Raw genomic sequence first — 55,121 nt, forward strand, 5'->3', positions numbered from 1 at the left:
GCCCGACGTCAGAAATCGCTGACGACAACCCGGTAAGCCGGAGGAAGGGATTAGATTTTCAGTAAACTTCGCTCAGGACGGATTATCGCAGCATGAGTGCGGAAATGCCTGAACGCGGCCAATTACTATAAAAGTGTGAGTAAAGAAACAATTCACACAGCAGCATAGTAATCCTCCTTAGTTATCAGTGGGTGAATAAGTGAGCTGATAATAGTGGCGAAAAGCGGCACTTTCCAGTGAAAAATGCCAGAAGTGTGGCGGCACTCGCTATGACGTGCCGGGCAGGGCGCTGGCATCGATAATGAGCCTGGTCGGTGAAAATCGCCTTCAGAGGTCTTCTGCAAAACTCCAGCAAAACTCTTCTGCAAAACTGGTTAAAAAGTGAGCTGATTTTAGGCTGGGGTTTGAAGAATGAAAATCCGAATAACAAGATAATGAGTGAGGCAGAATTGAAGTAAATGCGTAATTTGCTAAAGAACTCTGTTTGTAGAAACAAGGAGCAAGTTAGGACGATTTGTTGTTCCCAAATCCCATACCAAGCAGACGTGGCGAAAGCTCGTGGGAAGTACGGCAATTTAGCTTTTGCATGATGTTTTTTCTGTGATGGCTAATTGTTTTGACGCTGAGCTGAAGCTTACCTCCTATGTCAGTCAGACTTTTGCTAGTCGCTAAAAACCGAAGCAGGCCAAACTCCCTGGCGGTCAGAGCCCCACTTTTACACTTTACGTTTAAGGAAATAATCTCCTCATCCGACCGCGAAGCGCAACTAAATATTTCACTCGCTAGGCGGTGTATATCACAACTCTTCGGAAGCACACACGCATTTGGTAGAAGAGACGTTACGTACTTTATGACGGCTTTTTCCTTGAGGTCTGTGAAAAATATAATTCGAGTTGAGGGGGATATCATACGAAGCATTACGAACAGTTCGGATATTGCCTGTATGTCACGTCCAGATGTATATAGCTCACTTATGACAATATCCGATTCAGCCGCAAGTTTTAGTACTTCATTATCCTGTGCATCAGTCATCACCGTGACTTTAATGTGCCTGTCGTTGAAATACTGGGAAATCCCAGCAGCAATCCACCTGTCGCTGTCCATAACCGTTAATGTGAACATAGCACCTCCCGTTTGCTGATAGCATTTAACGGGGTTTTCTTCTCTAGGGAAATAGGATAATGACAGCCAGGTATGTAGGAATTGTCCTGGTTTTTATATCCAATAATTACAAACGCATGAAGACGTTTTCGAATTCATCAACTGTGGCTTGTGCTTTTTCAATATGGAGGATAATTATCGATGGGTCTTCATCCATCTCTGTCAACTCTTCAAGCATTGCACACTGTTCACCCAGTTCTTTGATTCCGCTAACCCTGAGTGTCCCGGCAACCCTATGGATAATACGGCGTGCCGAAGCTAAATCTTTCTGCATTACCGCATAGCGCACTTGTTGAAGGTCTTTCCGGGTTTCACTGATCGAAAGAGTAATAAACTCTTTCACGGCTTGGGGGCTGTCGGGTAAAAAGGCGGTCAGAGCCTCAAGATCTATCCACTCGGTCAGGTCCGTAACTTTATGTGGATCGTTTAGCTCAAAAATAGCGATCGTTTCAGCCAACCGGGAAAAATCTACTGGCCTGAACAAGCAGGCATTCATTCCAGCGGTAAGGCATCGGTCTCTTTCCGTTTCCTGTGCATCCGCAGTGATACCAATGATCATTACATTCGGATCTTGCTTCCTGATGCTACGTGTCATCTCGATACCATCCATTTCCGGCATATTGCAGTCGGTAAGAATTACATCGGGTCTTTCCTTTTTCCATGCCTCAAGTCCTGACCGACCATTATCTGCAACGCTTGTTCTGTGGCCCATTAGGGCCACCTGCCGTGAAACGAGCAGGCGATTTGCTGGATGATCATCAACTACCAGAATCCGAAGCGACGAATGCAGCCTTGGTGGAATGACCGGAACCGAATCTAAAATGCTGACGGGCCTTGTTTCTACAGGAATATCAAGCGTAAAAGCAGAGCCTTTCCCGGGAACACTTTCAAGACTCAGTGTTCCGTTCATCAGCAATGTGAGTTCGCTGCTAATAGCCAGCCCCAACCCGCTCCCCCCGAAGCTGAGTGGTCTGCCTGTTCAAAGGGCATAAACATTCGCTTCTGATCATTTTCGGGTATGCCTGGACCTGAGTCCCGCACGACAATTTGCATTCTGCCCATGCTCTCAGTTGGAAGAGAAACACTTATATTTATCTCTCCCTTATGAGTGAATTTGACAGCATTACCAGTAAGATTTCCTATTATTTGTCTCAGCCGATTTCCATCAGAAAATATCTCTCTGTCATACTCTGGAAGCGTTAGGCTCAGTAGCAATCCCTTCTGGTGTGCCAGTCCACTGAAAGTCTGAACAACGGCGTGAGCGATAGTTGAGACGCGACACCAGCTGGGATGCAGCGTCACCTTTTCCGATTCGATACGTTCAATATCAAGAATGTCACCGATCAACGCCAGAAGGCTCTGGGAAGATTCGTGGGCCACGCGAATGAGTTCTGTATCTGTGCGTTTTTCCTGAACCTGCAACTCAAGCAAGCCGATTATTGCGCTAAGGGGGGTCCTTATCTCGTGACTCATTGTGGCTAGAAATCGGCTCTTTGTATGACTGGCACGTTCAGCCTCTGCCCGGGCTGTGCTTAACTGGGCCTGCATGTTGAGATAGTCAGTTACGTCCTGCCACCCCCCGATAAAACCGCCTGTTGTTCCGTCGTCTTCCTGGAAGGTTGTCATCCAGTGTCGGATTTGCCTTACGTGGCCAGATACATCTTCAAGAGCGAATTCTAACTCCTGTGGCTCATCCCCCGTCGGTGGCATTCTTATGCACTCTTTCCAGACCTCATAAAGTGGGTGTCGACTGTCAAATAATGATAAAGCCAGATATGAGGAGGGGTAATTGCTTAAATATTTTTCGAATGCCAGGTTGTTGTGGATGATTTGTCCATCTGAAGTCGCCACATAGACGGGACGAGGGGGGCCGTTTATCAGCCTGTCACGAAACAGGATTTCCTGGCGCAATAAAGCTTTAGCCCGTTGAGTGCGCTTAACCTGTCTTCGCAGAACGCCGGCCCATACTGCGGCAATAAGGATAAGCACGACGGCACCCAGAGCTCCACTGTAAAACTCACTGCGATAAATTCTCCAGGTATCGAAGCGCGCTGCAGGTGTAGCCTGCCAGTGTGTCAGTATACTGGTCACCATATCTGCTGGAACTAAACCAAGCGTCTTGTTGAGTATGCTTTGCAGCTCGGGATCAGATCTTCTTACCCCAAAGACAATTGCCGCCTCAGGTACAGCTAAATCCTGTTGTAATTTCAGCCTGTCCTGATAAAGACCCTGCTGAAGATATCGGGCACTTATAAGCGTGTTAAGTGTGGCGTCTACTTTTCCCTCAGCGACCCATTGCATAGCTAGCCCTGGATTACCGATCAAAGTAACCTTCGCCTCTGGAAAGACCTTTCTGAACCAGTCTGTGGCCTCTTGTGCGGGAATCAGGGCCGCGCTGCGGATGCCATCTAATGATTGTTTACCATTGCGGGTGACCATCACGGTGGGTGTAAACATAAAAGGGGTCGTGAGCAAGATGTCCCGGTTTCTTTCCTGACTCCATATCAGCGGCGCGGTCATGGCGGCATCTCCGCCTGCCAGAGCGGCCGGAAGCTTTGTACTGTCGCCAATGTCTGAGTAGCGAAACCGAATGCCTGTTTTTAGACTCACCAGCGAAAGTAATTCAGGTCCTATCCCAGTGTAATTCCCACCTGTACCTTTCATGAAAAAAGGGGGATTAAAACTTGAGGCCACAACAGTAACGGTGGGATGATTTTCACGCCAAGTTCGTTCATCAGATGTCAGGTTTAAAGGTTCGGAAATGAAGCGAATGAGATTGCCTTGATCCCAGCGAGAGGCAATTATCTCACCAGCCTGACTTGAACGTAGATTAAGGGTCGCTTCCTTAAGCACCTCATGCAAAACAGGCGTATGCTCCCCGGTAACGAATTTATAAGCTGTCATCGGCTGGGTAGAAAGACCATCTATATTCAGGGAATTAACGTAGTTTCGTTCTGTTACATAGTACGCTTCCCCAGCCGGCAATATGACAGACTGAATCTTTCCCTGATCGAGCGCAGCAAGCAACCTACCAGGTGTGCCACCTGAGATAGTACTTTTATCAGTGATATCGGAAAGAGCCTCGGTGCTTCGTCGCACAACTTCCATGGGATATGCTTCTGCCACATTGACGCTCATAACTGATTGATAATGGGAGGGAGGTTTATCTCCTGCGGGGCTAAATATTATGTCAGTGTCGCCCTCGTTAAGCGAGGAATAGGCCAACTCTGCACTATCAAAATGGACGATGCGAAGCGTCACGCCGAGGCTTCGAGCCAGAGTCCAGGAGAAATCAGGGATATACCCGGTAACGCGCTCTGAAGCATCAATCCTCGTCAAAGGCGGTCTGGTGGGACCATAGAGCGCGAGAGTTAATTCGCGCTTTTGTCCGAGCCATCGCCATTGATAATCTGTGAGTGTTGGAGCCGTCACTTCGGGAAGGGCGTCAGGCACATAACTGAGCTTATCGGGGGCGGAGATGCCGTCAACCGAATATAATAAAGCAGCAAATATCCAAAAACGATTTGTGCGCATCAGGAGATATTATTCCTGCGAGTAAAATCCAGTAAGTCACGCTGATTCTTCAGCCCCAGTTTATCCATAAGACGTGCTTTATAGGTACTGACGGTTTTGTTACTGATTTGCATACGTGCTGCGATGTTGAAGATCTCAACCCCCTCACCAAGATACCTCAATACTTCAAATTCTCGCCGCGACAGAAGCCGGAGTTGCTCAGATTCCGAAGCTGTGCTGGTCTTTTCATAATGCTCAGATATGCGCAAGGGAAAATAACCGTAACCAGAGAATACTACCCCTACAGCGTGAGAAAGGTCTGATAGATTATTTTGTTTACTGATGAAACCATTCGCCCCGGCTTTCATGCTGAGTTGGATATAATAGTCAGGATTTTTCCCGCTCATGACGATGACAGGAATTTTTATGCCAGCGGAGCGCAGCAAGGTAATCGCCTCGATGCCATTTATGCCAGGAAGATCAATGTCCATCACCAGCGCATCAGTATTGTGATTCTTAACCAGAGCTAATACATCTGAACCGTTACCAGTTTCTGCGACAACAACGTGGCCTTCTTTCTCAAGAAGCATACGAATGGCCAATCTGGCCAGAGGATGGTCGTCTACAACAATAAACGCAGCCATGTGAACCCTGAATGTTTGGATAATGGTTAATAATATGTTGCTAAGATAAAGGCTGCAAAAATTATTTTGTAGTCCTATCCCCTACAATATTATTCAATTTATCCCAGAGATAATTACGATAGCAAAACAATTAAGAATTAAAACATGAGAATGTAGTCCTTGGATTACACGGCGTCTCTTTGTGTCTGATATTTGCCGCGATTAAAAAATGACACAATTACTGTCAGACGTGCTCACACCTGCGCTGAGCCACAAAGACAGTGAGAAAATCATGAAGTCAATTACTAGTTTCATTGAAATTAACCAAATGCTCAGGCCCGCCGCCTGGCTTTTTGTAACTGCATTTTCCCTTGGTGCCTGGTTTATGGCTGGTGTCATCATTCAGATCATATTCTGATTTCAACCTAAAATCGCGAATCAAACATTATGAATAAGATATTTAAAGTAAAGTGGAATGCTGCCCTGCAACGTTTTGATGTCACCTCAGAATTAACCAAAGGGAAAAGCAAGTCATCTAAAAGCGGAACTAAACATTCAAGTTTTATCCTCATAAGAACAGGCGTGTTATCTCTGACTGCGCTGGCAATGGCATTTGTTATGCCGTCCCAGGCAGCGGATATAACTCTGGACGTTTTTGACTCTAAAGATGGCGGCCATGTTCAGGCCATTACTGGTAACGACAATCTGCTTTCAACAGACTGGAAGTCAATAGCCAGTGGCGATAAAGGATATAATATTCTCAAACTGTCAGTACTGGCCGGAATGGGGAAACTCTCCGGTAGTGGTGCCGGATATATTGATAGTGGTGGCTATATCGGTCTGGGACAGCAGGCCGGTTATGACTATATTGACCCGGCAACGGGTAACAGCGCTACTTTTTCTGCATATCAGAATGACCAACTGCGCATGGTCGACCTTGCGAATCAGTATTACAGCTATCATTATGCCGTAGGTGCAGACGGGCAATACGTAGACCGCAATCTGATTAAGGTTGATACAGGCTCCAGCCTGGATGTGAACGTCGGCAGTACCTCAGGCAGTGACTGGTTCAATAATAAAGATAATCAGATCACCTTGTTTATGAAAGGTAAAAACAGCACATCCTCCGTATTTCTAGCAAATGGAGGCACGCTGAATTACAAAAGCAAGACGGTAGCACACCTTGGAAATATAAACAGTTATGCCAAAAATAACACCGACCCCGCTTTGGCATTTTTGGCAGGATTCACTGGAACTTTCGATAGTGCCATTGGCGTGCAAACCGTTGAGAATATTGACGATCTGAAAAACTATAATACTGCGTTAATTCAGGCTGTAAAAGACGGATCATTATCTCCGGGATCGTATGATGCGGAATTTAAGAAAGCTTATGACTCATCAGGCGTTAAACATATTTACGTTGACGAAACAGTGCCAGATGATGATGCAACACGCTTTCTCATTGATCCAACCCGAGTAGCTTACATTTTAGGCAGTGCTGGCACTATTAATATCGATTCTGATGCATCCATTCAGGCATATAATACCGATATATCGGTTGTTAGGCTGACTAATGCGTCAACACTGAATAACTATGGCAATCTGGGGACATTTGCAAGCTCCAGTGCGGGTTCATTGGTCGTGTCTGCACGCGAGAACTCTGTAGTCAATAATTATGGGGTTATTGATGCAGGGACAAACTCTGAAATGAGTGCTTATAAGAATAACTCTGGCAATCCGATTGGCACTCCTTTTACAGGACATAATAATGCCGTTGCCGCCAGTACAGGTAGTACAATTAACAATAACGGGGTGATCAACCTTGCTCCAAGTGGAGCATACGTTTCTAACGTTGGCGTGCAATTATTCAATGACGCAGTGTTGAACAACAACGGCAACATCAATATTTCGGCAATTGAACGCAACGGAATAACAACCTATCCAACTTACAGCATGGGTGTATTGCTTGAAGACAGCGCTGCCTTCAACAACAGAGGTGAGGTTTATCTGGGACGTGAGGCGCAACGCAGTACTGGTGATACAACCACCGATATCGTAGCTGACTCGCCCAACAATCAGCTGGTGCTTGCGCGCGGAACATCAACCTTTACCAATCAGATCAACGGTACGTTGACGCTGGGCAGTAAAACACAGGGTGGATTCGGCGTAATAGTTCAAGGACCCATGGCGCGTGCAATTAATCATGGTGAAATTCTCATCAAAGGCGCAGCGGATGGTGTGGCTGGTCAGCCTCCCCTACAAAATGTTGGCATGAAAGGTTTTGCAAGTGCTGGTGCTGCAGGAGGCTCAGTGCTAAATGCAGCTGACGGTAACATAACCCTGGACGGCATTAATGCTGTAGCCATGATGGCGAGCTCTGTCAGCACGGACAGTGGAACAACCACAGTACGCAACGACGGATTAATTAACATTCTTCAAGGAATTGATGCCATTACTAAAACCGCAAACTACGGTCTGTGGGCCGACGGCGCACGCGCTGTAGCCATCAATGCCGGTACCATTGAGCTTAAGGGGGATGGTGCCATCGGTGCCCATGCGCGTAATGGCGGGACCATTGAAGTAGACAATGCGGGCGTAATTAATTTTGATGGCATCAATCAGACCGGTTACTACGTACTGGGTGCGGGTTCGAAAGTGGTCGATAACAGCACCGGTACGCAAAATGTGACTACGGAAGGATCGACGCTGTATCGTATTGATGGTGGCGCAACCTTTGATGGCACCGGTAGCTCATCTGCTGTGGAAAGCAGCGGTAAAAATTCGACAGCTCTGCTTGTAACCAGCAACACCCAGGCAAGTGAGCTTAACACCGGCAACATGACCATAACCGCCAGCGGTGATGGCGCAACGGGTATTAAGGTGATGGGCAATGCCCAGGGCACGCTGGCTAAGGAGACCACCCTTTCAATCAGTGGTGCCAGCAGCACGGCAGGAATTGTAGACGGCAGCTATGCAGATATTACCGGTAATGGCGATCCCGCTTATCGCGGCAATGCGAGGCTGACCAGCTATGCGACGCTCGATGGCAGCGTAGCCACAGCGCCGAATGCCATCGGCTACATTGCCCGCAATGGCGGCACTCTGGATCATCGTGGTGATATAAACTTCACCACGGCGAATACCACGGGCGTCCTTGTAAACGGCGGCACGCTGGTGAACAGCGGCGATATTAAGGTTAATGGCATCGCGGTTGATATTCAGGGGGCTACTTCAACCATTTCTAATACCGGTAATATTGAAGCCTCAGATGGCGAAGCTGCGATTAAAGTGGGTAACGGTGCGAATCTTGCCCTTAATGGCCAGGGTGTGGTGAAAGCCAGCGGCAGCGCTCATGGCATTCTGCTTGACACCGGTGCCAGCGGCCTGACAGTGAAAGATGCCAGCATTGAGATGAATCCGGTAGGCAATGGTAATGCTATCGAAAACAAAGCAGAAATTGCGGGCATCAAACTTGATAATACGCAGATAACCGTTGATAACGGGGCTGGCGTGCGCACTGCTGCCAGCATGGCGAGTGAAAACAGTGGAAAGATTACCGTCAACGGTAGCGGATCCGGCTTATTGATCCAGAATGCTGATGGTTCAACAGCTTCCAGCGCCCTTGATATGTCAAACTCACGTAACCTGATAATTGATGTCAACCATGCGGACGGCAGCGGTATCGTCACAAATATCAAAGGGGACGTGAAATCAGGTGCCAGTGTCAACATCAATGACGCTGCTGGCGGACCTGCTCTGAAAGTTGGCGGAACGAGTGCAGTGGTAGAGCAGAGCGGACGTCTGGTGTCGAATTCAACAACCAACCCGGTAGTCGATGTTAATAACGATTACGTGGGGAGTTTCATTAACCGTGGGGACATTATCGCCAACTCAGCTGCACAGGTTGCGCTGGAAATTACCAGCGGTCTTTCAGGCGTTCACTTTGTGAATGCTCAGGGCGGTAACATAGTCGGTCATGTAAATCTGACTACCGCACACGACCACACTGTAGATTTACAGCATGGCAGTACCGCTACAGATATCACCAGCTCAAGCGGTGATGACAGCTATAATCTGGTCAACATTGATGCCACTGACGGCAATTTGTTTGAATCTCTGGATGCGGGTGCGGGCGATGACACACTCAATCTGCGTAACAGTGAGCTGACTCTGGCGCAATCTGGAAAAACAATTACAGGTTTTGAACAGGTTAACCTTGAGAACAGCTCTACCCTGACGCTGGATAATATTCTGCTGCCCTTAGGCGACTCTGCAGATAACGCCGCAGGTACCGGTTTCAATATTGCTCACGGCAGCACCCTGGTACTGAAACAAAACGCTGACACGCTATTTGACAGTAATATCAGTGGCGCGGGCATGATTGCGGCCAGTACGGCGGGTAACACTTTTGAGTTTACTGTCAACAATGCCAGCAACACCTTTACTGGTACGTTAGCGCTTACCGACAGCACATTTGCTCTAGATGGACTGAATACCCAAGCTCTCACTCACGCAACCCTGCTTGCAGGTACCGATAGCCGCGTCACCGTTGCCGACGGCGTGCAGCAAATCGGCGGCCTGAACTTTGACGGTGGCACTGTAGTATTCGATACCGGTACTCCAGGCGATACCGTGGCTAAAGGCGTGGTGCAAACCTCCGGGTTAATGGATATCAGTGGGCGCGGTACGGTAGAAATTAATCCGGGTTCGGTCACCAACCACCATGTGCTGCCACCACAGACCGTTTCATTACTGGAGCAGGATGAAGGTGATCAGGGCATCAAGCTGGCAGGTAGCGCGATTCCGGTGCAAGGCTCCGGCGGAAACCTGGAGCTGCGGGATACCAGCGGCAACCTGATTACCGATCAGTTAAATACCAACGTGCTGCAGGATGGCAATGTGGTGGCCAATGCCACTTATGACTATCGCCTGACCAGCGGGCACGCCGATGACGGACTGTATGTGACTTATGGCCTGACGCAACTTGACCTGCTGACTCAGGGCAATGATGCTCTGGTGCTTAATGCATATGGTAAAAAAGGTAATGCTGCGGATATGAGCGCGAAGCTAACTGGTATCGGCGATTTGGCGATTGATACCGGTACAGGCCAAACCGTCTCTCTGTCCAATATGGATAACAGCTATAGCGGTAAAACGGATGTTCGCAGCGGTAACCTGCAGATGAATAATGACAACGTATTGGGTCAGACTTCAGAGCTTGCGCTGGCGGCCAATACTGGCTTTGACATGAATGGCTACAGCCAGACTATTGGTGCGTTAAACACAGCGGCAGGATCGGTGGCGCACCTCAACGGCGGCACGCTGAGCATCACCCACGGCGGTTCGGTTAACGGCAACCTGCAGGGTAGTGGTGCGCTGAATGTAAATGGTGAGACGTTAACAATCAATGGCAGCAACGCTGGGCTTACTGCAACGACTTCAATTGCTTCTGGTGCTGACGTGCAGTTGAACAACACCATCGGCTTGGGCAGCGGTAATATCGTCAACGAAGGTTTATTAGCATTAAAAAATGCGGCTGGCGCGTTGTTTAACAGCCTGAGCGGTTCAGGTGAAACCAATATCGCGCAGAACAGTGATGTTGTCTTGATGGGTGATAACGATGAATTCGCAGGTAAATTCAGTATTGAAAATGGCTCCGTGTTGACGGCATCAACTCAATCGAGCCTTGGCTCAGCTGAAGTCTCCAATGAGGGATCGTTAAATCTTGCCAGTAGTCAAAGCTGGTTGCTGGACAATACCATTATCGGCAGCGGTGAGTTAAACCAGAATGGTTCAGGTGTGGTAACGCTTAGCCAGCAGGCAGCGCAGTACGCTGGTGATACGCAAGTAAATGCGGGCGGGTTGCAGCTTGGTAGCGCAGATAATAACGTCACGCTCGCTTCAGCCAACCTGAACATTGCCAGAGGGGCAGTTGCTGGTGGCTTTGGTGGTACATCAGGCAATGTTAGCAATAGCGGTACGCTGCAGTTAGGTGAAATCAACCCCGTCACGAATGCAATTAAAGAGGCAATGCGTTTCAACGTCGGCGGCAATCTTGCCAACAGCGGAAACATAATTGTAGGTGGTGCAGGCGCAGCGGTAGGCAATCAGTTGCATATTGAAGGCAATTACAGTGGTCATGACGGTCACGTTACCCTGAACACCGCCTTAGGCGATGATAATTCGGTCACCGATAAAATTATAATTGCTGGTGATACCAGTGGTACAACCCACGTAAGCGTCAATAATGCCGGCGGGAGTGGTGCCAAAACTATCAACGGTATTGAAGTTATCAGTGTCGGTGGAATATCAGATGGTGAGTTTGTGAAGGAGGGCCGTATCGTCGCTGGAGCCTATGATTACAATCTGGTACGTGGCGAAAGCGCCAACAGAAACAATTGGTATCTGACAAATGTGCTTAATGGTGTGGTTGACCCTGGTGAAGGTGGCGGGGATGGCAATAAAGATGAAATCATCAAGATTTATCGCCCGGAGTCTGCCGCCTACTCAGCGAATATGGCTGCAGCAAATAACCTGTTCAATACGCGGTTGCATGATCGTTTGGGTGAGACCCATTATGTTGATGCGCTGACAGGCGAAGAGAAAGTGACCAGCATGTGGCTGCGTAACGTCGGTGGACATACCCGCTCCAGTGACAGTAGCGGTCAGATGAAAACTCAGGCAAATCGCTATGTGATGCAGATGGGCGGTGATATTGCGCAATGGACAACGGATGGTGCCAACCGTTATCACCTCGGTGTGATGGCCGGTTATGCCAACCAGCAGAGTAACAGCCGTAACCATCTTTCTGGTCAGAAAGCGGATGGCAGCATCAATGGTTACAGCACAGGTATCTACGCGACCTGGTTACAGGACAACGAAGAGAAATCCGGTGCTTACATTGACAGCTGGGCGCAGTACAGCTGGTTTGATAACACCGTGAAAGGAGATTCACTGGCGGCGGAGTCTTACAAATCGAAAGGGATTACCGCGTCGCTTGAGGCCGGATATACCTGGAAAATTGGCGAGAAGAACGAGCGTGAAAGCTACTTCGTGCAGCCTCAGGCGCAGATCACCTGGATGGGCGTGCAGGCGGATGAGATTCGCGAGCAGAATGGCACTCGCGTGAAAGGAACCGGTGATGGCAACATTCAAACCCGCTTAGGTGCGCGTGCCTTTATCAAAGGCCACAGCTCAATTGATGATGGCAAAGATCGCGTATTCCAGCCATTTATTGAGGCTAACTGGATCCATAATACAAAGGAATTTGGCAGCGAACTAAACGGCGTAAAAGTCACCCAAAAAGGCACGCGCAATCTGGGCGAGTTGAAAGTAGGGGTTGAGGGCCAGATCACCAAAAATATTAACCTGTGGGGCAATATCGGCCAGCAGATGGGTGATAAAGGATACTCCGATACAAGTGCCTTATTTGGGGTTAAGGTCAATTTCTGATTTAAAAATCCATAATCTTGTGGGGATTTAGGTGTAAGTGCTGGTTACTAAGGTAACCAGCACTTTTTTTTTATTTTCCTGAGCATCTTATCCGCATCTTTCGCATGGAATCCGAAAGGTCGCAATCCAGTGTAAACTTTAACTGCCATAGTTCTTGTTACCCTTTCGAGAGAAAAACATGACATTAGCTTTTTAACTAATATACAACTGCTCACTTAAATCATTTATATGCTTAAGATAGCTGCGAACATATGATGTTCACACATGGCTGACATCCGTTTAAATATTTGCGCAACTAATTTGAGTCAAAAGATCAACTTCTTCCATTCACTGCTTCGCTCATCGTTATATTTGTCTGTCATTGCCTGATTTGAGTGCCCCAGAAGTGTTTGCGTATCGATGCCCTGAGCTCTGTAAAGCCGCTCAGACAGAGAGCGCTGCTCATGGAAAGAGGGGGCCTGGCCTTCCTCCCATAACAATCCTGATGCTTCTCTTGCCAGACGAAAATTATCTCGCAAAGAGTGCGGTTTAACTTGTTCGCCTCTTTTAGAGGGGCCTTTATCATCGCGATGATGAAGCAGGTAGGGGCTCAGAATTCTGTCACGACATTGCCCGATGATTTCGCGCAAGCTGATACCTAGCGCATTGCAGTGTAGTGAAAGTGGCAGTGCTATGCGTGCGCCTGTTTTCTGCTGAACGATATGCAGATGATCATCCCACACATCGGAAAACCGCATTTTCGAAATATCACTAATGCGCTGCCCTGAAACTACAGCAAGCAACATGGCGCGTTGCATATACCGGGGTTTTTCTGCATGGGCATAAATCTTTTTCCACGTAGGCAAATCAAGTCTGGCTCTCATGACTTTTGCCCTGGGTGTACGGGTCGAAAGCGCTGGGTTAAAGCCCGGGCTGACTTCACCTGCGCGTTGCGCCTCCTTAAAGAAATCAATACAAATCGTTCTTACAAGAAGCGCCATACTGTTTTTATTTCGTTCGAGGTAAGGCTCCATCAAGGCGTTGATGTCTTTCACTGTGACTTGATCAAGAGGCTTCATACCGATTTCTGGCACCAGAATGTCGAGCACCAGTTTCTTCTGCTGAATCGTCTTCGTTTTTAACTCGCCTGACTTAACGCGTCGTGTTTGCAACTGAAGATATTTTTCTGACCAGCCTGAAGTCGTTATTGACGTGTTGAGGCTTTCCGCCAGTTTATTCCTCGCTTTGATGAGATGACGCATCTGATTCTCAGATAATCTGGAGTTAGCTTCAATTGCGACGGCTTTTGCTTCCGCTTCATCGGTGCCTAAACCATGAAATTTACCTGTGACCGGATGCTTATATCGCCAGTAAACGCGTTTTGTTCTGGCATCAGTAAAACAGGACAGATTAGGGATGATGACATTATATTTACGTGGTCTGGCCATCCTCTAATATCCTTTTCAATCTCACGTTATCACTTTGCCTGATTTCAGGACTGGACTGTGCACCGATGAATCGCGCAGAGCGTTCAACGCGCCAGATATTCCCAACTTTTACCGGAGGCGGAAATATCATTCCATTCCTGGCATATTTGCTGAGTGTAGCGGAGCCCGGAATCGGATTGCCGAATTCCTCTTCCGCCCAGGTAGATAACTTAATCATGCGAGACATTATATTCTCCGGTTAAAAATTTAATCGGTTACCACGAAGTGGAAGAGTCATTTCTTAAAAGTATCTATCAGGAAAAATATTCTGAAAAATGATGTCTGTTTTTAAGCGTTCATAAATGAAAATTCGCACGCAAGGCGCGATAATAATTATCGATGTTGATTGACTACCCGGATTTCAGTGCTTCTTTCTCGGCTTTCGTGGCGAGGCGGGAGTAGCCCATACGACTGCGAATCAGTGCCGGCTCCTTTTTCTTCCATTTTGCTACATCACGCTCCCGATATTTAAGGGGTGCATTCCCATTAACCGAGGCGATAACGTGTTTCTCATGTACCTCCTTCACGCTGACCCGCCAAACAGAGAGTGTGCTGATGGTTGTATTACCCATCTTATGCCGATACAGCTGCCAGGCCGTATCACCAGGTTTCAGGGAACTAATTTTCATTTGCTCTCCTGTGCTTAATTGCGCGAAGTTCCTTCTCATGATCGCTGCGGCATTCGGTGTCACAATAATGGCCCTTGTCGACTGGCTCATCACACCAGAGGCATTTACCGGTGAACGGTGCCGTGACACGCGGCCGGTAAGCCAGCGCTAATTCAATCATCTGAAGCTCAAGTTCTGATGCTGCATCTATCGGATCTGGATGTGTCATTTCGATTTCCTGTAGGCAATAAAAAACCGCCTCATTGGGCGGTTTTTGCGGTTTTACTGGCTTCATACTTTCTTCGTATTTCAATCATCCTGATGTAAAAGTCATACAACTCTTTGCGCATGCTGTTTTTCATGTCATCAGGTAGCGGCTCTTGCAATTTCATCCATTGATCAAGTTCAGGTTTGCACTGTACGTAGGCATCATCCACAACTTTCTTAGCGGGTATGGATGAATTAATGAAGGGAATTGTATGGTCATTCAAACAACGAGTTTCTGGCGTTCCGAATGCTTTGTCGTCCGCTGCCGCAGACATCGAGAGAAATGCTCCCGTAAATAAAATCCATTTCACAGCTTATTTTTCATCCTTCATATATACCGGGTCCGATCCCCGTGGAAATTTCATCGACTCCTGCCGGTAAAACTTTAGCCTTCACTCATGAAAGCTAACCATTCTGCCCAGCAGTTTTCTGGGTCGATATCCCTGTAGCCACGACTCTCTGACATACTCAAAGGCGCTTCAGCGTCCACGTAAATGGCGGTGGCGTTATCCCTGATATCTAATACCTCCAACTCAGTTAGAGGCGAGCCTTTCTCATCCGCTTTAGATAGCAGCAAGGCAATAAGTGAAGGTACAAAGACGATCGTCATTTATCCGCATCCTTCTGATAAACCGGGTCACTGCCACGCGGAAACTGTAGCGCGGCATTCCTGTAATGCTGCAGGCGCTCTTTGAAGTAAGCACGCAAACCTGCAGGTTGCTGCATTTCTGCTTCATGTGGAACGACGGGCATATTCATGCGCTCTTTATATGCAACGCCAGACGCGGCTAAATCAACGTTGATACGATCGCGTTCTACTCTGCTGCGTGTTGCCAGGTTTTGATACATGCAGTTGTCCTCCTCACTTGATTATACCGCGCTATTCTTAAAAAGGAGGTGCCTATGTGTGGTCGATTTGCGCAGTACAGCAGCAGAGATGAATACTTTAAATCGCTCGGCCTGAAGGCTGACGAAATCCAGTATGACCCGGAACCGATAGGGCGGTTTAACGTCGCTCCCGGCACTAAGGTGCTGTTGCTTAATGAACGTGACGAAGAGCTGCATCTCGATCCGGTCTACTGGGGCTATGGACCAGAGTGGTGGGATAAACAACCGCTCATCAATGCACGCGGCGAAACCGCAGCTACCGGCCGTATGTTTAAACCCCTCTGGAATAACGGCCGGGCCATTGTGCCGGCTGACGGCTGGTACGAATGGAAAAAGGACGGCAGCAATAAGCAGCCATATTTCATCTACCACAAAAAGAAAACGCCGCTGTTTTTTGCTGCCATCGGTAAAGCGCCATATAGCAAAGTTCACGATAAAGAGGGCTTTGTCATCGTCACGTCACCCAGCAACAGGGGCATGGTCGATATTCACGATCGGCGCCCGCTAGTGCTTACTACTGATGCTGTTCGTGAATGGCTCAGTCAAGAAACTACACCCAAGCGCGCGCAGGAGATTGCTGCCGATGCCGCAGTGCCGGAGAAGGATTTCTCCTGGCATCCGGTTAGCAAAAAAGTTGGGAATATCCATAATCAGGGAGATGAGCTATTGGAAGAGATAGATGATCCCGTGGCGTGATTGTGCGGATTATTAAAGCAGCATACAGCCTGTATGTAGAATCGAGCTCTGACGAATTCTGTCGAGCATCTCTATGACTTGAGCTTGATACTTACTACCAGCCAAAAGATATGCCTGCCGCGACGCCAATGCTTTTATTGCTGTCATAACTCATATAAGCGCTGCTCCTGATTTGTTCACTCAGTCTGAATTGTGATCCGAATGATACTGCCCCCTGGCCACCATAAGATCCCGCCCCAAAACCAAAACTAAAACGTTTGCCCTCAACGAAAGGTATGGCCGACATTGACATAGCGGAACTCACACCAGCCATTGCTTTGTGATGGTAGTAACCGATGCGTTTATCCATAGCAGCAAATTTATGTTCGGTCTTCGTTTCGAACCGTTGTTGATTGAAGTCGAGTTGATTAATTTTCGTAGTATTTTCTGATATCAGGCTTTTTACATCCGATATATTTCTGTTATTTTTGATAATGTCGGCTGTGTTAACGAGAATTCTCTTTTTGTTTTCTTTTGTTTTCATTTCATTAATGATTGTGTTTCTTTCGTTATTGTCGATCAGCTGTTGATGTTTTTCAATATTTTCCTTATTGGTGTCAATGGCATTTGTGTTCTTCTTGATTTTTTCTTTGTATTCGTCGATTTGTTGCTTGTTGAAATTTATTTTTACGTCCTGATCATTAACTTTCAATTCCAGAGAGTTAATCTTAATGCCATCAGTGAAAATTTGGTCACGGTTGTGTTCGATATCCTCTTTCATACTACTGACATCTGTCTTGTGTTTACCGGGATGGAAAATTCTCACATTGGCGTGTGCTGGTTGAAAAATGAACATGGTTGTTGTTAAAACCATTAGTGATTGATTTAGTTTCATAATGATTTTCTTCTGTTAGTTAGGGGCGTGGAGAAGAGGGGGGAGTAAAAATTTGCGATGTTTTTCGCTATCAGATTTCTGGCTGATCGGCTAAAAAATAAATTGTGTGATGGTGAATTGATTTATTATGGTTGTTTATTGAAAAGTAATTATGGGGCTCGATTACAGCTTCGACCTTTTTTAGTAGGGTTAAAAACATGGCTGTCAATTTTGTTTTTTTTATTTTCACTCCCCTTTATATTTTTCAAGCCAAAGGCCTCATTACAGGATGAGGCCTTTGGCTTGAAAATGTCTCAGGGAAATGTGTTCCTGAAGGACTGCTGATTTATGTCTCCGTTTACCAGCCAATCGATATCCCGGCGGCAATGCCCAGATTCCTGTTACTGTCATAACTCAGATAGGTGCTACTTCTCATAATCTCGGTCATTTGGAATTGAGAACCAATAGCCAGTGAACCCTGGCCACCATAAGAGCCAGATCCCACTCCAACGCTGACATCCTTGCCATTAACGAAAGGTATGGCATTCATTGCCATTGCAGCACTGATGCCAGCCATAGCCTTTTTATGATTTTTTGCGACAGTTTTATCAATCTTCTGAAATCTGTTGTTTGTAAGTTGCCTGAACTCATCAATCTCGCCAGTCAACTGATTAAGTGAATTTGAATTGTTTTGAGTTTCTCTATGAACTTCTTCAATTTTAACTTTGTTGTTCAATAACCCTTTCTTGTTGATCAATATTCCTTTCTTGTTGTTCAGGATTTCTTTTTTGTTTTGTTCGTTAGAGGCCTTGTTTTTGAATGTGTCATCTTTGATCGATTTTATATCTGAGCTATTTTTATTAATATCTTCCTTGTTTCCCTTGATATCATTCTTTATAACAGGGAGTTGTTCATTGTGATTAAGTACATCTGAATGAGTCTTAATGATGGTTTTCTGTAAGCCTATAAACTGCTTTTTGAGGTCGGCGAGATCTTCAAAGCAACTGTTAGCAATGCAAAAGCTTGCGTAAGAAGGTGCAGGTGAATTTATAAAGGCAAGAAGCAAGGTGATGAATATTCGGTTTTTCATTTTTATCTCTTTAGCGAGTTAATGTGTTAATCCATGGTTCTTATATGGAGATCATGAATAGAGGCGGGCTAAATGTGAATGATTAAAAATCAGGTAAAAAGTAATGCCCTGGTTAATCAATCTTCTTTTTCCGATAGCGGTGTGAGCAGAAGGTGCCGGAACACCCCTGTACACATATCTACTCTGGCAGTTGCAAATAAAGGACTGATATAGTCGTTTCCATCACCGTGCATGTCGAGATGTTCTATCGCAGCCTGATGCGTTGTAAAAATAAAATCCTCTTCATTCCTTACGTGCCTGACCATCCAGGCATCGGGAGATAATGTTAAAGAGAGCTTCGCAAGAACATATACAATTTGTTCTCCAGGTGGAGATGACGCATGACTGAGATGGTCATCAATATAACGAAGGATTTTTTTATTCATTTTTATTGCCTCAAAAATATTGTTACTCCACTGATTGTATTTCCAGTCAGAAATTTAAATATTTTCAGATATTATTAATCTTGTGCTTAATGTTGGGTGCGATGAACTTAACATTGATTTCATTATGGATGAAGTCAGAAAAGTGAATAAATTCTGAAGCTGTATTTTTCCCTGGTGTTGGCGAAATTAAATATAAAATTATTTTTGAGACCATCCATTACGTAAAACACTCTGGCAAAACTGGCTACGATGTTCTGACCATTCTGCATTAACCTGTCTCATGGCCAGTTTCATTGCCTTTAACCAGAGCTTCCCTGCTTTTTCATAGTGTCCAAAGTTCTCCGCAATCGCTGCTGCTTCAGCGGTATTATAATAACGGAGGTTACGTAAATTACCTTTCATGGGCTTACCTTGTCTCCTGGCCACACTTTAAAAGAATCATGATTTCTGACTTGTTCCGGCTTCATCCATTTCAGCTTTCCTCACCAGAAAGACATCGGTCGCTTTCTCAAGTACTGCTGGTGTAGAAGCCAGCACTCTGGAGGCATAGGCGTAGCATTTGGCCAGCGCGCTGACGGTTTTGGCGTTCATCGCAGCCTCACAGAAATCGGCCAGCAGCTTATCGGGCGTCCGTTGCTGAACATCCTGATCGTTGTCGAAAACTTTCGCTTTCCCGGCGGAACGCTGTGCTGATTTTTGCTCAGGCGCTGTCACTACGGAATGCTGTGTATCTGGGATAGGCGGTGGCGCTGTTGCTGGCGTATCCGATGCGCTTTGGTCAACATCTGATGCTTGATCTTCAGCATCACTGTGTTCAGTTAACGCCTCGGCTTGCTGCCTGGACTGATTGATCAGTGCGTTCAAGTCGGTCAAAGTGGATTTAGCGGGAGTAATATCTCGCTCAACGGTTGGAGCAGTGTCAATTTCATCGGGTGTATAAACGCCCAGAATCACATCGGGGCAATGCAGTCGCGCCCACCGTTTGACGGCGAGATAAGCCAGTTGTTGTTTGGGGTCACTTGCCCACAGTGTGGAGTTGCGCACCTGCGCCTGTGATAAAAGGATTTCCAGCTCGCGTGGCTGTTCCTCATTCTTCATCGTTGCCCAGACACGAACGCCACAACCGGATTCATCGTCCAGTGTCCATCCGGGAGCCGTGTACTTATTTCCTTTTGATGACGTTTTTTCAGTAAATTTGCCGATGACCTTTTCCCACGGACCAAACCAGGCATACTGTATCCGATCGCGTGTAGGGGCCATTGTCGAGATGACGGCGTTAACCAGCTGAGCTTCATAACCCAGCACGCCGTTAACCATGAAGGTTTTCTGGGCCACAGCAAACGGGTTCATGCGCCACTGCACCGCCTGCATTGTGACGGCGAGGCAGTCTGAGGCTTTCCCGGCGAGGTGCGCAGGTACAGTCACCCGGCTGCCGGCCATAATCTCGGCGAAACGCACAAGCTTATCCAGTGCATCCGGGCTGAAAATGGTGGCTGCCGTGCTGGTGTTATCTGACGTGGGGTCCACTGGTTTATTCTGCATCACTGATACTCCTGTCTGCGTGCCCACACCGGGCGCTGGATTGTCTCAATGCCGCCCCAGTAATCATTGAGGCGGCAGTGGTGGAAGGTGTCGAGATTATGGCGAAAGAGTTTCAAACCTGTCTGAAAGTCATCTTCATGCAGTTCGAATACCCGAACGGGGTAGCGGCCACAATCGATGGTTTCGCTCACGGCAATAAAGACAAACTGTGGATTTTCCCGGAAGCAACGGTAGAAACCCTCGCAGTACATCGCGGCCTGGACGTGATACCGGAACTCTTCGATGTGACGGGAAAAACGAGACATGTCGGCGACCTTCTTTACATCAAGGATGACAGCGCGGTTGGCCAGATATTTGTCGGGACGGATTCGACATAGCTCATCGGTTTCACTGTCTCGCCAGTAGATTGAAGATTCGCAATACCCTGCGTCTTTCAAAAAGTAACTGGCTGCGGGGTGAGCCATTGCACTGTCTCGCATCAGCAGGAGTTTTCGTCCCTGTTCAGCATCCAGCACGGTCATATTCATCCTGCTGGCATCGTCCAGGAATGTCTGCTCTTCCGCCTTGCCCTGATTTGTGCGGCGGTTGAAAGCGGGGGCCACGATATAGCGCTTATCAAATTCACCGGGTTCCAGCAGCATGCAATGCAGGGCGCTACCCATATCCAGAGCGGCTGTTTTTTCAGGATCGACAGGCGCATCCTTACGCCATTTGTAGATGGCAGGGTTCAGCGCCACATCATCAAGCTGCGACTTACTGACCCCCGGGCCTGCGTGGTAGTTCTCATTACTGATGTTGTGATACACGCCGGGTTTTACTGGCATGGCTCCTCCCATTTCAGTAATACCTGCAGGTCATAATTTTCATTTGCCTGAAGGTAAGCGAGGTTAAGAATGAAGTCCCGATACTCCTGATTCGCTTTACCACCGAAACAGCACTTGCTGGCGTTTGGATGAAGAAGAGAAGCCCTGAATTCATCAAGCGTGTCAGGAAAGAAGGTCAGAAGGCGTGCGGCTTCGTCGTCTATCCACTGCTCTTTTCGAATAGCATCCTGTTCTTCCGCATCGAGCTGTTCTTTTCTGTGCTCGAGCTCAATGAATCCCATCATGGTTTGCCCTCCAGAAGAATGATTTTGGTCAGTCTGTCAGTCAGAACCTGCAGTAGCGGTTTGGGAGGACGACGGCTAAAGCTGGCACTGCTCAGAATGTTCTTTCGGCTGAACTCGACAGAATGGATGGGGTGAAAAGGACGTGCGCAGGCGGCATCGCCCCTGATGTTTTTATTCATCATGGTGAAGTTCCTGTGAATAGGTCTGTTAAGAGGTATTGCTGTGGAAAAGGCTAAGTGAGGCTAAAAGAGGTCAGTTCTGGATTTCACTCAGCGCCTGATAACAAGTAGTTCGATCACGACCCTTTGCTGACTGGTTTTCGTGCTGCTAATGCTGTCCGGTAACCGGGCTCCCCCGATCAGAGCACCCTGCAAATCTGCACCTTCCAGCCTGGCTGTGCGCATGTCCGCATTACGCAGATTGGCAGCCATCAACTTTGCATGGCTGATGTCGGTGTTTGACAAAGTGGTGCCAGAAAGGTCAGCAAACGGCATAAAAGCCCGACAAAGCAGGGTGTTGTTAAGACTGGCTCCCTGTAAATTTGCGCCAATCATAATGGCGCGGGTCAGGTCAGCGTTATCGAGAGACGCACCTCTCAGGTCCATAAAACTCAGATCGGCACGCTTTCCTTTCTGACCCTCTGAGCGGATCCAGATTTTGTGGGCACGCAGTATGATTTCAAGTAGTGAAAGGTTCATGGTGTTACTCCATTGATTAACGGGTAAAAAGTGATGGCCTGACCTGTTTCTCCTGAGTTGGAGGAGAACGGGCGAATGAGAATTTTTTTAATGGCGTTGCGTTCAGTTGTGTGTGTAGCGGAACTGACCAGCGCGCCTGAACGGAGTATGTCCATGTAATGAAAACTCAGCTGGTTCGTCGGGTGGTTCAGGGTAAGTAAGACATAGATGCAAAACATTCATTTACACTCCTCCCGCCTTGCTGCCGCGCGGGCTTCATAAATGGAGGGCGTTTTGCCCGAAATGATTGTTTTCAGACAAAACACACCAGACGTCGATACGTTTGCTTCTGGAGCCGCGCTCAGGGCTGCATTTGCTACCCGCGCGTGTTTAAGCAAGCAGAAGATGCAGGACTTAATGATGAGCATGGATTGTTGGCCATTTGTGATGTATGTGATTTTCACAGGATCAACTCCGTGTAAATATTCAGAAAGAAGCAGGTACAATTAAAGCCAGTCTGGCCTCTCACCTTTACCGGTATAAAAGTCAAGAATATCCAGGAGCCTTGGATAAAATTGAATTGCGCGTTCGCCATCCATCGCCTCAATATCTTCCAGTCTGAAGCGTCGCCAGTCTTCGAATTTGTGAGTCTGACAGCCGGCGCTTAATGTGACGCCATGCGTTATTTGAACACTGTATTCCTCACCCAGAATAAGCCATGTATTGGCAGGTAAGCGGGTTCCAAATAAATGGGCTCCTTTCAGCTTTGTTCCCGTTACATCAGCGAGGCGAAGATTAGCGTCATAGAAATTCGTATAAAATAAATTGGAATGACGCAGTGACGCATAATTAAACTTTACGTGAGTAAAATCAGCTCTCTCCAGATTACATCCATCTAATGCAGCATGAAGTAGTTTTGCCCGGCGGAAATTACAGTCGCTGAGATTGCATTTATTAAAGATACTCTTCTCAAGGTTGGTGTTATAAAAGTTGTGATCAGATAAGTCACTGTGGCTAAGTACCAACCTTTTTCCTTCTTCTCCGGCGGACTGAAGCCAGACGTTATGTTCCTGAAGTAGCGCCGATAATTCCTCTTCTGTCATTGAGTTCTTAGGCGTTTTTACTGGACGAGTTACAATTGACAGGTCATGCATGTTTGATTCCTTCTCAGATTTCTTTGTCATAATCGGCGTGGCTCAGTAATAACCATTTTCTCCCTCCGTTTTTGGAGAGAAGACGCCAGGAAGGTGTCACGCAGATGGAAAGATAGCCATGTCGTATTGTGCGTCGTGGCTTTATTTGTCCCTGACGCCATTGCCTGAGAAGACAGCGTGCCCGGATGTTAACGCGTTCTGGTACCTTATGTTTATTCACGGCTGGCCACCCATTCATCTGCGCATGACGCCGCAAGCTTTTGGGTAAATACCCAGTCTAAGCCATCACAGAAATGGACAAATCTCCGCGAACGGTTTAAAGAACAGGCTGTGAATATGTGCCAACCCCATCTGAATCTGTAAATCATGTGATCTCCTGATTTCAGGTAAAAATAGTCCCGTCTAGGACGGGACAGCAGTTTATAATCCATTTTTAACCAGCATGATAATACTGAACGGTGTTTGTTTTACTTTCTGATCGTGAGATTTCAGGCGAAATAGATCGCACGTTATTTATGACGTGTAGTAGAAATCATTAACCTGAATAAAGGCAATGCTATTATTCAGGATCATGCGACTTTTCACACGCACAACACTTAGGGCGTAAGTCCGGGTGTAATGTATAGACGGGCTCCAGAATATCACTGATTATATTATCAATTGAAATCTGTACCTTCTCCATATACTCTTCTGATTCCTCGGTGGTCACTTTACCTTCTGCTTCATACTCGTAAATATTACCCACTGATATACTCAGTTCTCGTAAAACCATAAAAACGGATTGTTTAATGCTTACTGCTGCTTCACGATTGTGCATAGATGCTCCAGATAAATTTTTAATAGCGTTGATTAATTAAATAATATGGTGAGTGTAAGGCGCTGATTTATTAAGCACCCTCATAAGGTTTCAACGTAGAGAGTATATAAGTCAATTCTGTCTTCTCGTGATGGCATTTAGGATTATTTCATATTGAGGAAATGCACAGTCCGGGTAATATGTTCTACCTCTACAGAGAGAGGTCACTATGAAAAATGTCGTACTGAGCATGCTTGCCAAAATTTCGAAAATTGACGCGGCGACGAAGCAGCTGACTGCCCGCGTCGAAGCACAGTCACTTCTCATCAGCGCGTTGGTTTTAGCCGTCAGCAAGCAGGGTGGTGTCACTGAGATGATTGAGAGTGCGAATAAAGCGATTAATACAGTTATTGAGTCGGCAGAGTCCGATGATATGCTCAAGTCAGATGCTGCAATTTTGCTGAGTGAATTGCAGGATTTGCTCACTATTTCCCGGGCCGTAGACGGGGCTGATACTGAAATCAACCATGAAGGTCTGGCAGAGATTTCAGGAATGTCCTCTGGAAATGACAATTCAATTCAGGACAAGAGCTGACAATTTTTAGTGACGTATCGAAAGCCATTCGCTAATAAAAAAACCCGGCATTAAGCCGGGTGGTATAAACTGTACCTTTAAACGGAACCAGCAATGTTCCTTGCTTAAGCATAATGCCTAAGATTAAATCCGATACTAAGGAACATTTGTCGTTACGATAAGGTTATTTTTCAGTAAGCGAGTTACATGCATAACCACCTGAATCATAATGTTTATTCCAGCAGTGTGCTTTGGTTTTGGTTAGTCTGGTTGGCTTTTGTAATTATAAAAATCTTTCTTAGCGCTTAGCTCAAACCTGCTATCGAAATTAATGTGTGATGGCGGTCTGATTTTTTCCGGGCATCATGCAACTCTCACTTTATTCGCTCAGAGACGTAAAAAAAAATCCCGCACAAGACGGGAAAGGGTCAAAGGAATGCAGGTATGCGGTCTGATAAATTACGCCCGGCAAGCCGGGCTAAGTCCCAACCGCGCATTGACTAGACGAGGAGTCAGAATTACTTCCTGACGAAGAGATTTATAATCTAATCGTTATTCGTTTTACTGAAAAACTTATCCATTCGTATATTTCATTTCACCTCTGTAATGATTTTTTTGATTAGCAAAATCAAGCCTTGCCAGTTTTCATCGCGTAAATCGATAGGCAGGGTGATTTTTGCTTGAGAGGTTTTAATTTCCCGAAACATTCGCGCCGCGCTTCACAAATTTTTCTTAACTCATATTCACTCGCTGAGGAATGATAATGCGTGATGTGAAGACGTGGCGTCCGCGGGTCAAAATTAAGACCGCATACGGGGCATTTTACGGATTGTTTCTTAAGACGATAAGACATTGATAACCCCCTTCAACAAAGGAGATGGCACTGATCAGTGCCATCTCGTTTGCTGCGAGGAAGCTGGGTTTTGCCACTTCGGGATATCGCACTCCTGTGCTCCTCCCGCCCGACTTTATTGTGCCGTCCAAACTAACTCGTAGTGCATTAGTTCGAGCGTTTCCGTTCCGCTACGGCAAAGATCACATGATGTGGCATTATATGTCAACACGTATTGTGTGATTTAATTTGATGTTCACGTTTTGTTATTGAATTTTATGTGATCTTTTATGCTCATAAACCCGCAATTTGGGTTTTTATGAGCATGAGTTAAGAACTTCGAACGAGGTCAATTTCAGATGTAAGATAAGATCATTCGCAAGACTTAAAAAAATTCATCATCCCATTGTGCCTTTACAACCTTACCGAGAATGCGACAATTTTCATCAATTTCGATGCTTTGATATCTCGCTGTAGTATTCATAGGCTCTAGCCACTGCTTACCATCCTCAGTAACAAATTTTTTGAAAGTTACTTCCGTCTTGTTGTAAACGATACTTACACAGTAGTGGCCAGATTCGATGTTTGCCTCAGGATCAACTAAAACAAGGATGCCCTCTGGAAAACTGGGTTTTACCCCATAGGGCGAAGTCATCGAATGCCCCGGAACCTGAAACCAAAAGGATTTTTTACTTGCCCGTGTTGTAGAGGAGTAAAACTTAGTATTACTGTCAAAAGTAATGGGATCTCCGCGCTCCTGACTTATTAATTGGTCTTTATTGAGCAGTGGATATTCGTGTTGTTTGTAAACTGTACTTGAATCATCACCAAATAAGATAAATGCAGGAGTTACCCCTAAAGCCAAAGCCAGTAAGGCCGCGTCGTCAGAATTTACTTTTCGCGAGCCGATCTCGTAATTGCCTAATCTTGAAGCTGTTACCCAGCCGCACTGTTTTGCTAACTGAGCCTGGCTCAACCTTTTTGCCTCTCTGAGCGCCCTTATTCTTTCCCCAATATCGTTAGACATTTCATTTCTCAATTAACGGAATTACACATGCCGTGAGTATAGCAGCCTCACGACGTGGTTGAAATTAGATCACAATTTGTGATAGTTAATATGTGATTACACTGGAGGCATTATGAACAATTTAGCTTTGATTCGAAAAAAAATAGGCATTTCTCAGGCTGTGCTGGCGAAGTCTATTGGCTGGGGGCCATCTCGGATCGCCAATTACGAGAGCAACATCCGAACCCCAAGCCTGGCCAGCTGTCGTCTGATCCTCAAGGGTCTGGAAACGCTCGGTCACACACTTACTATAGATGAGGTATTCCCTCCATAAAAATGATATTAAACATAAACTTACTAGAAGATTAATTAACACTAATCATCATCAGCGTCTCCGAAGTTCTTTGCCCGGAAACGCTGTTTCGATCATTTAGGAATTTATCCAATGGATAGAGCAAATGCACGCAAATCAGATGGACTGAGTGTGAATGGCCGTCATCTTCTCTCCTTAGCCCATAAAGCGTTATTGCATACGCGGCAAACTGAAGTTGCTAAACGACTTAACGTAGCCGATTCAACAGTGCTAAGGCGAACTGAAAAATACCCAGAAATCATGGAAACGCTGGCAGCAAGTGGGGTAGAGGATTTCGTGTTGAGGGGAGAGATGAAAGTGCCACTGGAACAGTATCGATGGCTTCTCACCGTGGCCATACAGTTTGCCGAGTACGAACTGGAGCGCACAAAAGAGAAAACCCCGGACTGCTGTAACAGTACCGGGGTTTAGTGCAGAACAGTTTCGTCAGAAACCATCCCAATTATGTCAGCAGCAGCCGTGCAAGTAAACGGCTGCGATTTGAGTTAAGGGTCAGGAAATGTTCGCCAAAAAAATGAAGTCGCCAGAAGTTCTCTCATCCCATCCCAAAGTGCATTTGATAGCACAACATCTCCTGATTCCCCCTCGCTCAGTAGGTGAGGGCAGTCACCGTGCAAAGCAGGAGGGCAGTATTCGTGATAAGCGCGATATCACTGTGGCTGGTCTGCTTAAGTTCTGGTCTGTTGCGAAACATCATGCCCGAAAGGGTGTAATTCCTGATGTTGACCTCTCATACATCGATGCTGTCGTGAACCATCCCGGTTTCGGTCAGGCAATGCAGAAAGTAGGTTGGGTTAAGTATGACAAGCGGAGAAACTGCCTGGCGCTTCCGGAAATGAAAGGGGAGCAACAAAAGATTGAAGGCAAAAAATCTAAGGCTGCATTGAGGCAGCAGCGCTACCGTATGAGGCTTAAGGTCAGGAACTGGATAGTTGAGGGAAGGCGGGCTGCTGCTGAACTTGCCAATAACTCACGTTTTAAAAACCAGACGGTCGTCATAAAGCATGATGAGGTTTATGACGAGGAGGGAAGGCTGCAGAAGTTAGGGTCAATCACTGTCGATGGCAAAACAACGCACGTTGGTTACTGCTACCCCCAACATAAAACAACTGATAAGCATGGCCGGCCATCCTGGGCATCAGACATATCGATCAGTGATTCATGTGATAAGCCGGGCGTCACCAGTAGCGTAACGCCCGATGATTCAGGCGTAACGCAGAGCGTCACCGGTAGCGTTACGCCCGGTGATTCAGGCGTAACGCAGAGCGTCACCAGTAGCGTAACGCCCGGTGATTCAGGCGTAACGCAGAGCGTCACCGACAGCGTAACGCCAGCTGATTCTGGCGTAACGCAGAGCGTCACCGGTAGCGTAACGCCCGGTGAGTCTGGCGTAACGAAGAGCGTCACCGGCATCGTTACGCCCGGTGATTCAGGCATAACGAAGAGCGTCACCGGCATCGTTACGCCCGGTGATTCAGGCGTAACGCAGAGCGTCACCGACAGCGTAACGCCCGGTGATTCAGGCGTAACGCAGAGCGTCACCGGCAGCGTAACATCCGGTGATTCTGGTGCAACGCAGAGCGTCCCCAACAGCGTAACGCCCCGTGTTTCAGGCGTAACGCAGAGCGTCACCGGCAGCGTAACGCCAGCTGATTCTGGCGTAACGCGAAACACTCCTGGCGGGCTCACGCGTGTTATACCTTCGCGCGCGCGCACCCGTTTTAGTTTTTTAAGATCTAAAACCTTAAAATCAAAACCTAAAACAACACACATCGCGCGCGAGAAAATTTCATGGCCTGTGGATAACTTCGACCCCAACAGCAAAATCACGTTGACCCCTGATTGGCTGACTGACTTTCCAGCCCCCTGGGTGAGCAAGTCCTCCCCGCGTAATACCCGGCCCTGCGGTTGTGCCTTCGACGCCATGCGCAACGTGACCCAGAGCGTGACAATCCTGAGAACAGGAAACTCCGCCACTTGTGTCACTCGCAAGCGTGCCGCATATGGCTCAACGGCAGCAGGCAATGCACAATCAACTGAGCAGGCTAAATTCAGGCTTGACCCACACTGGACAACCTCAAGCCAGTTTCTCATACATGCCAGGGATATCGGCATCGAGCTGGATACTGACGCATCGAACTATGAACTTAGCGAGTTCGTAAATTACTGGATGGAAGAGGGCACACTGCACACTCAGAAGCAGTGGGAGACGAAGCTGGCACGGTTTATAGGCAAGGGGCGTAAGCGGGCGGCTAAGCGCGCTTCAGGCCGTCAGGACTTTACAATTCCAACCAGCATGGATTACGCCATCCCGCATGGGTTTCATGGGGGATGATCAGACAGCCATGATTAAAACAGATCCCTTAGTGAACATGGGAGCCTGGAGAGCTGCTAAGAGCGAACAGCGGACGTAATGTCTTCGTTACAAACAGGGTTAAGCCACTTGATGTATGCTGGGTCAGCCAATAAGGATGAGAAAATGGCTGAAAAAAAAGAATACTTCTGGAACCGTATGGTCACAGAGCTGACGGTAACTGATTTTCCCGTCTCACTGCACTTCTATGTCTCTGTGCTTGGCTTCAACATAATGATAAAGCGAGAAGAACCCGATTTTGCTTACCTCAATCTTGGTGAAGCCCAACTAATGCTTGAGCAATACCACCCGGATGGATGGAACACGGGAGAACTTACAAGGCCACACGGACGCGGCATAAATTTTCAGATAGAAGTTGATGACATTGAACAGATTCTAACCCGGGTGCATGCGCATGGCGTAACGCTTTATCGGGATCTCCATGATAGCCATTACAGCATCGGAGAAAGCTCTGCCTGCCAAGAGAGTTTCTCGTGCAGGATCCAGATGGTTATCTTTTGCGGTTTAGTCAGTTTATCGAATGAGATAATAGTGTCCGCTTCTGGGGCGGGCAGGGAGATTAATGAATTGAAGGTCCGCTGTGAGCGAAAAGCGGAAGTTGCTTTTCGCTCATACATCAGCAAATGAAATGGTTGGAGCGAAAATATCGATAAAACAGAGCAGTCATTTGAGGAGGGAGTAACACGACTTTCAAATTACATGAAAAGCGCTCTGTGTAAACGAACAATATAATCGGCATCAGGGTTTGTGCTTTTATCACCCACACGCTCCTGTATTGCCTGAACTGCAATATCCCGGCGCACGGGTAATCGTACCTTTTCCGCTGCAGCCAGCGCAGATTTCATTTGCTCATATGTGAGGTCCGTACAGTAGCACGGAGCACCTGGCTGTTGCCGCCAGGACTCATCAAGGTTACCCGCATCAAAGGCATCAAATCCCGTATCATTGACAAAATCCTTGATCACCATCTTGTGCTCTTCGATATTCCCTGCCACCGGAATTGCAATACGCACTGGCGATCCTGCTGTTGAACCTTTCCTGGCGAGAGAATCTGAACCTATGGCATTCCATGCCTTGATAAGGGGACGGTTCAGGAGATGTGCCACCCACTGACTTTCAACCTCACCATCTGAGAAAGTGTCAATGATGCCATCACGATGTGGATAGTAGTTGGAGGTATCAGCAACGATAACATCCTGAGGCAGATTGCGTATCAGAGGCGCGATACCCTCAAGCTTCGCCATAGGTATGGACAGGATGACTACCTGCGCGTCCTGCACGGCACTGGCCGTATCAGATGCTTCAGCGCCCGTTTCAAGCACGTCGGGGTCTATCGTTTCTGGTCCGCGTGAATTTGCGACTTTTACGAAATGACCGGCAACTGCAAGACTGCGGGCAAGCGTTTTACCGATATGACCGGTTCCCAGGACAGCAATCCGGTACTTTTCTCTATGTGTCATAAGCTATCCTCTTCAACTCAGGCTGTTACTGCACGGTTGCGTTTGACTATCACATCATGTGTTAGATGATCGCCTGCAGACATGAATTCCCTGATCAACGCATCTCTGTTCAGTGGTGCGCGAGCTTTATCCGCTGCCTGAAGGGCCGCTCTAAGTTCTGCGGCGTTAAGCTCAGTGCAGTAGGCTGGAGTACCGGGCTGTTGCCGCCATGATTCGCTAAGCATACCGGCGTCAAATGCATCGAAACCACTCTGACTGACCAACTCCATCACAACAGACTTTGCTGCGGAGTCGTCGCCCGCAACAGGAATAGCAATACGGGACGGAGAACCTGCATCCTGCCCTTTCTCTTTAAGCGTCTCGGCCAGAACAGCATTCCAGGCTTTGATGAGATGGCGCTGAACTGTTTCACTGGCGTACTCGCTTTCAGGCTTACCTTCACGGATCTCAATAATGTCCCCGTCACGGAAAGGATAATAATTAGACGTATCAATGACGATCACGCTTTCAGGGACGTCGCGCATTAACTCAGCAAGTTCGGTATGCTTATCAAAGGGTATAGAGAGGATGATGACGTCCACTTCTCGTACGGCCTCCTGGCGATCAACCGCCAGTGCACCCACTTTTCGCGCCAGCTCAGCAATGCTTTCCGGTCCTCTCGAGTTCGCCAGTTTGACTTCATGGCCCTGCACAGAGAGCTTGTTTGCCAGCGTCGCACCAATATTTCCGGCGCCAATAATGCCTATTTTCATAGCAGTACCTTTTGTATGAGTGGAGGATGATCAGTTATCAGCGGGATGGGCAAAGCCATTCAGGGTATCCCGTAACTCCTCGAGCTTTTCATCCGATAGCTGACAGGCTGATTTGATTCTTTCGGTTACGAGCCACAGCTCACTTTGCAAAGCGAGCCCATCAACCGTAAGGGTAATGAGAACTCGTCTTTCGTCTGCGCGGTCACGTGTGCGTATTATGCGTCCGGCAGCCTCAAGGCGTTTGAGAACGGGCGTGATGGTGCCGGTATCCATGCCAAGCTTATTCCCGATATCCCCCACGGTGCGCGGGGTGCCATTAAACAACTCCAGCATGACCAGATACTGTGGGAAGGTAAGTCCCAGCGGGTCCAGGAACGGCTTATGTAACCGGTTCATTCGGCTCGCCGCACCATATAACGCAAAAGAAAGTTGTGTCCCTATTTCTTGCCGTGACTGCTTGTTCATATGCTAACTCATTATCTAGCTGTTGATTGTCTAGTGCACTAGATAAAAGCATATAGTAAACTTTTCGTTGGCTAAAGAGTGATGAATAAGTAATTCGTGCGGTATGACGATAACAACCAATCATATCGAAACATTTACCGACGGAAGAATACAGGCATCCGGGCGATAAAAGGAGGTCCGATTCTGGCACTAAGCGGACGAGGTAACGGTCCGCTATGAGCGAAAAATCGGACATGCTAGTTAATCTCGCTATTACACCCTGATCAACTATTTCACATGCCCCACAGTTAACGTGGGGCATGGCTTGATTTACAGTGACGGATGAGACCCTTTAACGGGGCTCACTGCTTCGAGCAGAGAAGCCATGCGCAGGGAGTGGAAGTCGCCGGCGGCCACTTTAATGCGGAAGAAAATCCGCAGGAAACGCTGCGTGCTTTACAGGCATTTCTTTGCTAAATCCGAAAATGATCTCCTAAACGATGCCGGAGATCTTACTGCTGCCTTCCGGCAGGGGCCGAAAAGGATCCCTGCGACAAAAGCACGGCAGGTTTAAAAAGAGCGCGATCCTAATTTGACACGTCAGCCTACCTACTAGTAGATTCAATTGAAGCGCAACGCATATATTTGAAGGTCATCCTTTTATCACATGCAAAAAGTGATGGGATGAGCATTAACTCCAACTTCTGCCATGTTGAGTATATTCATGCATAAACGTTCTCTTACAGTCAGTCAGATAATAGCGCGCCTGGCGCTTATTGCTGTGATCCCTTTGCTGCTGATTGCCCTGTTCCTGTGGGCTGGCGGGTGGCTGAAGACCAGCCGGCTGACGTCGGACAAACTGGTAGCGACTTTAGAAAAATCTGGCGGTCACCATCCGGGCTATCGCCGCAATCATGCTAAAGGTGTATGTATCCAGGGTGATTTTGCTGCTAACGGTAACGCCAGTTTTCTTTCACGTGCGGCTTTGTTCGCTCCGGGCATTACGCCTGTGACAGGCCGTTTCGCTATCGCGGGCGGCAATCCGAATGCGCCTGATTATGCGGTACCGGTACGCAGTATGGCGCTGGCGTTTTATCAGAAAAATGGAGAGCAGTGGCGTACCGGTATGAATGCGATGCCGTTTTTCCCGGTGCAAAGCGTACAGGGATTTTATGATCTTCAGACGGCCTCGCTCCCGGACGCACAAACCGGTAAACACGACCCCGCCAGAATGCAGGCTTTTGTACAACAATATCCAGAGATAAAATCTTTCTTCGCCTGGGCAAAGCAATATGTCCCCTCATCGGGCTGGACCCGCGATCGCTTTAACAGCCTGAACGCATTTAATTTCATTGATCCAGAAGGCCACGCACATCTGGTGCGCTGGAGTATGGTGCCGCACGCTGACTACCAGCCGCTGGATGAAAAAGAGAAAGAAAACACTGATTTCCTGCAGCGCGACCTTCAGCAGCGGCTGGCGCAGGGGCCGCAGAAATGGGATCTGATTATTACCGTCGCGCGCCCACGTGATAAAAGCAATGACGCATCGATTGACTGGCCAGCCGATCGTCAGAAGATCAATGCCGGCACGCTGACCATTAACAAAATGACGCCACAGCAGCAGGGTGTCTGTAATGACATTAATTTTGACCCGCTGATTTTACCGGATGGCATTACTGCCTCGGATGACCCGCTTCTGAATGCCCGATCATCCGCTTACGCCAAATCTTACAATGCACGCACTCATGAACAGGCGGAAATTCACTGATGAAACAGAATAATAGGTTTCACCCGGCACTGCGGGTCATCCACTGGCTGATGGCGGCGGCGATTATGGCCATGTTGTTTATTGGCGTTGCAATGGTCTCTACGGTTTCGTCCCTGCACGGCCTTCTGGTTGCCATTCACAAGCCGCTGGGCCTGATGATTTTAGTTCTGGTCATTGTGCGGCTCTGGCTTCGGTTCACCACCGCGACGCCTGCACTTCCGCCCACGCTGCCGGGCTGGCAGAAAGCATTAGCGCACCTCTCCCACTGGGCGCTATATGCCATGATGCTGGCTCAGCCTCTGCTAGGCTGGGCGATGCTGTCGGCGGCGGGCTATCCTGTCACGCTGGGTCATCTGGTGCTGCCGCCCATTATTCCCCTCAGCAACGACGCCTGGGCGCTGCTGCGGACGCTTCATAGCTGGGTAGCACTGGCGCTGTTCGTGACCGTCCTTTTACATCTTGCCGCCGCGCTGTTTCACGCGTTGATTTTGCGCGATGGCGTATTCAGCAGTATGACGGGTATCCGTACACGCTTCACCCCAGGCGCGCTTGACAACCCGGCTGACGGTCAGTAGGTTCAGGCCCGTTTAGAGATTTGCCGCTATTTTATTTTTGCTGCCGGAGCTCAGATGAGTACAGAACGTTCACAGAAAGCCGAAGAAATTATGCACCATACCAGGGAACTGCTCACCTCCGGTGGATATAACAGCTTCAGCTATGCTGATTTAGCGGAGCGGGTTCAGATCCGCAAGTCCAGTATTCATCACCATTTCCCCGGTAAAGCGGGTCTGGTTCAGGCGGTCGTCAGTGACTATCGTCAGCAGGCACAGGCAGGAATGGCCGCCACTAGTCAGAACTTCGCCGGGGATGCGATGGGCGAAATTAACAGCTATGTGAACTTCTGGGCGACCTGCATAAAAGAGAACAATTCTCCTTTCTGTATCTGCGTGATGCTGGCTGTCGAATTACCGATTTTACCCAAAGAAGTGGCTCAGGAAGTCAGTGGTCATTTTGCCGATCTCACGGACTGGCTCACTGGCGTGATGGGCAGAGGCGAGAAGAGCGGCAAATTTATCCTGCGGGAAAGTGCAGCCGCTGAGGCTAAATCGCTCATGGCGACGGTACATGGTGCCATTATTTCTGCGCGGGCTTTTAATAACGCTGACGTATTTTTGGAAATTGTAAAACCGGCCATCGGCAGATTGGTGAAATCCCGCTGAGTCAATGCAGATAAGGTGTTATCTGGCAGGTTTTAAGGCGGCCTGACCGGTTTTATTCCGTCAGCAGTCTGACACTGCTGGCTTATTAAAACGCGAAACAACAGGGCAGTTACGGCGGCCAGGGTTCGTGACGATCAAACTGAGCGATTAAACGCCTCTAGTGAAAGAGGGCATTGATAGACGGTATGATTGCCACTGCAGTGCCTACCATCTAGTAGGTTGGTGTTTCTCCGGTAAGGATTTAAGTCCGCTTCACGAAAGTTAACGATTGAGGGAATGCCCTGATTAAGGCTATTTCACTGCACCCTGACTCAGACGGAGATGTTACAGATGACGACTATTCGAGCTCTGCCTTCCATGCCAGATCTTGCAGCATTGATTACCGAAAGGATGAATGATCGGTTTCCCGATCCCATTTCCTCAGGTTTTCAGGCTCAGTTGCAGATGCAGGTTCGGCTTTCCCGCTCTGACGCCTTAAAGGAGCCCATCGTGCAAAAGCAATCTGCCACTGTGCCCCCACGCCGGGCAGATATTGACTCGATGCTTGCACAACTGCTCGCCAGCAAAAAACTGTTATTACAGCCAGCCCGAACAGTTTCAGTTTCTGCAAAAGCCATCAGGGAAAACTTAACCGCATGCAACCTGACTGATAACGCTTTCAATGAAGCCTCTGGCGTTAATAGCAGTGAGTCGGTTCAGCAGGCTGATTCAGGGTTATGTGAAAAAATAAACAGAAAACATCCTGAATTAAGATGTGATTCCTGCTGTTATTCGCTTGTTTCAGATTTTTCCGTTGCCTGCCCGCAACCTTACCCGGCTGTAGCTATGACACCCTCAATTATTTATATCTGGATCGCACCTGAATTTGTCCGGGCGCCGGTGCCTTTTTACCGCGGACATCCATTGCGTATACGCCGACTTCGTCAGTTAAACCAGACAGGCTATCGTCAGGCGGGCCGTGGCTGAAACTGAGAGCAGTAATTAAATCAGAGAACAGACTTTTACCGATGGCTTTAACGGGCACGTCATCCTTTTAATTCAGGGTCTATTTCTGGGAATAAAATTGCCAGAAATAGATATTCTGGTGAATTTAGTGCCTGTTTATTCCACCATTCGGCGAGTTGAACATCTAATTAAATCAGGTGGTTACCATCATCTGAATGATCTGTAATAAACAAGATAAACCTGGAGAGTCATCATGCAAACCAAGACATTACTGTCTGCCAAATCTCAGAATCAATGGCTTCACTCTTACTACTATATTCGTGCGGCGGGATCACTTATCTGGATTGCACTTGCGGTACTGATAGGCAAAAATAATCCCGCAATTGGTGCGGTTCTGCTTGTTCTCTATCCGGCATGGGATGCTATTGCGAATTATTTAGATGCCAGCAAATCCGGCGGATTATCAGTTAATCCCGCTCAGAAGTTTAACTTTATCGTCAGCCTGATTGTCGCCGCCGCTATTATCTGGGCGCTTTCCATCAGTATGAATACCACCATTAAAGTCTTTGGGCTGTGGGCAATATTTTCAGGTGTACTACAGCTCTCGGCGTCCGTTCGTCGCTGGAAACAGGCTAATGGACAGTGGGCGATGATTTTAAGCGGTGCGCAATCTGCATTAGCGGGTGTGTTCATGTTTAAACAGGCGAGCAGTGATATGGCTCTGGATGTTACCACGGTTGCACCTTACGCGGCTTTTGGCGTCTTCTATTTCCTGATTTCGGCCATTACCTTGACCATAAAAAAGAGTCGAGGAAATAAGGCTCACTGCTGAACCATAAAAATGGCGGTTTAACGGTCATTCATTTTCGGGCGGCTAATAGCATTTCGCCGTCAGCCAGCCCCACTTTTAAATCAGGTTAATGTCAGAGGTGAACCGATGTATTCTCATGATCATCAGGCAGAGCTCTTCTCGTATCGGCAGACGATTGATAATCTCGATGCTGCGCTCATTCATATCCTTGCAGAACGTTTCCGCTGCACACATAAAGTGGGTGAGCTCAAAGCCGCTCATCATCTGCCTGAAATCGACACAGGCAGAGAGGCCCTGCAGCTCACCCGATTCAGAGAAATCGGACAGAGTGCAGGTCTTGACGGGAATTTTGTGGAAGGATTTATGCGCTCAATTATTGATGAAGTAGTCCGCAGGCACAGGAAAGTGAAAGCATCTCACAGGATGAGACCTGCCTGAGAACCGGCGAATTTAGCGTCCTGACGCTCAGGTCAGCATCCTGTCTGCAATATCCAGCAGGGCGCGCAGACGATCCATATTACGCAAATCCTGATGGTAGCCGACCCAGATATCCCGTGAAGGCGGAAAATCGGGCGTTGTTATTCGCTGCAGGCCAGGTGTGGTATCGCCCAGCGGCTGAGGCAGTACGGCGACGCCCATTCCCCGCAGGCACATCTGTGCCTGAACGGCCCGGCTCGTGCTTTTAAAGGCGGGTCGTGACTGTGGAAACCTCTCCAGCAACCAGGCGACGTCAGGAAAGTGTGACTGTCCGGTATTCATCAGCACCAACCCCACCGATGAGGGCGCTGTCAGCAGCGCCTGTGCCTTTTCTGGCGTTCCATAAAGCGCGTAGGGCACGCTCATCAGGCGGCGCTGAACGATGTCCGGATCGGTGAAGGGAACGATGCGAAACGCGACGTCGGCATCACGGCGCGACAGATCGAGCAGGCGGAAACTGGCAATCACCTCCGGCACAATTGCCGGATGACGGCGCGTCAGTTCACTCAGGACGGGTGCCAGCACAGTGTTAGTAAACCATTCTGCGGCGGATATGCGCAGTATTCCTTCAAGACGGTCGTGATTACCCGCCAGACGTCGCTCCAATGCAAGCCCGGAATTTTCCATCATCTCTGCGAGTTTCATGACGCCGTCACCGGCATCGGTCAGCACCAGACCCTCTTTTGTGCGACGGAACAGCGCCTGCTGCGCCTCATCCTCCAGTGCTTTAATACGGCGTCCGACGGTCGGATGACTTACGCCCAGACTCAATGCCGCCTTGCCGAACGAGCCGTTACGGATGACGGCAAGAAAGACCTGAATATCTCCCCACTCCATACGCTGAACCCACTGTTCAAAAATGAACGTCCAATATACAAAAGTGTCAGTTCTCAAACAACTTTGCAGGTAACACTATAGGTTCTTTCACTCCGTCGCCTCAGGCGGCCCTTACAGGAAGCGAAAGTATGAACAGACTCAAAGGCAAAGTTGCCCTCGTTACCGGTGGTTCAAAAGGTATAGGCGCAGGGATAGCTCGCCAGCTGGCGGCTGACGGGGCAGACGTTGTCGTCAATTATGTCTCAGACAGAAACGGGGCAGAAAAGGTGGTTACGGCGATTGAAGCCGCCGGCGGAAAGGCAATAGCTGTCGCGGCGGATGTTACCCGCCAGCCAGAGGTTGAGTCACTCATTAACACCACCCTCGAACTTTTCGGACGGCTGGACATTGTAGTGAACAACGCCGGTGTTTATCAGTTTGCCAGCATTGAGGAAAGCACCGAGGCGCTCTACCGAAGGCAGTTCGATATTAATGTTCTGGGTCCGTTACTGGTCAGCGCCGCGGCCGTGCCGCACTTGGGTAAAGGCAGCAGCATTATTAACATAAGTTCGTTCGTCACCCGCGTTTTTCTTGCTGAGAGCGCCATCTACAGCGGGGCCAAAGGCGCGATCGACGCCATCACCGGCGTGCTTTCCAAAGAGCTGGGTCCCCGGCAAATCCGTGTCAATGCGGTCAATCCCGGCCTGATCGAAACCGAAGGAAGCCATAGCGCAGGTGCGATAAATTCAGACTTCCAGAGATGGAATGAGGAGCAGACGCCGCTCGGCCGCATCGGACAGGTGAAGGACGTTGCGCCGATCGTCTCCTTTCTCGCCTCAGACGAGGCGGCATGGATCAGCGGCGAGGTGATCCTCGCCTCCGGCGGCATGCGCTGACCGGTTCGGCGTGACGATTCAGCGGGGCGGCAGCCCCGCGAACTAAACATTCCCGATTACCACACGTCCTTTACCTGGGAACCGTTCCATAAGGAGTGAGCTATGTCGGTACATAGCATCCCGCACGCTGAGCCACGCCGCTGGGCGATGTTTGTTATTTTACTGGTTGGGGCATTTTTACCGCCCCTCGATTTCTTTATCGTTAATGTGGCGCTGCCTGCTATTCAGAATGAGCTGAGCACCACTTCCTCGGCGGAACAGCTGGTTATTTCATCCTATGCTGCTGTTTATGCCGTAACCCTGATCACCGGCGGTCGGCTGGGTGATATATACGGTCGTGGAAAGATGTTCTTTATCGGGCTGATTGGTTTTGCCGCGGCATCGTTGCTGTGCGGTTTTGCCGGATCATCCTGGGTACTGATAGCCGGACGGATATTACAGGGCGCCACGGCCGCCATTATGGCTCCTCAGGCGCTGGCTTCTGTACAGGCCATTTTTCCCGAAGCGGAGAGACCCTTAGCACTGAGTCTCTATGGCGCAGTGTTTGGTCTGGCCTCTGTGATCGGACAGGTCCTGGGTGGGGTTCTGATTTCAGCCGATCTGTTTCACCTGGGATGGCGGACAATTTTTCTGGTTAACCTGCCGGTGGCGCTGCTGGTCGTTCTTTTTGGTCTGCCGCTGCTGAAAGAGACGCGGGCGCGGGCGGCGCAGCGGCTTGATCCTGTCGGCACACTGCTGGCCACATTAACGCTAAGCACGCTAATCGTGCCGCTGATCGAAGGGCGTGAAGCGGGATGGCCCTGGTGGACATGGATGTTATTTCTTACTTTCCCACTGCTGGCCGCGCTGTTATGGTGCTATGAGCAACGGCTCAGCCAGAAGGGCGGATCGCCACTGCTTGATCCGGACGTATTACGCGCCCCGGGGCTGGGGCAGGGACTGGTGATTATTTTACTGTTTTATTCCATCGGCACCTTCTTCCTTCTGTTTTCTATCTATCTGCAGGGGGCACTGCATTTAAATGCGCTGAGCGCAGGCACGGTTTTCCTGCCGTTTGGCGTGGGTTTTCTGATTGGTCCGTTACTGACGCCCTGGCTGAGGCGATTTACCGGTAATTATCTGAGCGCAATCGGGATGGGATGCGAAACCGCTGGGCTGGCGGGCATGGCAGGATTGATTGCCATGACGCTTACGGGCAAACCGCCCGCCATGCTGCCGCTCGCCGCGCTGCTTTTTGTGACCGGTATGGGGCAGGGACTGGCGATGCCAACCCTGGTGCGGATGGTTACCGGCCAGGTTGCGCCACCGTTCTCAGGCATGATTGCGGGAATAACCAGCGCCACTTTACAGATCAGCACGGCGCTTAGCGTCGCCGTGATTGGCGGCATTTTTTACAGCATGCTGGGCAGCAGTCATAGCGGCGCAGCCATTACCCATGCCTTTATCGTTGCGCTTCTCACGATGGCCACCTGCCTGGCTATCGGGGCAGCACTGAGTACTCGGCTTATCCGGCACGGCTCGGATAGTTCCGCGAGCCCGGCCTGCGTATCCCAACGGTAACACAACAGGCTCAGCTGGCTGCGATGCAGCGGCCAGCAGCTAAAACCTCTTCGCTTACGCATCGTAATTTGAGAGCTTCTTCAGTCCGGAATGCCAGATGAGTGGCCGTCTATTTCATCAGTCATCGGTAGAACGCGTAAGATCTTCCCACCTAACAATTTCCTGACTCAGGGCCGCCAGTTTTTGACGGACTAACCCCAGGGCATAACTGCCTCACAACAGATGCTCCGGTGGGGTCCGGTTCCTCTCAACTCCAGTATGGCCTGAGCAGCCTTGCCGGAATTTTCGGGTTGTTTTCCGCTTTTTCCTCCCGTGCCTGACGAATAGGCCTGAATAGAGTGTCATAATCCGGCATTGTTCGGCCGCTACGTATCATCGAACGTCCTTCCCAGTCCGTGAGGATTGAGCAGGGTTTCACGGTGGTGAGGTGTATGCCGATGGTGCAAGCTCTTTGCCCTGAGTTTCTGAAATACTTTCCCGTGCAAACTTTCTGCCGCAGTAGTCGCTAAGGGGGTAGTGCAACAGCGAGTAGTGCTGGCAGCCAAAATATTCACAGCCAAAAATTCCGGATACTAATCGGCACGCTGTGAAGTTGCTATTCCGGGTGCTTACCAAAGACGTAATGTTCAGTGAAATCAAACCTGTTAACCGTCATCTATTAAACGTCAGCTCCTGGCACACTGCGGACGTAATGTTTCATCATAATTCTGATTCAAAGCAATTACGGCGGCCGAGCAGTGCGCAGCCGGCCTTCTGAATGACGCCCTGGCGTCATGGAGGCGCCAGATGACGTGATATAAAACTCCGATGGTAAACGGCGCCGTACGCCCGGCGTAGCCGGTTGATGACCCATAAAGCCTGCCAGTGCATCCCCCTCCCTTGTATCTAACATTATGTGGTGATTAGCTACCATCACACGAAGCGGAGTGAGCCGGGCCCCTCCCTGAGGACAGTCTGAATTACTGATCCTGCCTGACAGCTTGCGGCCCTCCGTTTCACCTTATACGGCAGCACATTTTGTTGAACGGTTACCGTGAGCATGACTCCGGATAAACAAGGCGAACAGGCGTGACGGTCAATGTGAGAAAAGAAGGAAAATGTTTCCTGTAGGTATACGACCTTTGCATCCTCTATGATGGCATAAAGGGTCGTATACGGACCAAAAAGAAAAAAATGGCAGTAGTGCTGCAGCTAATATCATCCGCTGGCTTCGAATGCAGCACTGTGGCTTGGGGGACGTTCACCTTATTATGGAAGCAACCGGCGTTTATCACGAACGGTTAGCTCTTTCGCTGCATGAAGCTGGCGCATAATTTAACAATATCGCTCAACGGTATAAACCTAAAGGGTCGCGTTATGCTGAGAACAAACAATAAAAAGATATTAACCCTTCTATTCCCCTTACTCTTCGCTCAATTACTGAGCGGGTGCTCACTGACTCGAGTTTCTGAAAAATCGCATGCCAGAGAAGTCGAGAGCCTAAATGTTATCGGAATGAGCTTGGTTTCGGCGAAAGAAAAGTTAAGTAAAGAAGGATTTGATTGCAGCGATTATCCTGAGACCAATAGGGTGCAGACCCAATCTGGCGCACGCACTTTAATACAGCTTGATTGTAGCAAACGAAGCTTAGAACTGATTTGTCCGCAGATACGCTATGCGGTACTCAATGCCGACCCCCAAAGCTTCAAAGTGGTATTGGTGGGAAAACGCATAACTCAACAAGCATGTTTTTGATGATCAATGTTCCTACGTTAAGCCTGTTTCTTAAAGAGACATGACAGGCAACTTTGAGCGAAAAGCGGACCATGCGTATTTCGCTTATGAGCTGAATAACAGCTCTGGAGAAATAAAAAGTATGCACTTCATATAAAAGCTTTTAACTCCTCAGCATTTATGTTCGCCAGCATTGATGCTTTCAAATGCGGGGATAATGCGAGATACCTGGATAACAGGTTGAACCCTGCCGTATAACCAAGCCACCTTGGTAAATCACCTGTTCCGAAAAACCAGGCATTATGGTCGTAATCAGCACGATGCCAGTTTTCAAGCATTAGTGGATGGTAGGGCTTAACAGTATCGGACTTGAGGCTTTCCCAAGGCTCAGGTTCACCACCCAAAAGCTCAAGAGAAAAATGCCCGGCAAGTCCTTCAGAGACGAGTGCTTCTCCCAGCGTTGAGCCGTACCCAGGTCCTGACCACCTTGAAGCATGGTGAAGTTCATGAGCAAACATACGTTCAATAGATTGCGCAACGTTTTTGCAGAATGCAGGGTTTTCAGGATCGACAGTTATATAGATAACACCTGCTTCAGGACAAAAACCGGCATGCCCTTTTTCAGGGATAACAAACTTCCCGGCCTTAACTACGACATCTACTGAAGGAGTCGGCATCAACTTTGTGACTTGTAAGTAGGTATCGCTCAAGTTAGTCCGCAGCCATTCGCTGTGAACAGTGAGTTTTTCCTGAGCATTCAGAATATGGATGGTTATTTGGGGCATGTCAGTCTTACCCAGAAACATTAGTAATGTGCGCATACTAACAGACATATAGGGCATGTCATGTTGCAGCTCAGCAAGTGGCCGACCAATGATCACTAATGTCAGCTTCTGTCATAAAGCGGCCAAACCGGAGGAAAACAGCGTCTGCTATGAGCGAAGAACGGACGTTAAAATTATGGCGACCGGGAAGTTTTGCCACATTAGACATAACACCTCTGTTATGAATCGGCAGAAGCCAGCTCCGCAAGCAACCTGAGCACAGAGCGGGGGTCTGCCGAGCAATATTCCATGACGCCTAACCAGACGATTTTTCGTTTGTCGAAGCCCTGATGGTAAAACTGATAACGAAGTCCCGGAGCGCAGACGAGAAGTACAGGATCGCGCGTTATCAGAACCTCAATATCTGACTCGGTATCGTCAGCAATAACCCGGTAATCCGCGCCGAACTTATCCAGCTCCCGTTGAAGGGATTTAATAAACTTTTCGGTAAGCGTGAACGGGAAATAACCTCTTTGCAGCGGAGATCGTCCCAGCATGGGGCTTGGACTGTGAACAACGTAGATAGCTTTGCTTGTCATAACACTCCCTGTAGTTTGTCAGTTTACCAGACTACAGACTGTCAGCTGTAGCGCTCAGGTGTCCAGCAAGCATATACCATAACACTTCTTTCCGGCACCGCCGCGCCCTCAGCGCGATCCTGACGCGATCGGGTCGTTTCCGGCACCTTTTTACCGGCCAGAATCCTGAAAAACGGCCATGAAGATAACGGCGCATCTGAATTATTATGTGGTGAGATTTACTCTCCACCGATTAGTGCTCGCAGATGCTGGAAACGTCCGCTCCTGGCACTCAGCGGACGAGGTAAAGATCCGCTATGAGCGAAGACCGGACGTCACTAAGCTAAAGTGTATGTCTGCGCTTCCACTCAGCAACCACATCACCCAGATTTTTTGGTGCATCATTTCGTATCCAGGCCATAAACTCGCGATCAAAAAGGAAATCTGGACCGCACTCATCCATCATGAAACGGCGAACGTTTTGGGTGTTTTTGTAGTCTTTATCCACCATTGTCAAACGTGTTAATAAAGAACTATGCCAATCGATTTTCACTTGTTGACTCCTGTTTTAAATAAACGATAGCGGTGTTCAAATTTAGCAAGCTGACTATGAAATGCCCGCTTCAAAGACTTAGCTGAAGTTGCGAATTCGTTTATGGGCAGCGCGATCAATATTAGCTTGTTGTAGTAAGCATGAGGGCGCACAGCACACCCAGAAGCAGTGAGATATCAAGCTTGTTCGCTTTATCTCGAAGGGGCTTAGGCTTTCGGTTAAGACCCGAACTTCACATCGGGATATCAATGTCATGCCCAGAGCTGATTATGCAATACCGGAAGGGTTCAGAGGGTGATGAAGTCATTAAGATGCGCGCTCATGTGAAATGCATAGCCACATGACGCATGTCCGCTCCGTGCCAAAAGCAGACATTGATCACATTGATATATGTTAATTTATGGAGAGCAGATCAATTGAGGAATTAAAAAAATGTTTGCTAATCGAATAAGGAAGTTTGGAAAGGCATTTGAAGGCAGATTAGAGCCTTTTTTACTTGAAGGTGCTTTGGACTATATAAACTTTAACGAAGAACCATTAGCCTTTGAAATCTTATGTGAACATATTTGTGAGTATGATTTACAGCTTAGCCAAACTGAATATGATGAAGCCATAGCATTGGCTAAACATATGGGGTTAGATGTATTGGATGGACCCTACAAGCACTTAGCTGGCTTGATTTTATAATGAGTCGATTTGACCTGCTCCCCGTTGATTCACACGGAATGCTGTTAGCAATGTCCGCTTTTCGCTCATAGCAGACGTCGTTTTCCTCAGGTTTGGACGCTTTGTGAAAAGAGCGAAATTAAATAATCGCCAATGATAATTGCTGATGATCCTCCTGAGTCCACAAGGCAGCCTTAGAGGTTGTGCCCTCATGTTAATGAACGTTAAAGTTGCTCAAAATGATTATGGGCAGTATCAGGAAGTAATTTATGGCACGTCGAAGTGAATTAAAAGGTATAGCTAATGCTATTAATGGGAGTTTTGTTAGCAGAAACAACGACTTTAATGGATACTGGTCAATAGGTCAGATTAAATCACTCGCTCTTGATAACGGCCTTACCTCAGTAACTTTTCCTCTCACCCTTCCTATGACCAATCCTGCATCTGATCTGCAAATCTACACGGTTCACCGCTACGCTAAAATGCTTAAAAGCCTTTTATCTAAACAGAAATTACCTGACCTCTGGGTAAGGAACGCGATCATCAAGATCGATTTTAATGCTAATTCGAAACATGCAAAATTGTACGAAGACACCTCCTCAGGCGAACCTTTTCAATGTACCTGTAAGATAACTGATGATACTGACCGAGATTACTCATCCATAATATATGGACGTTGCTTGCCGCATTCTGTTGTTCGAGAGTTAAAGTCTACTCGAGATTCACCATCAGATTAAATTCAGCTTCTCGCTCATAGCGGACCTGGCACGCGTATCCGCTTCGCGCCATAAGCGAAGATGAGCAGTATTAAGTTTTCAGTTATTCCAGTAGTCAGCTCCGAACTGCACTGTCTTAGTGGGGGACGCCCGTTGTTGATATAAGCCAAAATTAGAGCCAGAAAGTGTGGGTAAAAAGCCCGGAGCAATGGATTCCGGGCGGCAAAAAATGGAGCCTAACATTTCCAGCAGGTTGACAGTCGTCTCGGGAAGAAAGTGAGACAAATTGAGCTTAGACAGCCGTTTAGGGTTTGTCAGCCCGTCGATAAAAAAAGCCCGCAGGAGCGGGCAAAGAAGTCCTTAGGCTAAGTCATTTCGTACGCAACACGTTTGCTGTGTGTTACGGATTAATCATAATCGAGCGGTACTGTTTTGCTATAAGCCGCGCGCAAAATTTCATCGCAAAACCTCAACTTCAGAATTCTGCCATTGAGCCGTTTCTTATATCGAAGCTCAGCTGCAGGCGTACCGTAGAGAAATTACAACAGGAGGATGCATGGACATTGAGGTTTGTGACCTGGCGATGGATGCAGTACGCAGCGTTATGGGGCAGGCGGTTATAAACATGCTTGACGAAGGTATACCGATTACGAACGATTCACTGGTCGGTTATATGGCCGCAATGTTTGAGGATGAGGCCAGGAGTTGCGTGGCAGAGCTGGCAATGTATCTTTTTGGTGTCAGCAAGCACTGAGCCAAAAGAAAACCCGGCACGGCGGCCGGGTCAGTAATTACGCAACGTTTTGTAGCTTCAGTCCATGCTCGTATCCCATTAGGTATGCAGTGAATGCATCCTTGTGGCGAACATAACTTGCCTGACTTTCTGCTAGGTCGGCGAGCACACCGTCATCACTAGCTTTTGGAACACCAATCATTGCGTGCCACTTACCTAAATCATACGCACAACCAGCGCATTTATGGCGCCCAGTTTGACCTTGGTTCTCCGGAAGAACCTCGAACATCTGATTGCGGCGATGGCCTTGTTTACAAATAATTTTCATAAAGCACCTTGAAAAATAAGGTGCCGAACGCTTTACACGGGATCTCGCTTGAGATAATCTCAAAAACGAGATCTCAAGAAAACATTCAAGCACTGACTGTTTTTATCGGCCCCATGTTGTTGACGCAACTTGGGGCTTTCCCTTATGTGGCGCACACTTACTGACCACATCTTCGGATAATATCCAGGCAGCACAAAAACCTCAATAAAAAGATCAGCTTAACTGCTGTATTTTTTCACATCTGTGTATTCAGCCAGTTTTTGCCCCTCATAAAGTCCACTGCAATATAAATTTCTTTGCCCGCCAATCCCTTCGCAAAAACCTCATGCAATTGACTTGATCGAACCTGGTGATCGATATTACTGTATTTATATACAGTATCTATCAGGAAGGGTTATAACCATGCCCCGCGACTACGAAATCAAAGACGCCTTTAGGTTCGCAATCAAACGCGATGCCGCTGGCCGATACACCGTCAGTACACTCGATTTTGTCACTGAGCTTAAGCGGCTAAACTGGCATTACACGCCACGCGAAGCCAACAACTGGATAGAAGCGCATAAGTCAGTTTTCCGGGATATTTCCACAGCGGAAGGTGATGAGCGCGTGTTTCAGGTGTTCAATCCAAACGGTTGAGAATAAATAAAATATTAAATTTTCTTTTAATTTTGTTCTGAAATTCATCAATTGAGACTACAGCCATGAAGTTCTACAAAAGTGCAAAAATCCGCGCCATATTAGCGCTGCCATTATTTATTGAGCGCGTCCCATGTGGGTTTCCTTCTCCTGCACAGGACTATGTTGAACAGCGAATCGATCTTAACAGTCTGCTTGTCAGCCATCCCAGCTCAACTTATTTCATCAGGGTAAGCGGTGACTCCATGATTGACGGTGGCATCAGTGATGGCGATATGCTGGTTGTGGACAGCTCAGTGAAAGCTGATCATGGCGACATTATTGTGGCGGCCATCGAGGGAGAGTTCACTGTGAAACAGCTCATGACTAAACCTTGCCTGCACCTGAAGCCAATGAATCCAGCGCACGCTATCATTCCGGTCAACGATCCTGACCAGTTTGAAATTTTTGGAGTGGTCAAATACTCGATTAAATCGATGGCACAGTAATGTTCGCGCTGGTGGACGTTAATAATTTTTATTGCGCCTGCGAGAAGGTTTTCCGACCTGACCTGTGGGGAAAGCCAGTGCTGGTTTTAAGTAATAATGACGGCTGTGTCATTGCCCGCAGCGCGGAAGTCAAAGCGCTGAATATCCCCATGGGCGCACCTTACTTTAAGCTTAAAGATGAAATACGCAGACACAAGATTCACGTGTTTAGCTCCAACTATGCGCTGTATGCAGATTTTAGCAATCGCGTAATGACAACATTGGAAGCTATGGCGCCATCCGTCGAGGTGTACTCAATCGATGAGGCCTTCCTGGACCTGACAGGTCTGAGAAATTGCCGGGTTCTTGAAGATTTTGGGCGAGAAGTTCGTGAACGCGTCAGACGCAACACGCATCTGACCGTGGGCGTCGGTATCGCCCAAACTAAAACGTTAGCAAAATTAGCAAATTACGCTGCCAAAAAGTGGACGCAGACCGGCGGCGTTGTTGACCTGTCAAACATTGAGCGCCAGCGGAAGCTGATGGCGCTGGTTCCGGTCGAAGAAGTTTGGGGTGTTGGCTGGCGCATCAGTAAGAAGCTAAATGCTATGGGCATCATCACCGCGAAAGACCTGTCGGAGCAAAGCACATATATCATCCGTAAGCACTTCAACGTTGTGCTGGAGCGAACGGTGCGCGAGCTGCGGGGCGAGCCTTGCCTCGCGCTGGAAGAATTTGCGCCTACCAAGCAGCAAATCGTCTGCTCACGATCCTTCAGCTCGCGCATAACCGAGTATATGGATATGCGTCAGGCGGTTTGCTCGTATGCAGAGCGCGCGGCTGAGAAGCTGAGAAGGGAACGCCAGTACTGTAGTCAGGTAGCGGTGTTTGTCCGGACCAGCCCACACGCTGAAGGTGAAGTGTTCTATGGAAACCAGGCGATGGGTAAGCTGCTAACGCCCTCCAACGACACGCGCGACATCATCAGAGTTGCTATGCAGGGTCTCGACCATATATGGCGGGACGGGTGCCGCTATATGAAAGCAGGGGTGATGCTGGGCGATTTTTACAGCCAGGGCGTTTCTCAACTCAATCTCTTTGATGAATTTAAGCCCCAGGCCAACAGTGAGGCGCTGATGCGTGTTGTTGATGGCCTAAACCAGAGCGGGAAGGGGAAATTATGGTTTGCAGGTCAGGGGATCCAGAAATCCTGGGAGATGAAGCGTGAGATGCTGTCACCGGCATACACGACGCGGTATGAGGATCTGCCCGTGGCGAAGTGAAGTTTACTACTGTCCGCTGCAGTAGTCTGAAACGATAACCGAAACCCGGAACCACGTAGTAATGTCTTTATGATTGAAGTCACCCGGCGACAAATCTCATCTTCCCGGGTTTTATGGCTTTAATGGGGCTTTGCCGATATGTATCGCCAGTAGCTGACTGCAAGAGAAAAGAAGGAAAAGCACGCTCCTGTTATGAGGCTGCAGTTGATTGGATCATTCACATTGATGTTAAAAAACAGTGCAACCAGTGCCGAACCCACAATCTGACCCAGCAGCCTCGAGCTTCCTAACAGACCACTTGCGACGCTGGTATTTTCATCGTTTACTGATGTCATGATGAGATAGTTATTCGGTGACTGAAAAAGTCCGAAGCCCGCACCACATAGCGCGACTCGCCAGATAATATCAATATTTCCGGGTACCACCGGCAGGGCAGCGGTCAGCAGCATGCCGGCAAACAACAATCCAAGACCTGCGGCTCCAATGATATTACAGTCATATTTTTTCAGCAGATTGCCTGCCAGAACCGAAGTAAACATTGTTGCCAGTGGCCAGGCAGTCAGAAGTAACCCTGTTGACACAATATCGCGGTGGAGCACATTGTGAAGGTAGAAGGGCAGAGATACATAGGCCAGCAGTTGTGTTGCATAGGAGAGCGCTGACATCAGAAGTGAGAGGCTTAATGTTTTACTGTGGAAGACGGCTACAGGTATAAGCGCCTTTTCGACCTTGTGCTTCTGGTTCAGGTAAAACGTTTCCAGCAACAATACAAAAACAATCAGGCTCCCCATCGCAAAAAACATTTTTTGCCGCGTCAGACCGAAAACAGTGCATGAGAAAAGGAGACCAAGCATAAATACGATGATGGCTCCTGTGCGATCAAACGATCCCTTTTCAGCCGGGCTCTTATTCAGAAAGACTACGCTAATCAGTAACGATAACGCCGCAACAGGTACATTGATGGTGAAAAGCCAGTTCCAGCTCGCCACAGCAAGGATGGCAGAGGCAATAGATGGCCCGGCAGCTGCGGCAACGGAGACCAGCATAACGTTCACGCCCAAACCTCTACCCAGCAGGCTTGCGGGATAGATAGCTTTGATCAGGGCAGCATTCACGCTCAAAATCGCCGCTGCACTGAAACCCTGTACCACGCGAAATACCGTCAGCATTTCCAGACTTTCAGATAACGCGCAGCCCAGTGATGACAGCGCGAATAAGAGTACGCCTGTATTAAATACGCGCGTGATACCCACGGATTTTCCCAGTGCCGCCAGTGGAAGCAGTGATGCGACCACGGCGAACTGATAAGCATTGACGATCAGAATGGAGTTGGACTCACTGATTGAAAACTCTCGCGCAATCACAGGGAGCGCGACATTAGCGATTGTACTGTCGAGCATCGCAATGACCGTGCTTAACGATACTGCAATGATGGCCATCAGGTTCAGTGTGTTACCCGTGCTAACATCCTTATTCATGGTTTTCCTTGGTCGTATCGGGTTAGTGAGAGAAATATTTAAACCTGAATATTTCCCTCACGGACACGGGTGAACGGTTCTGGAACTGGCAAATGATGTCGGGACAATGCACATATTTGCGCACACGAGATGCGTAATCCTGAATTTATCAGGTTCAGCATGAAGGATTAGGCAACTCGTAGAGCAGCAGGTTAATCTCGCCCGCGATTAGGATATGAGAAAAGCATGACGTTGATGGCGACATTGAGGCATGTGCAAATAATGCAAATCGTAAGTTGTTCATCAGGAAATAACTGGCACAGCTTTTCACATACATTCAGGCAGGTATAGATTGTCGCTGCGATCGTCCAGCCTTTGATTAGGTAATCCATGTGTGATTCTCCTGCGGAGTGCCAGAAGTTCTGCTTTCTGATATTGAAAACCTCTACCTGTTAAGCAAAGGCAATGAAAATGATCAGGATTGTGTTAATTAACGCTGCTATGAGTTACCTCCCTTTTTGATGCTAAATTTCGGATTTTATTGTTTATGTCTGAAAAGGCTAGTGTGAATTATCTCTGGTTAAGTTACCTGAATTTTTTTTGAGAGTAAATGTTGAGTGCTCGTGACAGTGTTGATGTTTTGTTGTTGATTCTTGTTTGTGCGGAATTAAATAACCTGAGTGTGTTACTGTTGTATGGGGGGTATTATGACAGACCTGTAAAGCCTCATGATCTGAAGTCTTTAAGATAAACTTAAACGCATTTATTAGTGTGCCCGACTTGATGCCAGGAGGATTGCACAGCGGACTATGACTGCACAGGCCAGATGATGTCTGTTATCTGGCTGCAGAGGTTTCTGTGGGGTCATACAGGGCATAACGGCATCAGGGCTCTTGCCGGGCAAGATAAATTGTTCATCCTCGGCAGCGCTACATGCATAATTAAAAAAATATTCCCCGAATGCACTTTCTTCACGCCCGCGCTTTGTCATGAAGCGAAAAGCGCAGTTATCCTCTGTAACTACTGCTGTTTTGATTTTGTCCCTTTTTTAAATCTTTAAGTTTTTGGTGCTTTCGGTTGGGATCCAGTCGATGGGATTTAGCCTCATCACCAGAGATATTTTTATCAGGCACTGGAAAGATAAAATTTTCATACCCTTCTATGTAACCGGAATGGATCGAATGAACAGCGTGAGGGTTTAGCCATAAATTATTATCAGGCTCGGCAGTGCATTTAGTCAGTGAATATAATGAGAGAACGAGCGTGTAGACCATTTTTTTAAACATGATGATTCATCTGGTTACTATTAATGGGCGAAGGGATTTTATGTCAGAGTTATGCTGCTGGTCAATTCATCCGTTATGAATTATCTAAGAGTTACACCTGTATGTTTCTCTTAAAAAACTCATAGATAAAGTTTGATGTTTTCTGCAATAGCATGAATTCAATATCCTTAATTTGTTTTATAGAGGGTGCGTCAGGATGTAACAATTGGTCAGGCAACCTCATGATGTATTGATTGAGTGGAATTATCATGTTCTCATCATTATTCCGGGGCAGTATAAATAAGCTCTTCAACTCGACAGGTTAGGGAAGATATTATAGTGCTCAGCAAAAATGGTTACCTTCTTGTGCTCGGTGAGCGAAATATTGAAACATTGGGTTTTTTCAGTCTTATTGATGACCTGAGTTATCTGCATTCAACGCATGCCGTTTATGTCCGGGATGAGCGTGATTTTTTCAGAAGGCAGCCCTGTTTTCGCGAAGATGTTAGCTTCAGCGCGATCGTGTGCATTTCAGCGAACATATTCTTTCCAGAATGGTTTAATACTTTCCTCTTTCTGCAAAGAAAAACGCTTGGGCGGATTTTGATTTATATCAATGATGAGAGTTATGTGTGTGACGGAAAAAAACGGCTTATCAGCAGGGTAGCTCACGCTGATTGCATCCTGTATTCAACTATGCCGGTTAACAGCCTCAGATTTGCACTCGTGGATGCATTGAATGGCCGAATAAGAAACGATCACGCATGCCACCTGTCGTTGCGCGAACTTTCAATTATCGATGGTTACATCAAGGGTGTTAAAGCTCCTGCCCAGTCCGTCCTGTTAAACGTAAATGTCAAAACCATTTACCAGCATAGAAAAAACTGCGCTAACAAACTCGGCCTGAAAAGCCTTAAAGACCTGACCAGAATGTAAGACAATGCAACCCATACATCCACGATTTCCGGTTAATGTTTTCATCAGAAGTTATGCATGTTCAGGAGAGCATCGTGCCTTTAGTCAACATTTATAAGACAGACTGGTTCAAAGTGCTTTGCGACATCAGCAGGGCCGGGTTCTCGCTTCAGACCATTGCTTACGAACTGGATGTCGCTACCTCAACACTCATCGGCTGGAAGCAGGGCGCAAGCCCTCGCCATCATACGGGTGAAGCTCTGATAGATATCTGGATGAACGTGACTGGCAGGGACCGAAAGGAGTTACCCAGGGTTGTCTGCAAGCGGGCGTTTATCCACAAACCGCTTTGCATCGTTTCACCTCATTCAGAAAAGTGAACGTCTTCATCGCTACAGTCCGTTGCCTGTATCACTTCATTCCTGATGCAGTGCAACGGAGTCAACATGAATCTCGAACACCTGATCAAGTTTCACAACCCCAAATCTGTATCGCGTGGAGATGTGCCGTCGAAAGGCTCATGTTCATCGCTTGCCACCAGTGATGTGATGGCTGCAGCAGGCATGCTGCAGCACCGTGCGGCGCTGGGCTATGCAGCCTTTGCAGGAAAAATGAATCTGAGCAAAACTGAATCGCAGCGTGCGGTGAGCCTTCTGAGTATTTATGCGCGGGAGCAGGCGCAACATATTCCTGCGCTCAATAAGTTGACGCCGGCAGTCAGAATATCAGTCATTAACCACATGTCGGTGTGTGCTTTTATGGAGTTTGCACGCAGTGCTGCCACTGAGAATCAATGTCCTGTCTGTCGTGGAAAAGGCATTCTTGATAATGGCCTGTGCCCGTGCTGCAAAGGTAAACGGAAAGTTCGCGCTGCCTGTCCATCCTGTAAGGGCCGTGGCGAAGCCGTCAATCGCCGCGAGTCAAAGCTGCGGGGTGTACCCGTTTACCAGCCCTGCAAGCGTTGTAGTGGGCGAGGGTTTAGCCGGATCCCTTCAACCCATATTTTTGGCATTATTAGTCACATCACTACCGAAATATCGCTGGATACATGGCACAAAAGCGTCAAATCATTCTATGAAAGTCTCGTAACCAAACTACTGACGGAAGAATCATGGGCGGAGAAGCAACTAAAACAAATCACTAAGTAGTAAGCGATATGTTTTCTGGCGATTATATAGCTCACTATTTACATTTCCATTTTTTGTGGTATCTTGCCCCCAACCGTGGGGTGTTGCCCTTCAGAAAACTACGCGGGATCGGTAGTGTGCCTGATAATCTTTTTCATCACGCCTTCGTTTTCACCATAATATTCTGCACAACTTCTCTCGATGCCAATTTCCTCATGGCATTCACGATCTGAGCCTCGCTTGAAAGCGGGGCTTTTTGCTTTCTGCATCCAGCAAATGATATGGCCTTAGGCGATATTCATTTTCCTGGTGTATCTGCGCCTCACCTTAACGAGTTTGGGCTCATGACTTTCACAATGGACAGGCTTACCTCTGGCGCTGCTTACAGTACTTCGGCAGGGCTGGTATCCAATGGCATTCTGAGCTGGCTCAGCCCGGATGAATGGAGTGCCTTTGGCGTGCTGACCGGTATCGCACTTGCACTCCTAACACTGATGATTAACTGGTTTTATAAGCGAAAAGTGGCACTAGCCCAGATTGAGGCCCTACACTACAAATCTTGCGATAAAGATCCGCGCGAGGAATAAACCCTGGCCATACCACAAGCACTGCGCCGAAAACTGATTGCTGCTGCTGGCGGCGGGGCGCTGATGATTGCCACCGTATTGCTCAGTGGCAGAACCGGTATTGAAGGGCGGGTTTATGAGCCTTATCTTGATGTGACTGGTGTCCTGACGGTTTGCGACGGTCATACGGGGGACGATATTGTCAGAGGTAAAAGGTACACCGATCGCGAATGCGATCGCCTGATGTGGACTGACCTGCAGCCAGTCAGGCGAACGGTTGATGGCCTGGTGAGCGTACCGCTAAACGAGTACCAACGGGCAGCACTGTACAGTTTTACTTATAACGTCGGTAATGAAGCCTTCTCAAAATCCACCCTTCTGAAAAAGCTCAATGCAGGCGACCAAAGCGGAGCGTGCGATGAATTACGCCGCTGGGTATACGCCGGAGGCATGAAGTGGAAAGGCCTGATGAACCGCCGCGATATGGAGCGTTCTCTCTGCCTGGCGGGGGGTGCAGATGACTTTTAATTCCGGTGTGTTTATCACATCGATTGCCTTAAGCAGCGTACTGGCGGCAGGCTCAATAGCCATTTATTACCGCAGCAATGCCATAACCTGTCAGGCCCAGCGCGATAAATTAAAAGGGCAGTTAACCTCAGCTAATGAAACCATTAACGATATTCAGAGACGGCAGCGCGATGTTGCTGAGATTGATGCGAAATACACT

61 protein-coding genes and 5 pseudogenes (1 of these 66 running past the window's edge) are annotated in these 55,121 nt (G+C 48.1%); 31 read left to right on the forward strand and 35 right to left on the reverse strand.

The features are described from left to right. The first annotated feature begins 314 nt into the window (after nt 1-314). On the forward strand, nt 315-458 hold the full coding sequence (locus ACXIZX_RS20615) for a hypothetical protein (RefSeq protein WP_154183704.1): 144 nt from the start codon (nt 315-317) through the stop codon (nt 456-458). A 46-nt stretch (nt 459-504) separates the two neighbouring features. Here the strand turns inward: ACXIZX_RS20615 and ACXIZX_RS20620 are convergent, their stop codons facing one another. The 4 genes and pseudogenes from ACXIZX_RS20620 to ACXIZX_RS20635 all read right to left on the reverse strand — a co-directional run bounded on the left by ACXIZX_RS20620 (nt 505) and on the right by ACXIZX_RS20635 (nt 5,318). Then, a complete protein-coding gene (locus ACXIZX_RS20620; protein WP_091003986.1) occupies nt 505-1,122 on the reverse strand; it encodes a helix-turn-helix transcriptional regulator in 618 nt (205 codons plus the stop codon). 106 nt (nt 1,123-1,228) lie between these two features. Next, nucleotides 1,229-1,504: an Hpt domain-containing protein gene (locus tag ACXIZX_RS20625; protein ID WP_479405382.1), complete on the reverse strand. Its 276-nt coding sequence runs from the start codon at nt 1,502-1,504 to the stop codon at nt 1,229-1,231. Nucleotides 1,505-1,590: 86 nt separating this feature from the next. Further along, a pseudogene (locus ACXIZX_RS20630) lies at nt 1,591-4,695 on the reverse strand (ATP-binding response regulator); the annotation flags it as partial. Then, nucleotides 4,695-5,318: a response regulator gene (locus ACXIZX_RS20635; protein WP_101761675.1), complete on the reverse strand. Its 624-nt coding sequence runs from the start codon at nt 5,316-5,318 to the stop codon at nt 4,695-4,697. The gene ACXIZX_RS20635 and the pseudogene ACXIZX_RS20630, both read right to left, overlap by 1 nt. A 208-nt stretch (nt 5,319-5,526) precedes the next feature. Between ACXIZX_RS20635 and ACXIZX_RS20640 the strand changes: the two genes are divergently transcribed. Further along, nucleotides 5,527-5,715, forward strand: coding sequence for a hypothetical protein (locus tag ACXIZX_RS20640; protein ID WP_091003975.1), 189 nt, complete (start codon nt 5,527-5,529; stop codon nt 5,713-5,715). A gap of 29 nt (nt 5,716-5,744) precedes the next feature. Continuing rightward, nucleotides 5,745-12,749: an autotransporter outer membrane beta-barrel domain-containing protein gene (locus tag ACXIZX_RS20645; protein ID WP_154183708.1), complete on the forward strand. Its 7,005-nt coding sequence runs from the start codon at nt 5,745-5,747 to the stop codon at nt 12,747-12,749. A gap of 305 nt (nt 12,750-13,054) precedes the next feature. Here the strand turns inward: ACXIZX_RS20645 and ACXIZX_RS20650 are convergent, their stop codons facing one another. From ACXIZX_RS20650 to ACXIZX_RS20680, 7 genes are all read right to left on the reverse strand, one after another. Beyond that, nucleotides 13,055-14,176 (reverse strand): phage integrase Arm DNA-binding domain-containing protein, encoded by a 1,122-nt coding sequence (locus ACXIZX_RS20650; protein WP_101761673.1) that lies wholly within the window; start codon nt 14,174-14,176, stop codon nt 13,055-13,057. Continuing rightward, nucleotides 14,160-14,402 carry an excisionase gene (locus ACXIZX_RS20655; protein WP_101761672.1) on the reverse strand — a complete coding sequence of 81 codons (243 nt, stop codon included), beginning with the start codon at nt 14,400-14,402 and terminating at the stop codon, nt 14,160-14,162. The genes ACXIZX_RS20650 and ACXIZX_RS20655 overlap by 17 nt, the downstream gene beginning before the upstream one ends. Before the next feature lie 163 nt (nt 14,403-14,565). Continuing rightward, a complete protein-coding gene (locus ACXIZX_RS20660) occupies nt 14,566-14,844 on the reverse strand; it encodes a hypothetical protein (RefSeq protein WP_154183712.1) in 279 nt (92 codons plus the stop codon). After that, nucleotides 14,834-15,052 (reverse strand): hypothetical protein, encoded by a 219-nt coding sequence (locus ACXIZX_RS20665; RefSeq protein WP_479404901.1) that lies wholly within the window; start codon nt 15,050-15,052, stop codon nt 14,834-14,836. The genes ACXIZX_RS20660 and ACXIZX_RS20665 overlap by 11 nt, the downstream gene beginning before the upstream one ends. Before the next feature lie 31 nt (nt 15,053-15,083). Further along, nucleotides 15,084-15,401 carry a hypothetical protein gene (locus ACXIZX_RS20670; RefSeq protein WP_479404902.1) on the reverse strand — a complete coding sequence of 106 codons (318 nt, stop codon included), beginning with the start codon at nt 15,399-15,401 and terminating at the stop codon, nt 15,084-15,086. Nucleotides 15,402-15,475: 74 nt separating this feature from the next. Further along, on the reverse strand, nt 15,476-15,700 hold the full coding sequence (locus tag ACXIZX_RS20675) for a hypothetical protein (RefSeq protein ID WP_154183716.1): 225 nt from the start codon (nt 15,698-15,700) through the stop codon (nt 15,476-15,478). After that, nucleotides 15,697-15,939: a DNA polymerase III subunit theta gene (locus tag ACXIZX_RS20680; RefSeq protein ID WP_479404903.1), complete on the reverse strand. Its 243-nt coding sequence runs from the start codon at nt 15,937-15,939 to the stop codon at nt 15,697-15,699. The genes ACXIZX_RS20675 and ACXIZX_RS20680 overlap by 4 nt, the downstream gene beginning before the upstream one ends. 54 nt (nt 15,940-15,993) lie before the next feature. Between ACXIZX_RS20680 and ACXIZX_RS20685 the strand changes: the two genes are divergently transcribed. Beyond that, nucleotides 15,994-16,674, forward strand: a complete 681-nt coding sequence (locus tag ACXIZX_RS20685; protein WP_154183720.1) for an SOS response-associated peptidase family protein — start codon at nt 15,994-15,996, stop codon at nt 16,672-16,674. Between the two features lie 94 nt (nt 16,675-16,768). Here ACXIZX_RS20685 and ACXIZX_RS20690 read toward each other — a convergent pair whose 3' ends face one another. From ACXIZX_RS20690 to ACXIZX_RS20745, 12 genes are all read right to left on the reverse strand, one after another. Beyond that, nucleotides 16,769-17,548 (reverse strand): YadA-like family protein, encoded by a 780-nt coding sequence (locus ACXIZX_RS20690; RefSeq protein ID WP_154183722.1) that lies wholly within the window; start codon nt 17,546-17,548, stop codon nt 16,769-16,771. 337 nt (nt 17,549-17,885) lie between these two features. Continuing rightward, a complete protein-coding gene (locus ACXIZX_RS20695) occupies nt 17,886-18,617 on the reverse strand; it encodes a YadA-like family protein (RefSeq protein WP_154183724.1) in 732 nt (243 codons plus the stop codon). A gap of 116 nt (nt 18,618-18,733) precedes the next feature. Beyond that, on the reverse strand, nt 18,734-19,042 hold the full coding sequence (locus tag ACXIZX_RS20700) for a hypothetical protein (RefSeq protein WP_154183726.1): 309 nt from the start codon (nt 19,040-19,042) through the stop codon (nt 18,734-18,736). A 198-nt stretch (nt 19,043-19,240) separates the two neighbouring features. Continuing rightward, nucleotides 19,241-19,444, reverse strand: a complete 204-nt coding sequence (locus ACXIZX_RS20705) for an ANR family transcriptional regulator (RefSeq protein ID WP_154183923.1) — start codon at nt 19,442-19,444, stop codon at nt 19,241-19,243. 36 nt (nt 19,445-19,480) lie between these two features. After that, nucleotides 19,481-20,584: a RecT family recombinase gene (locus ACXIZX_RS20710; RefSeq protein WP_154183921.1), complete on the reverse strand. Its 1,104-nt coding sequence runs from the start codon at nt 20,582-20,584 to the stop codon at nt 19,481-19,483. Then, on the reverse strand, nt 20,584-21,408 hold the full coding sequence (locus ACXIZX_RS20715; RefSeq protein WP_479404904.1) for a PD-(D/E)XK nuclease-like domain-containing protein: 825 nt from the start codon (nt 21,406-21,408) through the stop codon (nt 20,584-20,586). The genes ACXIZX_RS20710 and ACXIZX_RS20715 overlap by 1 nt, the downstream gene beginning before the upstream one ends. Then, a complete protein-coding gene (gene gamL, locus ACXIZX_RS20720) occupies nt 21,399-21,692 on the reverse strand; it encodes a host nuclease inhibitor GamL (protein ID WP_154183917.1) in 294 nt (97 codons plus the stop codon). The genes ACXIZX_RS20715 and gamL overlap by 10 nt, the downstream gene beginning before the upstream one ends. After that, complete coding sequence (locus ACXIZX_RS20725) at nt 21,689-21,874, reverse strand: hypothetical protein (RefSeq protein ID WP_154183915.1); 186 nt, start codon at nt 21,872-21,874, stop codon at nt 21,689-21,691. The genes gamL and ACXIZX_RS20725 overlap by 4 nt, the downstream gene beginning before the upstream one ends. A gap of 87 nt (nt 21,875-21,961) precedes the next feature. Next, nucleotides 21,962-22,390 carry a pentapeptide repeat-containing protein gene (locus ACXIZX_RS20730; RefSeq protein ID WP_154183914.1) on the reverse strand — a complete coding sequence of 143 codons (429 nt, stop codon included), beginning with the start codon at nt 22,388-22,390 and terminating at the stop codon, nt 21,962-21,964. Nucleotides 22,391-22,875: 485 nt separating this feature from the next. Then, nucleotides 22,876-23,523 (reverse strand): pentapeptide repeat-containing protein, encoded by a 648-nt coding sequence (locus tag ACXIZX_RS20735; protein ID WP_479404905.1) that lies wholly within the window; start codon nt 23,521-23,523, stop codon nt 22,876-22,878. A gap of 13 nt (nt 23,524-23,536) precedes the next feature. After that, nucleotides 23,537-23,761 carry a ParE family toxin-like protein gene (locus tag ACXIZX_RS20740; RefSeq protein ID WP_479404906.1) on the reverse strand — a complete coding sequence of 75 codons (225 nt, stop codon included), beginning with the start codon at nt 23,759-23,761 and terminating at the stop codon, nt 23,537-23,539. 321 nt (nt 23,762-24,082) lie between these two features. Then, complete coding sequence (locus tag ACXIZX_RS20745; RefSeq protein WP_154183912.1) at nt 24,083-24,340, reverse strand: hypothetical protein; 258 nt, start codon at nt 24,338-24,340, stop codon at nt 24,083-24,085. Nucleotides 24,341-24,548: 208 nt separating this feature from the next. Here ACXIZX_RS20745 and iraP point away from each other — a divergent pair, with 208 nt between their 5' ends. Then, on the forward strand, nt 24,549-24,914 hold the full coding sequence (gene iraP / locus ACXIZX_RS20750; protein WP_154183910.1) for an anti-adapter protein IraP: 366 nt from the start codon (nt 24,549-24,551) through the stop codon (nt 24,912-24,914). Nucleotides 24,915-26,110: 1,196 nt separating this feature from the next. Here the strand turns inward: iraP and ACXIZX_RS20755 are convergent. Beyond that, a complete protein-coding gene (locus ACXIZX_RS20755; protein ID WP_091003930.1) occupies nt 26,111-26,752 on the reverse strand; it encodes a helix-turn-helix domain-containing protein in 642 nt (213 codons plus the stop codon). A gap of 112 nt (nt 26,753-26,864) precedes the next feature. On the opposite strand from ACXIZX_RS20755, the gene ACXIZX_RS20760 reads away from it, so the two are divergent. The 4 genes and pseudogenes from ACXIZX_RS20760 (at nt 26,865) to ACXIZX_RS20775 (ending at nt 30,002) form a co-directional block, all read left to right on the forward strand. Continuing rightward, nucleotides 26,865-27,065, forward strand: a complete 201-nt coding sequence (locus tag ACXIZX_RS20760; protein ID WP_091003926.1) for a helix-turn-helix transcriptional regulator — start codon at nt 26,865-26,867, stop codon at nt 27,063-27,065. A gap of 111 nt (nt 27,066-27,176) precedes the next feature. Then, the gene (locus ACXIZX_RS20765) at nt 27,177-27,515 is read left to right on the forward strand and encodes a DNA ligase-like domain-containing protein (protein ID WP_154183908.1); all 339 of its coding nucleotides are present in this window, start codon (nt 27,177-27,179) and stop codon (nt 27,513-27,515) included. A gap of 88 nt (nt 27,516-27,603) precedes the next feature. Next, nucleotides 27,604-29,439, forward strand: coding sequence for a DnaT-like ssDNA-binding domain-containing protein (locus ACXIZX_RS20770; protein ID WP_154183906.1), 1,836 nt, complete (start codon nt 27,604-27,606; stop codon nt 29,437-29,439). A 144-nt stretch (nt 29,440-29,583) separates the two neighbouring features. Then, nucleotides 29,584-30,002, forward strand: a pseudogene (locus tag ACXIZX_RS20775) (bleomycin resistance protein). 171 nt (nt 30,003-30,173) lie between these two features. Here the strand turns inward: ACXIZX_RS20775 and ACXIZX_RS20780 are convergent. The 3 genes and pseudogenes from ACXIZX_RS20780 to ACXIZX_RS20790 form a co-directional block, all read right to left on the reverse strand. After that, entirely contained in the window at nt 30,174-30,938 is a 765-nt protein-coding gene (locus ACXIZX_RS20780; protein ID WP_265300995.1) for an NADPH-dependent F420 reductase, read from the reverse strand. Between the two features lie 17 nt (nt 30,939-30,955). Then, nucleotides 30,956-31,696, reverse strand: a pseudogene (locus ACXIZX_RS20785) (NADPH-dependent F420 reductase); the annotation flags it as partial. A 24-nt stretch (nt 31,697-31,720) separates the two neighbouring features. Continuing rightward, nucleotides 31,721-32,155 (reverse strand): MarR family winged helix-turn-helix transcriptional regulator, encoded by a 435-nt coding sequence (locus ACXIZX_RS20790; protein WP_265300997.1) that lies wholly within the window; start codon nt 32,153-32,155, stop codon nt 31,721-31,723. A 703-nt stretch (nt 32,156-32,858) separates the two neighbouring features. Here ACXIZX_RS20790 and ACXIZX_RS20795 point away from each other — a divergent pair. From ACXIZX_RS20795 to ACXIZX_RS20820, 6 genes are all read left to right on the forward strand, one after another. Beyond that, nucleotides 32,859-33,902 carry a catalase family peroxidase gene (locus ACXIZX_RS20795; RefSeq protein ID WP_154183900.1) on the forward strand — a complete coding sequence of 348 codons (1,044 nt, stop codon included), beginning with the start codon at nt 32,859-32,861 and terminating at the stop codon, nt 33,900-33,902. Then, nucleotides 33,902-34,477 (forward strand): cytochrome b, encoded by a 576-nt coding sequence (locus tag ACXIZX_RS20800; protein WP_154183898.1) that lies wholly within the window; start codon nt 33,902-33,904, stop codon nt 34,475-34,477. Before ACXIZX_RS20795 ends, ACXIZX_RS20800 begins: the two co-directional genes overlap by 1 nt. 54 nt (nt 34,478-34,531) lie before the next feature. After that, nucleotides 34,532-35,122, forward strand: coding sequence for a TetR/AcrR family transcriptional regulator (locus tag ACXIZX_RS20805; RefSeq protein ID WP_154183896.1), 591 nt, complete (start codon nt 34,532-34,534; stop codon nt 35,120-35,122). A gap of 330 nt (nt 35,123-35,452) precedes the next feature. Continuing rightward, nucleotides 35,453-36,088, forward strand: coding sequence for a hypothetical protein (locus tag ACXIZX_RS20810; RefSeq protein ID WP_154183894.1), 636 nt, complete (start codon nt 35,453-35,455; stop codon nt 36,086-36,088). 232 nt (nt 36,089-36,320) lie between these two features. Continuing rightward, nucleotides 36,321-36,899, forward strand: coding sequence for a DUF308 domain-containing protein (locus ACXIZX_RS20815; protein ID WP_479404907.1), 579 nt, complete (start codon nt 36,321-36,323; stop codon nt 36,897-36,899). Nucleotides 36,900-37,004: 105 nt separating this feature from the next. Then, complete coding sequence (locus ACXIZX_RS20820; protein ID WP_154183890.1) at nt 37,005-37,316, forward strand: chorismate mutase; 312 nt, start codon at nt 37,005-37,007, stop codon at nt 37,314-37,316. 27 nt (nt 37,317-37,343) lie between these two features. On the opposite strand, the gene ACXIZX_RS20825 is transcribed toward ACXIZX_RS20820, so the two are convergent. Beyond that, nucleotides 37,344-38,192 carry a LysR family transcriptional regulator gene (locus ACXIZX_RS20825; protein WP_154183888.1) on the reverse strand — a complete coding sequence of 283 codons (849 nt, stop codon included), beginning with the start codon at nt 38,190-38,192 and terminating at the stop codon, nt 37,344-37,346. Between the two features lie 128 nt (nt 38,193-38,320). On the opposite strand from ACXIZX_RS20825, the gene ACXIZX_RS20830 reads away from it, so the two are divergent. Further along, complete coding sequence (locus ACXIZX_RS20830; protein WP_154183886.1) at nt 38,321-39,067, forward strand: glucose 1-dehydrogenase; 747 nt, start codon at nt 38,321-38,323, stop codon at nt 39,065-39,067. A 102-nt stretch (nt 39,068-39,169) separates the two neighbouring features. Next, nucleotides 39,170-40,627: an MFS transporter gene (locus ACXIZX_RS20835; protein WP_154183884.1), complete on the forward strand. Its 1,458-nt coding sequence runs from the start codon at nt 39,170-39,172 to the stop codon at nt 40,625-40,627. 117 nt (nt 40,628-40,744) lie between these two features. Here ACXIZX_RS20835 and ACXIZX_RS20840 read toward each other — a convergent pair. Beyond that, nucleotides 40,745-41,137: pseudogene (locus ACXIZX_RS20840) on the reverse strand (Rossmann-fold NAD(P)-binding domain-containing protein); the annotation flags it as partial. 615 nt (nt 41,138-41,752) lie between these two features. On the opposite strand from ACXIZX_RS20840, the pseudogene ACXIZX_RS20845 reads away from it, so the two are divergent. Together ACXIZX_RS20845 and ACXIZX_RS20850 are read left to right on the forward strand one after the other, a co-directional pair. Then, a pseudogene (locus tag ACXIZX_RS20845) lies at nt 41,753-41,934 on the forward strand (IS110 family RNA-guided transposase); the annotation flags it as partial. A gap of 49 nt (nt 41,935-41,983) precedes the next feature. Continuing rightward, on the forward strand, nt 41,984-42,361 hold the full coding sequence (locus tag ACXIZX_RS20850; protein WP_101761787.1) for a hypothetical protein: 378 nt from the start codon (nt 41,984-41,986) through the stop codon (nt 42,359-42,361). A 128-nt stretch (nt 42,362-42,489) separates the two neighbouring features. On the opposite strand, the gene ACXIZX_RS20855 is transcribed toward ACXIZX_RS20850, so the two are convergent. The 3 genes from ACXIZX_RS20855 to ACXIZX_RS20865 form a co-directional block, all read right to left on the reverse strand. Next, nucleotides 42,490-43,125: a DUF2268 domain-containing putative Zn-dependent protease gene (locus ACXIZX_RS20855; RefSeq protein WP_154183925.1), complete on the reverse strand. Its 636-nt coding sequence runs from the start codon at nt 43,123-43,125 to the stop codon at nt 42,490-42,492. A gap of 218 nt (nt 43,126-43,343) precedes the next feature. Beyond that, complete coding sequence (locus tag ACXIZX_RS20860) at nt 43,344-43,703, reverse strand: hypothetical protein (protein ID WP_154183878.1); 360 nt, start codon at nt 43,701-43,703, stop codon at nt 43,344-43,346. Between the two features lie 322 nt (nt 43,704-44,025). Next, nucleotides 44,026-44,235, reverse strand: a complete 210-nt coding sequence (locus ACXIZX_RS20865; RefSeq protein ID WP_154183880.1) for a DUF6434 domain-containing protein — start codon at nt 44,233-44,235, stop codon at nt 44,026-44,028. A 432-nt stretch (nt 44,236-44,667) separates the two neighbouring features. On the opposite strand from ACXIZX_RS20865, the gene ACXIZX_RS20870 reads away from it, so the two are divergent. From ACXIZX_RS20870 to ACXIZX_RS20880, 3 genes are all read left to right on the forward strand, one after another. Further along, complete coding sequence (locus ACXIZX_RS20870) at nt 44,668-44,922, forward strand: MafI family immunity protein (protein ID WP_154183882.1); 255 nt, start codon at nt 44,668-44,670, stop codon at nt 44,920-44,922. A gap of 248 nt (nt 44,923-45,170) precedes the next feature. Next, complete coding sequence (locus tag ACXIZX_RS20875) at nt 45,171-45,638, forward strand: hypothetical protein (protein WP_479404908.1); 468 nt, start codon at nt 45,171-45,173, stop codon at nt 45,636-45,638. 535 nt (nt 45,639-46,173) lie between these two features. Further along, nucleotides 46,174-46,371, forward strand: coding sequence for a hypothetical protein (locus ACXIZX_RS20880; protein ID WP_101761634.1), 198 nt, complete (start codon nt 46,174-46,176; stop codon nt 46,369-46,371). A 37-nt stretch (nt 46,372-46,408) separates the two neighbouring features. Here ACXIZX_RS20880 and ACXIZX_RS20885 read toward each other — a convergent pair whose 3' ends face one another. Beyond that, nucleotides 46,409-46,678 (reverse strand): hypothetical protein, encoded by a 270-nt coding sequence (locus ACXIZX_RS20885; protein WP_008101739.1) that lies wholly within the window; start codon nt 46,676-46,678, stop codon nt 46,409-46,411. A gap of 402 nt (nt 46,679-47,080) precedes the next feature. Here ACXIZX_RS20885 and ACXIZX_RS20890 point away from each other — a divergent pair, with 402 nt between their 5' ends. The 3 genes from ACXIZX_RS20890 (at nt 47,081) to umuC (ending at nt 49,064) form a co-directional block, all read left to right on the forward strand. Next, nucleotides 47,081-47,314: a hypothetical protein gene (locus tag ACXIZX_RS20890; protein WP_008101736.1), complete on the forward strand. Its 234-nt coding sequence runs from the start codon at nt 47,081-47,083 to the stop codon at nt 47,312-47,314. Between the two features lie 65 nt (nt 47,315-47,379). Further along, a complete protein-coding gene (gene umuD, locus ACXIZX_RS20895; protein ID WP_479404909.1) occupies nt 47,380-47,802 on the forward strand; it encodes a translesion error-prone DNA polymerase V autoproteolytic subunit in 423 nt (140 codons plus the stop codon). Beyond that, nucleotides 47,802-49,064 carry a translesion error-prone DNA polymerase V subunit UmuC gene (gene umuC, locus ACXIZX_RS20900; RefSeq protein ID WP_154183774.1) on the forward strand — a complete coding sequence of 421 codons (1,263 nt, stop codon included), beginning with the start codon at nt 47,802-47,804 and terminating at the stop codon, nt 49,062-49,064. The genes umuD and umuC overlap by 1 nt, the downstream gene beginning before the upstream one ends. A 119-nt stretch (nt 49,065-49,183) precedes the next feature. Here the strand turns inward: umuC and ACXIZX_RS20905 are convergent, their stop codons facing one another. Next, nucleotides 49,184-50,542 carry an MFS transporter gene (locus tag ACXIZX_RS20905; RefSeq protein WP_154183776.1) on the reverse strand — a complete coding sequence of 453 codons (1,359 nt, stop codon included), beginning with the start codon at nt 50,540-50,542 and terminating at the stop codon, nt 49,184-49,186. Between the two features lie 986 nt (nt 50,543-51,528). Then, nucleotides 51,529-51,807: a hypothetical protein gene (locus ACXIZX_RS20910; protein ID WP_479404910.1), complete on the reverse strand. Its 279-nt coding sequence runs from the start codon at nt 51,805-51,807 to the stop codon at nt 51,529-51,531. Nucleotides 51,808-52,125: 318 nt separating this feature from the next. Here ACXIZX_RS20910 and ACXIZX_RS20915 point away from each other — a divergent pair, with 318 nt between their 5' ends. The 6 genes from ACXIZX_RS20915 to ACXIZX_RS20940 form a co-directional block, all read left to right on the forward strand. Then, nucleotides 52,126-52,722 carry a hypothetical protein gene (locus ACXIZX_RS20915; RefSeq protein WP_091003880.1) on the forward strand — a complete coding sequence of 199 codons (597 nt, stop codon included), beginning with the start codon at nt 52,126-52,128 and terminating at the stop codon, nt 52,720-52,722. Nucleotides 52,723-52,796: 74 nt separating this feature from the next. Then, nucleotides 52,797-53,081, forward strand: coding sequence for a hypothetical protein (locus ACXIZX_RS20920; protein ID WP_091003879.1), 285 nt, complete (start codon nt 52,797-52,799; stop codon nt 53,079-53,081). A gap of 66 nt (nt 53,082-53,147) precedes the next feature. After that, complete coding sequence (locus ACXIZX_RS20925) at nt 53,148-53,849, forward strand: antitermination protein Q (RefSeq protein ID WP_091003878.1); 702 nt, start codon at nt 53,148-53,150, stop codon at nt 53,847-53,849. A gap of 260 nt (nt 53,850-54,109) precedes the next feature. After that, nucleotides 54,110-54,415 carry a class II holin family protein gene (locus ACXIZX_RS20930; RefSeq protein WP_479404911.1) on the forward strand — a complete coding sequence of 102 codons (306 nt, stop codon included), beginning with the start codon at nt 54,110-54,112 and terminating at the stop codon, nt 54,413-54,415. A gap of 63 nt (nt 54,416-54,478) precedes the next feature. Further along, nucleotides 54,479-54,922, forward strand: a complete 444-nt coding sequence (locus ACXIZX_RS20935) for a lysozyme (RefSeq protein WP_479404912.1) — start codon at nt 54,479-54,481, stop codon at nt 54,920-54,922. Continuing rightward, nucleotides 54,912-55,121, forward strand: the 5' portion of a protein-coding gene (locus tag ACXIZX_RS20940; protein WP_479404913.1) for a lysis protein. 255 nt of this gene lie beyond the right edge of the window; 210 of the gene's 465 nt are visible here — the first part of the coding sequence; it begins with the start codon at nt 54,912-54,914; its stop codon lies beyond the right edge, outside the window. The genes ACXIZX_RS20935 and ACXIZX_RS20940 overlap by 11 nt, the downstream gene beginning before the upstream one ends.

Source organism: Candidatus Pantoea symbiotica, from assembly GCF_056491525.1.

Excerpts from the sequence above, each read along its gene's own strand:
- ACXIZX_RS20815 (WP_479404907.1), top strand. The coding sequence starts at position 36,321 with ATGCAAACCAAGACATTACTGTCTGCCAAATCTCAGAATCAATGGCTT.
- ACXIZX_RS20755 (WP_091003930.1), bottom strand. The coding sequence starts at position 26,752 with ATGTCTAACGATATTGGGGAAAGAATAAGGGCGCTCAGAGAGGCAAAA.
- iraP (WP_154183910.1), top strand. The coding sequence starts at position 24,549 with ATGAAAAATGTCGTACTGAGCATGCTTGCCAAAATTTCGAAAATTGAC.
- ACXIZX_RS20800 (WP_154183898.1), top strand. The coding sequence starts at position 33,902 with ATGAAACAGAATAATAGGTTTCACCCGGCACTGCGGGTCATCCACTGG.
- ACXIZX_RS20805 (WP_154183896.1), top strand. The coding sequence starts at position 34,532 with ATGAGTACAGAACGTTCACAGAAAGCCGAAGAAATTATGCACCATACC.
- ACXIZX_RS20715 (WP_479404904.1), bottom strand. The coding sequence starts at position 21,408 with ATGCCAGTAAAACCCGGCGTGTATCACAACATCAGTAATGAGAACTAC.
- ACXIZX_RS20880 (WP_101761634.1), top strand. The coding sequence starts at position 46,174 with ATGGACATTGAGGTTTGTGACCTGGCGATGGATGCAGTACGCAGCGTT.
- ACXIZX_RS20850 (WP_101761787.1), top strand. The coding sequence starts at position 41,984 with ATGCTGAGAACAAACAATAAAAAGATATTAACCCTTCTATTCCCCTTA.
- ACXIZX_RS20745 (WP_154183912.1), bottom strand. The coding sequence starts at position 24,340 with ATGCACAATCGTGAAGCAGCAGTAAGCATTAAACAATCCGTTTTTATG.
- ACXIZX_RS20770 (WP_154183906.1), top strand. The coding sequence starts at position 27,604 with ATGTTCGCCAAAAAAATGAAGTCGCCAGAAGTTCTCTCATCCCATCCC.
- ACXIZX_RS20825 (WP_154183888.1), bottom strand. The coding sequence starts at position 38,192 with ATGGAGTGGGGAGATATTCAGGTCTTTCTTGCCGTCATCCGTAACGGC.
- ACXIZX_RS20910 (WP_479404910.1), bottom strand. The coding sequence starts at position 51,807 with ATGTTTAAAAAAATGGTCTACACGCTCGTTCTCTCATTATATTCACTG.
- ACXIZX_RS20640 (WP_091003975.1), top strand. The coding sequence starts at position 5,527 with ATGACACAATTACTGTCAGACGTGCTCACACCTGCGCTGAGCCACAAA.
- ACXIZX_RS20760 (WP_091003926.1), top strand. The coding sequence starts at position 26,865 with ATGAACAATTTAGCTTTGATTCGAAAAAAAATAGGCATTTCTCAGGCT.
- ACXIZX_RS20780 (WP_265300995.1), bottom strand. The coding sequence starts at position 30,938 with ATGACACATAGAGAAAAGTACCGGATTGCTGTCCTGGGAACCGGTCAT.
- ACXIZX_RS20725 (WP_154183915.1), bottom strand. The coding sequence starts at position 21,874 with ATGATGAATAAAAACATCAGGGGCGATGCCGCCTGCGCACGTCCTTTT.
- ACXIZX_RS20735 (WP_479404905.1), bottom strand. The coding sequence starts at position 23,523 with ATGCATGACCTGTCAATTGTAACTCGTCCAGTAAAAACGCCTAAGAAC.
- ACXIZX_RS20700 (WP_154183726.1), bottom strand. The coding sequence starts at position 19,042 with ATGAATAAAAAAATCCTTCGTTATATTGATGACCATCTCAGTCATGCG.
- ACXIZX_RS20930 (WP_479404911.1), top strand. The coding sequence starts at position 54,110 with ATGGCCTTAGGCGATATTCATTTTCCTGGTGTATCTGCGCCTCACCTT.
- ACXIZX_RS20620 (WP_091003986.1), bottom strand. The coding sequence starts at position 1,122 with ATGTTCACATTAACGGTTATGGACAGCGACAGGTGGATTGCTGCTGGG.
- ACXIZX_RS20875 (WP_479404908.1), top strand. The coding sequence starts at position 45,171 with ATGGCACGTCGAAGTGAATTAAAAGGTATAGCTAATGCTATTAATGGG.
- ACXIZX_RS20795 (WP_154183900.1), top strand. The coding sequence starts at position 32,859 with ATGCATAAACGTTCTCTTACAGTCAGTCAGATAATAGCGCGCCTGGCG.
- umuC (WP_154183774.1), top strand. The coding sequence starts at position 47,802 with ATGTTCGCGCTGGTGGACGTTAATAATTTTTATTGCGCCTGCGAGAAG.
- ACXIZX_RS20690 (WP_154183722.1), bottom strand. The coding sequence starts at position 17,548 with ATGAAACTAAATCAATCACTAATGGTTTTAACAACAACCATGTTCATT.
- ACXIZX_RS20905 (WP_154183776.1), bottom strand. The coding sequence starts at position 50,542 with ATGAATAAGGATGTTAGCACGGGTAACACACTGAACCTGATGGCCATC.
- ACXIZX_RS20885 (WP_008101739.1), bottom strand. The coding sequence starts at position 46,678 with ATGAAAATTATTTGTAAACAAGGCCATCGCCGCAATCAGATGTTCGAG.
- ACXIZX_RS20870 (WP_154183882.1), top strand. The coding sequence starts at position 44,668 with ATGTTTGCTAATCGAATAAGGAAGTTTGGAAAGGCATTTGAAGGCAGA.
- ACXIZX_RS20740 (WP_479404906.1), bottom strand. The coding sequence starts at position 23,761 with ATGAATGGGTGGCCAGCCGTGAATAAACATAAGGTACCAGAACGCGTT.
- ACXIZX_RS20680 (WP_479404903.1), bottom strand. The coding sequence starts at position 15,939 with ATGTATCAAAACCTGGCAACACGCAGCAGAGTAGAACGCGATCGTATC.
- ACXIZX_RS20685 (WP_154183720.1), top strand. The coding sequence starts at position 15,994 with ATGTGTGGTCGATTTGCGCAGTACAGCAGCAGAGATGAATACTTTAAA.
- ACXIZX_RS20790 (WP_265300997.1), bottom strand. The coding sequence starts at position 32,155 with ATGAACAAGCAGTCACGGCAAGAAATAGGGACACAACTTTCTTTTGCG.
- ACXIZX_RS20830 (WP_154183886.1), top strand. The coding sequence starts at position 38,321 with ATGAACAGACTCAAAGGCAAAGTTGCCCTCGTTACCGGTGGTTCAAAA.
- ACXIZX_RS20925 (WP_091003878.1), top strand. The coding sequence starts at position 53,148 with ATGAATCTCGAACACCTGATCAAGTTTCACAACCCCAAATCTGTATCG.
- ACXIZX_RS20645 (WP_154183708.1), top strand. The coding sequence starts at position 5,745 with ATGAATAAGATATTTAAAGTAAAGTGGAATGCTGCCCTGCAACGTTTT.
- gamL (WP_154183917.1), bottom strand. The coding sequence starts at position 21,692 with ATGATGGGATTCATTGAGCTCGAGCACAGAAAAGAACAGCTCGATGCG.
- umuD (WP_479404909.1), top strand. The coding sequence starts at position 47,380 with ATGAAGTTCTACAAAAGTGCAAAAATCCGCGCCATATTAGCGCTGCCA.
- ACXIZX_RS20810 (WP_154183894.1), top strand. The coding sequence starts at position 35,453 with ATGACGACTATTCGAGCTCTGCCTTCCATGCCAGATCTTGCAGCATTG.
- ACXIZX_RS20675 (WP_154183716.1), bottom strand. The coding sequence starts at position 15,700 with ATGACGATCGTCTTTGTACCTTCACTTATTGCCTTGCTGCTATCTAAA.
- ACXIZX_RS20765 (WP_154183908.1), top strand. The coding sequence starts at position 27,177 with ATGGATAGAGCAAATGCACGCAAATCAGATGGACTGAGTGTGAATGGC.
- ACXIZX_RS20820 (WP_154183890.1), top strand. The coding sequence starts at position 37,005 with ATGTATTCTCATGATCATCAGGCAGAGCTCTTCTCGTATCGGCAGACG.
- ACXIZX_RS20705 (WP_154183923.1), bottom strand. The coding sequence starts at position 19,444 with ATGAAAGGTAATTTACGTAACCTCCGTTATTATAATACCGCTGAAGCA.
- ACXIZX_RS20650 (WP_101761673.1), bottom strand. The coding sequence starts at position 14,176 with ATGGCCAGACCACGTAAATATAATGTCATCATCCCTAATCTGTCCTGT.
- ACXIZX_RS20660 (WP_154183712.1), bottom strand. The coding sequence starts at position 14,844 with ATGAAAATTAGTTCCCTGAAACCTGGTGATACGGCCTGGCAGCTGTAT.
- ACXIZX_RS20860 (WP_154183878.1), bottom strand. The coding sequence starts at position 43,703 with ATGACAAGCAAAGCTATCTACGTTGTTCACAGTCCAAGCCCCATGCTG.
- ACXIZX_RS20655 (WP_101761672.1), bottom strand. The coding sequence starts at position 14,402 with ATGTCTCGCATGATTAAGTTATCTACCTGGGCGGAAGAGGAATTCGGC.
- ACXIZX_RS20935 (WP_479404912.1), top strand. The coding sequence starts at position 54,479 with ATGATTGCCACCGTATTGCTCAGTGGCAGAACCGGTATTGAAGGGCGG.
- ACXIZX_RS20710 (WP_154183921.1), bottom strand. The coding sequence starts at position 20,584 with ATGCAGAATAAACCAGTGGACCCCACGTCAGATAACACCAGCACGGCA.
- ACXIZX_RS20835 (WP_154183884.1), top strand. The coding sequence starts at position 39,170 with ATGTCGGTACATAGCATCCCGCACGCTGAGCCACGCCGCTGGGCGATG.
- ACXIZX_RS20730 (WP_154183914.1), bottom strand. The coding sequence starts at position 22,390 with ATGAACCTTTCACTACTTGAAATCATACTGCGTGCCCACAAAATCTGG.
- ACXIZX_RS20855 (WP_154183925.1), bottom strand. The coding sequence starts at position 43,125 with ATGCCCCAAATAACCATCCATATTCTGAATGCTCAGGAAAAACTCACT.
- ACXIZX_RS20695 (WP_154183724.1), bottom strand. The coding sequence starts at position 18,617 with ATGAAAAACCGAATATTCATCACCTTGCTTCTTGCCTTTATAAATTCA.
- ACXIZX_RS20890 (WP_008101736.1), top strand. The coding sequence starts at position 47,081 with ATGCCCCGCGACTACGAAATCAAAGACGCCTTTAGGTTCGCAATCAAA.
- ACXIZX_RS20635 (WP_101761675.1), bottom strand. The coding sequence starts at position 5,318 with ATGGCTGCGTTTATTGTTGTAGACGACCATCCTCTGGCCAGATTGGCC.
- ACXIZX_RS20665 (WP_479404901.1), bottom strand. The coding sequence starts at position 15,052 with ATGACACATCCAGATCCGATAGATGCAGCATCAGAACTTGAGCTTCAG.